The following is a 52,009-nucleotide window of genomic DNA, read 5'->3' on the forward strand; positions in this document are numbered from 1 at the left end:
AAGTAGTCAAGCACGCCTTCTTTCCCGCGCTGCTCACCTATGGCTCGCTCTTCTATATCGTCGATATCGAAGCGATGAAAATGGGGTTGAAGGGTCTGCCGTCGCGCAGCCGACATCCCGCCTTGCAAGGGGCCGTGCGCTCTCTGATGGGTATCTGCGCGTTCGTGATTCTGGCTGGCCTCGTCTATTACGGCATCGGATGGACAAAGACTTTCTTCGGGAGCGCCGCCACGTGGATGATCGTCGCGGCGCTCATCATCGTCTACGTCGTTCTCGTCGCCTACAGGGCGAAGCATCCCGACCTGCCCCTGGAGAGCCTCAAAGGCGACATTCGGGAAATACCCCATTTCGGCGAGACGGCACGAACCGGGCTGCATTTCCTGCTGCCGGTCGTGCTCCTCATCTGGTGCCTGATGGTGGAAGAGCTTTCGCCAGGCCTCTCCGCCTTCTGGGGCTCCGCCGCGCTGATGGCGCTGGTCGTCACGCAGCGCCCGTTGACGGCGTTCTTCCGCGCGGAGCGTCAGCTTGCGCCGCGTTGGCGGGAAGGCTTCGTCGATCTCATCGAGGGGCTGTCGGCGGCCGCACGCAACATGACCACGGTCGGCATCGCCACGGCAACGGCCGGCATCATCGTCGGCACGGTGCTCCTGACCGGCGTCGGTCTGGTAATGACCGAGCTTGTCGAATTCATCTCGGCCGGCAGCTTCATGATCATGCTGCTGTTCACCGCCGTTATCTGCCTCATTCTGGGAATGGGCTTGCCGACCACCGCCAGCTATGTCGTCGTGGCGACGCTGATGGCTCCGGTGATGGTCAATCTCGCGGCGCAGAACGACCTGGCCGTGCCGCTGGTGGCGGTGCACCTTTTTGTCTTCTATTTCGGACTGATGGCCGACGTGACGCCCCCCGTCGGTCTTGCTGCATACGCAGCCGCCGCGATTTCCGGCGCCGATCCTGTGAAGACTGGCTTTCAGGGATTCAAGTACGAAATCAGGACGGGGCTGTTGCCGTTCATCTTCATCTTCAACAACGGCCTGCTTATGATCGACCTGCAGGGCCCGCTGGATTTTATCCTCGTCATAGTGACATCGGCGCTGGCCATGGTTGCTTTCGTTGCGGCGACCCAGAATTGGTTCCTCGTTCGAAATCGCTGGTACGAGGCCATAGCCCTCTTGCTGATCTGCTTCACGCTGTTCCGGCCCGGCTACTGGCTCGATCTGGTCGATGAGCCCTTTGTTGAAAAACCCGTGTCGCAGTTGAACCAGACTGTTGATGCGACGCCGGCGGGGCAGGCGGTTCGCCTCAGGTTGAAGACGGTCAACATCAATGGGGACGAGATCGAGAAGCTGGTCAGGCTCGATCTCGCCGAAGGCAAGAATGCCACGGAGCGGCTGGAGAGCGCAGGACTGAGCGTCAGTGAGCTGGGTGATAGCATGACGGTCGGCATCGTGCGGCTCGGAAGCCAGGCGGCGAAGTTCGGGCTGCAGCCCGGTGACGAAATCACCGGGGTCATGGTGCCAAACGACCGTCCATCGCGCTACTGGTTCGTGCTTCCCGCGCTTTGCCTGTTCGGTCTGGTTTTCTGGCTACAGAGGCGCCGAAAGCAGGCCGCCTTGCCAGTTGGAGCCGTTCCCTGAGGTATTGCCCTGTGTTTCATTTCAATGGCCATACCTCAACGACGCCGTGCGCGACAGCGCAGGGGACGTGCGAGATTTTGTCGATAGCGTCGCCCAGGTCAGCAGCTTCGATCACGGCAAATCCGGCGATCGGCAGGTCTGACGACATGAAGGCACCCTCCTGCGTCTTTACACCTGGTGCATCCGGATTAGGCACCTGTACCGGCGTCCCCGCCCTCCCTATCAGGGCGCCTTCCGAGCGCAACCTCTCGTCCTGTTCATGAGCAGCATCCCTGACGGATTGTAGAGTGCGATCGTATCCGGCCGGGTCGCCATATTGGATTGTAACGAATTTTGGCATCGGGACGTCTGCTTTCGCGGGGTTCGACGTGAAGCTCAGGCGAGGACCTAACTCGGGCAAGACGAGATTGGCACGACTACCTCGCGAAGAGCCGTCTTGACCTGATTGCTGGGAGATCTCCTACCGCATGTCTTCACCGCCAGAGCCGTGCAAGAAGGACTGGATCTCATCCATGTCGATCTTCCCATCACCATTCTGGTCGATTGCAGAGAAGATGCGCCCGACAGCGTCCTGAACCTCGTTTTCGGACAACGATCCGTCGCCATTTGTGTCCAAAAACGCGAACATCAGTCGCATTCCGGCGCCGCGCATCATCATACGCGGGCCATGGTGTCCAGCCATCCAGTGCTCGCCGGACGGGCCGCCATAACGGTTTTTATGCCAAGGGACGCCATGACGATCTGCGCTGTCCTGAGCGTTGTCATGCTCTTCTTGACGATTGTTGGCCACGTCAGAGCTTCGATCCTGCTGCATCCGCTCCTGGATGGCTTGGTCAATCATCTGGCGGATCATTTCACGCGTTGGGCCGCCCGCTTGCCCATTCGCATCCGGCAACTGCCCGGCACCAGGCTGTTCAGTCGCCGGGGGAGGCGCAGGGGTTCCGTTTGTCTGGGCGAGAGCAGGGAAACTAGCGAAAATAAGAGCGGCGGCCGCAGCCGTCGTGCAGCAAGGGAATCTCATGACATGCTCCATTTGGTTGGCCGTGGTCTGCCTCAAGCGGATTGGGCTGCCCAAACTGGCGGTATGCTCGATTGTTCCGGCCGGTGTTTCTTCGGCAAGAGGGCATGAGGGACGGGTTGGGCAAACATGGTCGGAGCGATCGAGATCCGGAGCATCAAGTAGCTCATTGTGGCGTCCTCGTTTGGAACGCTGATGCAGGCGCTGATAATCAACTCTTTTTGAGGAACGGAACGTGAACCTCCAGTGGACATTGGATGGAGGTCAGCGCTGGCTGCGGCCGTTCGGCTTCTTCTGGCGCGTCCTCTTGCCGCTCACTAAGACCCGGTCTTGCCAGGATGGCCACCTTCACCGTCGTCGCCGGCTGGAACAAATTCTTCGGGCCGCTGATCGCTACCAATTCCGGCGAGACCTGCAGGCGCTCGGGCTGGCAATTTTGGTCGGCGGCGCCGGCACATCGATGAAGTAAAATGTGCTAATCGCGTCCGCGGGCGTGGCGACGCTGCCGACGGCGATCCTCTTCCTCGCCTTGCAGCGCCACTTCGCGCGTGCCATCGCGGCGACTGGCATCAGAGGCCGGCGATGGCCGACATCGAGATCGCCGGCAACCGTCAGGCTGTGGGCTCTCCACGAAAGGCGGATTGATCTGGCGGCTGGGGATTAATCTCGGCCACGTCAGCCGATGCTACGCCTGCCGCCCGAACGTTCGGATCGCGACTCGCTCAAGGCCGGCTGCTTCCGTTTGATCCCGTTCGACAACAGGCTCGAAGGCAACCGTCTTCTGGTCGAAGCCAACTTCACCACGCAGGCAGTGCTTGTCCCAGGGGTTATTGGACTTCAGACGGCACCGCTGTCGCTCAAATTTCAGGGAGAGCATTAGCGCTATCGCGCTCTGCAAGCTTCGAATGCGAAGGGATGAGCTGCAATGCGATCCTTGGCGTGACGAAGCTCGGCGATCGCACGGTGCCGTTCGGGCTCGGCTGGCACCGCTATTTTCCGCTGAGACCGATTGAAGGGGCGGCTTCCGGGCCCCGCAACCAGGTGCCCGAAGCTTAATTTTAGGGACTGGAGAGCGCTGCCGCGCCGTTTGGCCAACAACGATTTTGATGGCTTGGGACGGCGCGGCCTCTAGCGCTCCCGAACGGGCGTATGCGGCTCGGGGTCGAGACCGCTCCTGCTGTCCCTATTTTCCTTGCCGATTGGCACGTTCAGCCTTCCACATACACGATGCGGCGCGTCGACGGCTCAACCAGCACCGGTCGGTTGTTCACATAGACGTACCGGTACCGGTAGTTCGGGATCTTCTGCAAGGCTACCGTGTCGGGCAGGGTTGCGCCCGTCACAACCTTTCCTTGAAGGTAAACAGGCTTGACCCGATGCTCGCTGATGTAAGTACGCACCTGTTCGGGCGGATTGATCACGGTGCCAGCCGCACCGCCGCCCACGATCCCCGCCGCGCCGCCCACAGCAGCGCCAACTGGGCCTCCGATGATAGCGCCGGCGATCGCTCCGGTAGCGCCGCCGGCGACCGCTCCGGCATTAGCCTGATCGCGAGGAGCTCTCACGATCGCGATGCCGGAGTTGGCCGGCCGCTCGGTTAAGACGACCCGATTGCCGCCGAATTCTGCGGTAACGTAATCGGAATAGACCCAGCCTTGACCACCGGCCTCGGCGATGGTGCACCATTTCGAGTTTTGCAGGCAGCCGTTCAGTGTGGCCGTCTGACCCGCCCGCAGCACGCCGATGACTGGATATTGCGAGCCCGGACCGGCGCGAACATTAAGGTTTGTAGTAGCGGATACGGGAGTGTCGGCAAAAGCTGCGCCAGACCAGCCGACAAGCGCGCCTGCCACTGCAGGTAACAAAAGCCTTCTCATCGTTCTGTCTCCGTTTCATGGTTCCCTCAGAGCCAAAAACGAGGAAGAAGCGCGTGCGTTCCGCTGGCGGAATCGCTGAACGGATAGATTCCAAATGTCATCATTGAGCTGTCTCTGCTGCTCCCGCTTGAGTCTAGATAGATCGGGCTGGCATCATCGGAGTGGCCTTGGCGCACACCGTCGCGCGATAGGCCGTGGAGTAGTTTTAGGACCACTGAATCAGCAATCGTTGCGGGGAGAAGCCGGGCAGGTCTTGAAATGCCAGCACAACTGACGCTACATAGCGTCATAGTTTTTGGCAATGCACGGAGGTGCTGCGATGGGCCTGGCACGATATGCGGATAACGGTTTGTTCGCACCGAAGAAGATTGCGGAGGCTTTCCGCACCACGAGCGAGGAGATCGCGCGTACCGCTGGTCTAGGCAAAGACGCGATCCAGCGCCGGGAGCGGGTGCGCTCAGCCAAGACGCAGCGCCGCCTGCGCGAGATGGTGGAAATAGTGAACAAGGTCGAGCCGCGATTTGGCTCCGCGCTCATGGCGTACGCCTGGTATCGGTCCGAGCCGCTGCGGGGATTTTCGGGGCAGACGGCTATGCAGCTCGTTCGGGAGGGTCGAGCCGATGAGGTCCTCGACTTCATCGACTCGGTCGATGCAGGGATTTACGCCTGAGCATCGCCGCCATCACCTATTCGGGCCGGCTCTACCGCGCCCTCAATCCGGTGTATGGCCGCGAGCCCATGTCGGGACGCGGTGCCGAGTTCTATGGAGGGCGTTTCAACCCCAAAGGCATGCCGGCGCTCTGTGCGTCGACTTCGATCCTGACAGCTTTGCGCGAAGCCAACCAGGTGGGCGATCTGCAGCCGACGACGCTGGTCACTTATCGTGCCGAGATCGAAGCCGTCTTCGATGCGGGCGACGCCACTGCGCTTACAGCAATGGGTCTCGATGCGGCGGCCCTCGCCGACCCGACATGGCGCGATCAGATGAGAGACCATGGCGAGGCGCATACGCAGCGATTTGCCCGTGAGATGTTCGCGCAAGGCTATAATGGCCTGCTCGTGCCGAGCTTCGCCAAGGGCGCCGCCGCAATCGGCGACTTGAATCTCGTTCTGTGGCGATGGGGTGACACTGCCCCATCCAGGCTCGAGCTGATCGAAGACGAGCAACGGCTCGGTTGATCTAGCCGGCCGCTGCCCGCGTTGCCAACTATACTGCCTTCGACAGGGAACCGGTTAGGGCTGCACTGAAATGACAACTCCGACCGTCAGGTTCACCAAGATCGGCGAGATTCCCTACGATTTTGTTCGCAAGCGCTTGTCAGTCGCCGTCCAGGACAGCAAGCGCGAACAGATCCTTATCACCAAGGGAGCCGTGCAGAACGTCCTCGACGCTTGTGGTTTCGTGCATGGCTGGATACCCCTCGGCGCGACGGAACGCGAGGCAATCGATGAACGATTCAGACGCTGGAGCACGCAAGGCTATCGCGTTCTCGGCCTGGCGATCCGGCGATTTCAAAGCAAGGCGGGCTTCAGCCGCGACGATGAAACCGACATGGCGTTCGCGGGGTTCCTGCTGTTCCTCGATCCGCCTAAGGAGGGTGTACGGGAGACACTGTCAGCGCTCGCCGGTCGCGGCATCGGCGTAAAGGTCATTTCCGGCGACAACCGCTATGTCGCGGCGCATCTGGCAGAGGCCGTGGGCCTGCGGGCCGACAGGATCATGACCGGCGCACATCTATCGAAGCTAACGAAGAACGGGCTTCTGGCCGGCGTCCGCAACACCGATCTGTTCGTCGAGATCGACCCGAACCAGAAAGAGCGTATTGTCGAGGCGTTGCGCCGGAGCGGCCATGTGGTCGGCTATCTAGGCGACGGCATAAATGACGCGCCGGCGCTTCATGAGGCAGACATCGGCATTTCGGTCGATACGGCTGTCGATGTGGCGCGAGGCCGCGGACATCTTCTTGCTCAAGCGCGATCTAGGTGTGCTGGTAAGGGGCGTCGACGATGGCCGGAAAACGTTCGCCAACACGATGAAGTACATCTCGATCACGACCAGCGCCAATTTCGGCAACATGATCAGCATGGCCGCCGCCTCGCTTTACCTGCCATTCCTGCCTCTGCTGGCCAAGCAGATCCTGCTGAACAATTTCCTCTCCGACATCCCGGCTCTCGCGATTGCGGGTGACAATCTCGATGTCGATCAAGTGCGTCGGCCACGTCACTGGGATATTCATTTCGTGAGACGCTTCATGGTGAGTTTCGGGCTGGTGAGCTCACTGTTCGACTTTGCAACCTTCGCGTACCTTCTTCTGGCCGTTCACGCCACGGCAGCCACGTTTCAGACCGCGTGGTTCGTGGAATCGCTGCTCACCGAACTCTCCATCGTGCTTGTGGTGCGGACCCAAAAGAGGCTGTGGCGCAGCCATCCCAGCCATTTGCTTGCGGGCCTCGCCCTCGGCGTCGGCATTATCACCATCGCCATCCCTTTCGCACCGTTCGCCAGCAGGTTCGGATTTGTGCCTCTGCCAGGACCTGTGCTGGCCGTGCTACTCGCAATCACCACGCTGTACGTGCTTGTGTCGGAGATCACCAAGAGCCGCCTTTTCGGCCATGGTAATCGAAGCAAGCCTAGACGAGAAAGTCCCGGGTCAAATCCCAAATCGGTCGCGCCGATCGGCATCCCTGGCTGAACCCAAGGACGCGGTTCGGCGATTCCCGCAAAGTGCAACGGCTCGATATCTAACAGGGCGACGTCAACCGCCGACGGCGGCCTTGGTGACATTCACGCCAAGATCGTAAACCAGCTGCCCCCCATAGTAGCCTGTCACCGTGACCAGCGCCGCGCCGGCTATTTCAATCGCGGGAATGGCGGGGGCCAGCGTGGCCAGCTCTCGGTTTCGCACCCACAGCGCGAGCCGGAGCAGGCCCCAGCCCAGAAAGGTCAAGGCGCTGATCCCGCCCAAGCCCTCATGGATTTCCGCTATCTCGCTGCTGAAGCCGGCCGCCTCCGCGTGGTCAAGGGCCAAGCCGCCGAAGAACCATGTGCCGACGGCAAACAGGCCGGCGGCGACGGCGGCAAAGGTGGAAATCGTCCCTACGCCCGAGCGCTTCGTCACGGCATTGCGATTGGCGAGCGCGACAAGGTCGATGACAACGAGCGCGTACATGAGCACGATGGGGAAATGGACCAGGATGGGATGGATATGCTGAATTTCGGGCATTGCAGATATTCTCCCGGAAGCTTGATGGTCGTTGGACGCTCGGTCGGCTGTCAGTCGTTGTCCCCGAGTTCCTCGTCTTCCCGATCGCTGCGAGCGCCGGAGATCGGCTTGCCGTCGCCGCATTCGTCGCCGACATCTTTGACCGACTTGGGACCAGCGGCGCTCATCATGGGGATAGCTTCGAGGTCGATTGGCGCGGAAGAGGCGGCGGATGCGGTTGCGCATGATCCATGGTCGGATTCCGCAAGGGCGGGTATGACAAAAACGGTCAAACCTCCGAGGGCGACAAGCAAGACGGGAAAATTGCGCATGGTTTCGTATCCCTCTCTGAGCGCCCGTCATCGGGCGCGGCGGCCCTTGATAGAGACGTGCTCCTTGCCGCCGGCTGATGATAATTGACAGCGGTTTGACAGCTTCCACATGCGACAGCTCTCTCCCATGAAAACCGTTGTGATGAGCCTCGCCGCTCTGGGAGTGGCCGCATTTGTGCTGGCCACGCCGCTAGTCGTCCGGGCGCAGGACGACGACGATGACCACGACCGGGCGCGCGATCTTTATGAGCGCGGCGAAATCGAGGGTCTCGCCCATATCATGGCCATTGTCCGCGCCAGGGCTCCAGGCGAGATCGTTGCGGTTGACCTCATTCGCGCCGGAGACAGGTGGATCTATCGGTTCCAGGTGGTTGCCGCCGATGGGCGGCGCAGGATCGTTGACATCGATGCCGGCGCCGGTGGCGTCTTGAGCAGTGAAGGCGACCGTAAATGAAGATCCTCGTGGCGGAAGACGAACCGCGCATCGCGGCCGATATCGCGGGGGTCTTGAAGGCCTCGGGCATGGCCGTCGATATCGTGAGTGATGGTGAAGCCGCGTGGTTTGCAGGCGATGTCGAGAACTACGATGCGGCGATCCTCGACCTTGGATTGCCGAAGCTTGACGGCCTCACGGTGCTGAAGCGCTGGCGCGCCAACGGACGGCGCTTTCCGGTGCTGATCCTGACCGCGCGGGGGCTGTGGACCGAGCGGGTGGAAGGCATCAACGCCGGAGCAGACGATTACCTTCCCAAGCCTTTTGAAATGGAGGAGTTGCTCGCACGATTGCGCGCCATTCTGCGCCGTTCAAGCGGGCAGGCGGCACCGGTCCTGAAATCGGGTCCCTTGTTGCTCGACACGCGCCAGATGCGCATCTGCCTTCGCGGCATTCCCGTGGCGCTTTCGCCGCTCGAATATCGGCTTCTCGCGTTCCTGATGCATCATGCCGGTCGCGTGGTCGCGCCGACCGAGCTCGCCGAGCATCTGTACAGTTCCGACAACGAACGCGACCCGAACACGATCGAGGTCATCGTTGCGCGTCTGAGGCGCAAGCTTGGCAGCGATATCATCGAAACCCGACGCGGCTTCGGATATTTCGTGCCGGACGGGCCCGGCTGATGCGCAATTCGATCCGCTTCAGGCTATGGTCGGCCGCAGCCATATCGATCGTGATCGCTCTTGCCATTGCAGGCGTCGGCCTGCGCTATCTGTTCGAGCTCAACGTCGAGCGACGAGTCGTCAGCGAGTTGACCGTCGACCTCAACGAGCTGATCGGCGCGACGAGCTTCGCGGCCGGCGGCCGTCTGTCTGTCGCTTCGACGCTTTCCGATCAGCGCTTCGCCAGTCCGCTGTCCGGCCACTACTGGCAAGTGGAAGACCTTGCAACCCACAGCCTCGTTCGATCGCGCTCCTTGTGGGATGCCACACTCGCCTTGCCTGAACAATCAGCGAATGGCGAGCTGCGGAAGGAAGAGCTCAAGGGGCCAGGCGGCGAGCTCACGGTTGCCGTTCTGCGCACGATTACCGACGCCGACGGGCGGGCGTTTCGTGCCGTCGTTGCGGAGGATCATCGTAATGTTGAAGTCTCGGTCGGCGAATATGTCCATGATCTCGTACCGGCACTTATGATGCTCGCATTCGCCCTGATGGGAGCGTTCTTCATCCAGATCACCGTCGGTTTGGCGCCATTGGGAGGCTTGCGCGTAGCGGTCAGGGACGTGATTGCGCAGCGGAAGGCTCGTCTCGATGTGGCCGCGCCGAGCGAAGTGCAGCCGCTCGCGGACGAGATCAATCGGTTGCTCGCCGCCCAGGAGAAGGCCCTGTCTCGCGCACGCTCGCGCGCCACCGATCTGGCGCACGGCCTCAAGACGCCGCTGCAGGTCCTGTCGGCCGATATCCGCGCTCTGCGCAAGAAGGGTGAGACCGAACTTGCCGACGAGATCGAGAAAAGCGCCGGCGCAATCCGCCGCCATGTCGAGCGGGAACTGGCGCGCGCTCGTATGGCGCCTGGCGTTTCCGGCGATGCCGCTTGCCTTGTCCGAGAGGTGGCCAACGGCGTGGTTGCCGTCGTTAGACGAACGCCAAGGGGCAAGCAGCTCTCATTCGCGATCGATGTCGCCGAGGATTTCATAGCGCCGGTCGAGGAGGGCGATCTATCCGAGATTCTCGGCAATCTGTTGGAAAACGCGACGCGCTTCGCGAAAACCCAGGTCCATGTAAGCGCATCCGCAAGCGCTGGGGAGGTGATCATCAAAGTCGTCGACGATGGGCCGGGCATCCCCGAGGCCGCCCGGAATGCCGCATTGTTGCGCGGAGTCCAGCTCGACAGCAAGGGCGGCGGCAGCGGTCTCGGCCTGGCAATCGTCTCAGATGTCGTCGAAGCCTATGGCGGCCGCCTCGAGATGGCCAATGCCAACTCCGGTCTGGCGGTGACCATCTACCTGCCTCGTCATAGTTGAGCTGTGTTCAGGCAAATCCCGGGAAGTAATCGACTTTGATTCTGGAACGGCGAACCCCCATGGCCAACAGCTTCCTGCGCAACGCCTTGACCATCGCCTGGGGGCCGGAGATGTAGAAGGTGCGTTCGAGATAGTCGGGCATGGTGAGGCGCACGAGGCGTGCGTCGATGTAACCGGGATACTGGCCGTGCTCAGCACCCTTGGCCACGGCATGAAACGTCCTTATGCCCAGTTCGCGTCTCGCCAGGCCAAGCACGTCGCGATAGGCAATGTCGCCTTGTCCCTCCGTTCCATAGAGAACGACGACGGGCCGCACTTCCTTGCGATCGACGAGATACTGCAGCATTGAGCGGAAGGGCGTGATGCCGATGCCGCCCGCCAGGAAAGCGATCTTGGTTTTCGGATCGGACGGCAGCGTGAAATCGCCGGCCAGTTGTGAAGCGTGAATCGTGGCGCCCGGCTTCATGGCTCCCAGCGCCCGCTTGAAAGCGCTCGATTGCGGATAGAACTTGACGCCAAGCCGCACCGATTGCTCGGTCGGCGATGAGGCGACAGTGAAATAACGCCGGTTGCCGCGATTGTCGGAACGGTCAAGGCCAAGTGTCCACTCAAGATACTGACCCGCCTGGAAAGCGAGCCTCCGCTGCGATCTGAAGATGAAGTCATAGCTGTCGACGGCGGTCTGCTCGATGCGTTCCAATGTCAGCACGAAACGGCCCTTCGGGCTCACGGCGTGAGCAAAGAGGTTACCCACCAGGAGAGCGAGCTCGGGCGTGAAATAGAACGAGCCGACATGGATATTGGGCGCGAACAGAAGGCCGACAACACCGGCAAAGGCGACACGCGGCCAGCGCTGTGTAGGCGCGGTCAGCGGCTCGGTCAGCATCACGAAGGCGAAGAACAGCATCGGCGACGAACTCAGCGTCTCCTTGAGCGCATCGCCATATTGCGCGGGCTCAGTCGTCGCCAGGATCGTCGCTACCGCTACGGCCACAAATGTCGCGACGAGATCCAGGCGACGTAGCTTTCTGACAACAAGAATGCCGCCGACCACCACCAGGGGAAGCAGCCAGGGATTGCCACCGACCCACCAGATAGCCGGTTTGTCCAGCAGCAGGGCCGACAACGCCACACCGAGGGCCGCTGGATTGAAAAGATGTTTTCTGCCGACCGCGAAGATGAACTTGGATGAGATCGCCCAGACTGAAGCGAAAGCGACGGCGGCGATGCCGTTCAGATCCGTGACCGGATCGAGGATGAGGGCCAGAATGAGCGCGGTGATGTAGACGGATTCGTTGTTCGCCGGAACCTCGAAGACCAGGGCGAAAGCCTTGTTGGTAACCCAGCAGACCGAAACCGTCAGGGCCGTGGTGTAGACGAGCGCAAGCGGATCATGCGGCACGAGCTTGACGAAGCCGAAGGCGAAGGCCGCGCCCAGCAGCGCCATCAGATAGTAAAGCACCAGCCGATACATGGTCAGGTGATCGAGCAAACGGTCGACTGCCTTGATCATAGTTTGCAAAGGTCTCTGAACCCGCTTGTCGACGTGGCGCGGCCATTGACGTCGACCACATACCCCTCGAGCCCGGGAGCCTGCTCGATGAAAAGGATACCGTCCCGGCCCATGGCGAAGGCAGCGGTGGCGAAGCGATCGGCCTCGAGCACATCGGGTCCGATGACCGTCAGGCTGACGATGTCGGTGATAGCGTCGCAAGGTTCATGGGGATTGTAGATGTGCTGGCCGCGCGCATAGGTGCCGGACGTGGCGACGCCGCGACCGCGCGGATAGATGACCTTGATGATCTCTTCCGTCTTGAAGGGGTTGCGGATGCCGACGCTCCAATCTTGCGCGGACGCATTCCTGCCGCAAGACTGAATGTCGCCGCCCGCCTCGATGAAGAAATCGCCGACGCCGGCTCCGCGAACGATATCGGCGGCATTGCGGATGGCCCAGCCCTTCACGATTCCGGAGGGATCAAGCGAACCGTCGACCTTGCGGATATTGAAATATCCGTTCGTTTCGCTTCTTGTCCGCTCGGCCAGCGCCAGCACTTCCATCATCTCGCCGCTCCAATCCTTGATCGGAACGTCGCCACGGTTGATGGCGGAAATCTCGCTATCGGTCCTGTAGGTGCTGAATCGGCGATCGATTTGCCCGAAATAGTCGAAGACGGAATCGATCAGCGAGCCGGCGGCGCCATCAACGTCGAGTGTGACGGGCATTCCCATCAGAATTCGGGTCTCGCGCATGGAGTCAGGAAGAAGCCTTGCTCAGGGCGCCGCCGAGCGACTGGATGAAGGCCTTGCTGGTCAGCGTTGCGCCCGAGATGATATCCACATCGGCGCTCTGCGCGCTGATCGCTTCATCGCGCAGCATCGGCAAAGCCTGCCGGTTGATGTTGACAGAGGTACGTCGATCATTGGGGTATCTCAGCACCTTCAGTGCCGTGACCCGGCCACCCTGGACAAGCGCCTGAATCTGGATGATGCCGTAGTAGGCGTCGGCGGCAGGGCCGGTGTAGACCCCGTCGGTATAGCCATGCGTCGCGAGCTTCATGCCCGTATGGAGGACGCGCGCCTGGGGATAATCCGGCCGCGGCTGCGGGACGGGAATGTAGACGGCAGGCGTCACCGCGAATGACGGTGTCCGCGGCGGGACGGCATTTTCACTTGGGAGCACCACCGTTCGCTTCGGCGACGGGGGCGGTGTCGGCGTGACCTTCGGCAGCATGTCGGTAATGATGGGCTGCGGTGCCGTGACCGCAATCGTCGCGGAAGTATCCTTCCCGGGTTCGACCGTTGTGCGTGGCGCCGGCTCCTGTGCCGCATTCGGCTGGGGAACGACCGGGAAGATGGCTGCCGCTGATGGGACTGGACTGGCAGGAGAGAGCCGAGTAATCGGCGGCAACGTGGCCTGTTGCGCCGCGTCGGCGGTCCCCTGTGTGTCGATCAGATCGTTGTCTGAAAGCTTGCCCGCCTGATCCCAGACATAGGCCCCGGACGAGGCGATCACGAAGAGAGACAAGGCGAGCTGTTTCATGAGCATTGTTCCGATTTCGAGCACGCTGCGGCCGAAGCCGGTTCGTGCAAGTTAGGAGCAATATCTCACGAGCTGGCTGACAACTGGCTGTCAGCGCTCCGGCCTGCGAAGAATGCCGAGTCGACGAACTGGGATCGCCGATTGACTTTGATCAAGGCATTTGTTCGGCTCGAGGAGCAGTGAACAGTCGGACTGCCTTCCTGTGCTTGCCGATGTGGACCCAAACCATGGCCGAACCGACAATTGTTCCCCTGCTCAGATGAGTCGTCTTCACGCCGAAAATCACCTGGTTTCACGTGTCGGTTGGTTACGAGCCGCAGTGCTCGGCGCAAACGACGGCATCGTCTCGACCGCCAGCTTGATCATTGGCGTTGCAAGCGCCAATTCCACCACGGCCAGCGTGCTCGTCGCCGGAGTCGCGGGCCTGGTGGCTGGCGCCATGTCGATGGCCGCCGGCGAATATGTATCCGTCAGTTCCCAGGCCGATACCGAGCACGCGGATCTCGCACGTGAGCGAAAAGAACTGGCGAGCCAACCCGAATTCGAGAGGCACGAGCTTGCCCAGATCTACGTCGATCGGGGTGTGGAGCCTCAATTGGCGTTGCGGATGGCTGATCAGTTGATGGCAAAGGACGCTCTTGGCGCACATGCCCGTGACGAGCTTGGTATTTCCGAGATAACCGCTGCGCGACCGATACTGGCCGCGCTGGCTTCGGCGGCGGCGTTTTCAATCGGCGCGGTCATGCCGCTGGCGATGGTGCTGCTTTCATCGCCCTCCCAACTTGTTGCCGTCGTTTCGATAGCGTCGCTGTTGTTCCTGGCGGTGCTGGGCGCAATCGGCGCAAGGGCAGGGGGTGCCAATGTATGGAAGGCCACCATTCGCGTCACCTTCTGGGGAGCGCTGGCTATGGCGCTGACCGCAGGCATTGGCGCGATATTCGGGACTGCGGGCTAAGGTCCGCCGCTTTCATCGAGGCGTTGGACCCATGCGGAGCCACGTTATGTTCATCATTAACGTGCTGGTATGTCCTGGGCGAGAAAATAGCCAGCCTGGCGAAGCAACTCCCCGACACGGATGGCCCTCGTTGATCGATATCAACGTCGCAAGCCGCCTGATACGCTAATCCACGTCACCGCTTTTGATCGCTGCCTCAAGATCCCGGCGAAGTCGGTCCTCGTCCAAATCATGCTCGCGCGCCGCTTCGGAAAGGGTGTGAAAGGAAGCGATCGGACAGCCGACGCAAAGCATCGCGTGCTGGAGAACGACGCGGATCGTTGCCGGGGTCGCGCGCATGATCCCGTCCATCGTCGCATCGTGGTTCAGTTTGCGCTTCATGCAGGCATCCTGACCGAGCTTTCCGGTGCCTTCCTTGCTCTGAAACAAAGATGACATCGTCTTGCTTGCTTGACGGTCGATCGCCGCGCGGTTCTCGCGACTTTCGATCGACTCGATTGTCTCGATGTCATGGTCTTCGGCGTACGCGCTATGTAGCCGAGGAACTCCCAGCCGACGCCGAGATGCTTGCGATCCTCGCGGATGCAGATGGCGACTTCGCCACGCCTGTCGGCCGGATCGGCTGCAAGCGTCGCCACCGCGATCAGCATTCCGCCGCTCGAAAAAGCGAGAAAGCGCGGGTGTCGCGCCTGTAGGTGGGTTTTCGATCGGCCTTGGGAGACGATGATTTCATCGTCACTTCGGCGATATACCCGATTCAACCTGACAGCGGCTGACAGCCGAATCGGCGTGCAGCCGATTTCACCACCATCAGTTTGATTTGGCGCAAGGACTGCGGATGGCCGCGCGAGCAGGGTGAGGACAGGCGTGAGCGCTCATGCTGCCGCCGCAAGGAGGATTGCCATGAGGACAATATCCAAGCTTGGACTTGTCGCCGCTGTGCTCATGACTTGCAGTTCTAATATCGTCCAGGCTGCGGCGCTTGTCCAAGTCTCGTTGTGGGACAAGGGTGCGAGTATGGAGATGCCCACCGGGCTCACCTATGCAGCGCCAGGACTGGACAGCACAAAGGCCACCATGGGCATCAAGATTTCGCGCGGTGCGGTGAAAGCAGGAAAGGTGACCTTCAAGCTCAAGAACGATTCCAAGGATACTATCCACGAGATGATCGTGATATTCCTTGCCGATGCGAAGAAGCCTCTTCCTTACATCGATGCCGAGAACCGGGTCGATGAAGACAAAGCTGGCGACGAGGGCGAGGTTTCGGAGCTGGATCCCGGTAAATCGGGTTCGTTGACCGTTGATCTGAAGCCCGGAAGATACCTGCTCATCTGCAACGTGCCCGGTCACTACGCCGCCGGCATGTGGACCGAATTTACAGTCAATCCTTAGGCTGGCCGGCTCTCGGCCGAATGTCGGGATCGCCAGTCTAATTCGGAGATTCGGGATACCCCACAAGGCTCCGGCATTTGTTTGCCGAGCCACCAGGCCCGATTGCTCTCGCGATTTTTCGAGTCAGCGTCTCAAAGTCCCCGCTGACCGAGAGCACGCATTTGCCCAATCCACTTCGCCCGTTTCGCCTCGCTGGCGTTCGCGACCATGTCGAATAAGGTTTGCCGCACCGACCTGATGCCGACGCGCTTTCGACCGCCTTGGCCGTTTTACCCCTGGACCGCGCTACTTCGGCTCTCGCCGGCGCCGGGGCGACGCGGGCTTATTTCGTGCTTCCTGACGGGCGCGTCGTCGACCGGAGCGCCTGATACGAGCGAGGCACGTTGCGGGAGCAATGGCCGGCTCGCTTGAAGCTGTTCGCTATCTGCTTTTCAAGGGCAGATTTGCGCGAACGCAAAGAGCCAACATCGTCGACCCGATAGCGTCAGCGTCCGGAAGCAACCGCTGGATAAAGTCGATGTTGCACCGAGCATGCGCTGCATGTCCCCAGCAAGCAAAGTGAAGGTGATGAAGTTCATGGTCGAGGAGCAAAAAGTGATCGAAGAGTGGCCGGCGCTTGTGTTCAGCACCGAAGCGGCAAGCGGGGCCACGACGGGCCACACGTTGCTGCCCATGCTTATCGCGGGGTTGGCCCTGGTCGTTCTCGGCGGCGCGGCCGTGATGATCTTTGTGTAGCGGAATAAGTCGGAGCGGGACCTGGCGGGCCTCGGCACTTTCCGCGAATTGTTTGCGCTTCGGCAAATAAACGGATTTCGCCCGAGTTACGTTTTGGCATCGGGCAGGCCCGACAGGGGTCAGAAGCGGCCTTTTGATTTGCACATTCGATCGAGCAGCCTCATCCTTGCTTACGACGCGGACGCTGGATCATCGTCCTCCGGGACCACGCAGAACGCGAACGCAAGGTCCACGGGATCGATGCCGAAGCACCCTTCGGCGAGCTGCGCGAGCCATCACCCGGCGCCAGGAATGATCGCTGCCGGCGGCCGCATATAGTTCAGCGAGGCGCCGCTGGGCGCTGGAGCGGCAGTGTTGCACGTGGCCGATCAAACTGGCTTCGAAGTCATCGTCTCGAAGCGGAAGAATTCCGTCCATCGCCCTGGCACTCGACAGCTTGGCTGTAGACGAAATCCTATGCTGTCGACGAGTACGATTTGCTTGGCCGTCGAGGATTAAAACCGGGCAAACCGGCGTTCGCCCTCGTGGAGGGACAGGGCGTATGTTGGACCTGCATTCATCACCCTGAACCGTGAGAAGCGCGAACGACCTTGGCAGCGCGTGCAGGAACGCGCTGGCTCGGCGCCGAGGCATGAAGCGGCCCGCCACGCAATAGGTTCGGCCGGGCTTAATAGGGCGACTGAAACACATGCGCGGCGAAGACGACCTGCGACACGCGTCATTGCAGGACTGACCCGAGAATGGAACGTAGGGCGCCTGGCAGCCTTAGTTGTCGGGTGGCGCACCCTCGCCAGATGGCGCGTTATCCTCGGACTGCCCACAGTCCGAGAGCCTGCCATTCGTCCCTCGCGGGTCGGCAGGCTCAAAAAAGCTTATCGATTTCTGGGAAACTGAATGAAGTCGGAACCCCCGGCGGGCGCCAGTGTTTCTTCATCTAACGGAGGATGAAACATGGCAGCGCCGCGCGCGGTTTGGAAAGGTTTCCTGAAATTTGGATCGGTCGCATGCGGCGTAAAGCTGGTGGGAGCAACCACTGAGGCCGGGAGGATCCATTTCAAGATTCTGAACCGCGAAAACGGCTTGCCGGTGAAAAGCGCGTATATCGATGAAGGAACCGGCGATATCGTTCCTTCAGAAGATCAGATCAAGGGCTACGAGGCTGAGAAGGGCGACTTCCTCGAAATCGAGCCGGACGAGATCAAAAAGCTGAAGCTTACGTCGCAGCATACGCTCGACATTGAGGGCTTCGTCGCGATCGATGAGATCGACACGAGGTATCTGGAAAAGCCCTATTACGTCATTCCGGCCGACGGTGCCGCTGTTGAGACGTTTTCGGTGCTGCGGGAAGCAATGGCCAAGAAGCGGGTCGCGGCGCGATCTTGTGTTGTGCTGTATCAGCGGGGCAGGGAAGTCATTATCCAGCCCTTCGGCAAAGGAATGCTATTGACCGAATTGCGAACCCACAACGAGATGATTTCAGCAACGAGCGTCTTCGAGGACGTGAAAAGCCCCAAATACGACAAGGATCTCCTCGAAATTGCCGGGCTGCTGATCGACAAGAAGGTGACAAAGTTCGACCCCTCGAAATTCGAAGATACCTATGAGGATGCGCTGATCGCCATGATCGACGCCAAGCGCAAGGGCAAGAAGCCGCCCAAGCCGGCGCCGAAACCCAAGGAGAACGTGGTGGACCTTGCTGCAGTGCTGAAGAAGAGCCTCGCTGCGGAGGGCATCAAGGGGCGGCCAAACGCGAAGCCCGCGCGAAAATCCGCCTAGCGTGGCAACGGACTGCCCCGTATGTATTTCTTTTGTGGGGACAGCATGTGCAACGACTATGAGCAGCATGTCGCTTGGGCCGAATATTGCCGGATGATGGCTTCGCTGGCGCTGGAGATCCCGGCTCGTCAAACTGAACTCGATCTTCCCCAAGCTGACGATATCCGCATCAATGATCCGGCGCCGATCATGCTCGCTGCCGGAGACGGAGTTGAACTTGCGTCGATGACGTTTGGGTTTCCGCCGGCCGGCCCGAAGGGAGGACCGGTGTTCAACTTCCGATCGGAAGGACGTCGTTTCGCCGACAGCAAACGCTGTCTGGTCCCGGCCTCGGCGTTCTTCGAATTCACTGGCACCAAATACCCGAAGGCGAAACACCGCTTCACTCTGAACGGCGCTCCTTTTCTGGCTATCGCCGGGCTCTGGCGGGAAGCGGCCGGCAACAAGCCGCCCACCTTCACCATGTTGACGACCGATCCCGGGCCGGATGTCTCGCCATATCACAATCGCCAGGTGGTCGTTCTTCAGCCTGAGGATTGGAGCGCTTGGCTCGATCTGTCGAAACCGGAGAGCGAGTTATTGCGGCCCTTGCCGACGGGATCGTTGTCCGTTGAAACGGTACGGCCAGAGCGCGCCTGAGTTCAGTTGCGGAGAGGCTCCGGCACACTGAGCGGTCCAATGTCGAAAATCCGCCGATAGATGCCCTTGCGACGCCAGGCGCCACGTGCGCGTCCATTCTCTCTGTCTCGCTTGGGATCGAACATGATCCCGCCGAAGTGGCCAAGGAACGCGGCGGCGGCATCGCGATCAGCGAAACAGTGCAGTCGCCATTGCTCCTGCTTGCCGTCTTCCCAGATCGCGATCACCGATCGCGTCCGGCAAAATAGCCCTTGCTCCTCAAGAAACCGCCGGATCAGCGTGAAGTTGTGTGCGGTGCATATGTCGTCGGGCAGCGCCACCTGGTGCGGCATATCGCGATCGATCATCGTTGGCGGCGGAATGCTACGGCTGCGGGCCGCCATTAACTGCTCAATTTCCGTCGCCTGGTTTCAAAGGCTTGCTGCAAATCGATGTCGGTCTGGTCGCGCATCGCATCGGAAAGCGATATCGCAAGGTCAAGGCTGTCCGGGTAGATCGCCATGATCCAAGCGACAGTCAGCTCTGTAATCGCCTGCTTCTGGCTGACATCTGACAGTCCACGCAGGTGCTTTGCCATCTCTTGAGCTGCTCGGCGGATGGCAGGCATTTCGCGCCTGTCGATTGCGTAGATTTCGGGCTGCTCGGCTTCGGTCGCACGCATCGGTTTCATGTTTCTGTCTCCTTTCGCAAACAGTGAACGAAAAGAGAACAAAGAGTCAAGACACCCCTTGACCGCATGGGAATATGTTCCTCATTTCAGGGGATGCCGGAACAACCCGAAAAGTGGCCACGAGGCCATGCTTGGACGCTGATGCATGCTCATGAGGCCGGGCAGGTGGCCGGAATCAGCTGTGGCAAGTGCAACCTCAAGCGCTTCTACAAGCCGCTCGAGCTGCGCGAGGTTATTGGAAACGTCACGATCGACGAGGTTCGGGAAAAGGTTAGGTGCCAGAAATGCGGCAGCCGCGAGTGGATGAACGCCGAGCTATTCCATCCAACCGGACAGCAGGCGCACACGATCCGATATAGGCGCCTGGTTCAGATCCGTTGGGAGAAACGGGTTATCTGGCGGGATGAGTGAGCATCGAGCCTACCTAATTGGGGTCGGCGACAAGCCGTGAAACTCTTCAAATTGGTCCGGGAAGTTGTGTGCCAGGTAGCGCACCACCTTGGAATTATCCATCAGATGCTCAAAATAGCGGCGAGCTGCCACCAGTTCCAGCCTCACAGAGCCACGCCGTTCTTCGGCCCTCAGAAACTCACTGCTTAGCCTGCCAAGTTCTGGCGTCATCGCGCCGAGTTGATCTTCAGACACGTTGGCTATTGTCGTTGGATCGAAGCCCTCGGCCAGCAGAGGGCGCGGCGTAAAGGCGACAAGGATCTTTGTGTATGTGAATGTGACCCGCTCCATGGCAACCATCAGTCGGGCAATTTCCATTTGCCTGGCCGGGAGCACATGTCGCAGTAATCCGAAGATCTTCACCTTCACAAAGCAGTCCTGGAGGAAAGCGAGGACGTCCGGGCAAATCCCGCTGACAGGTTGCCGGCCCGCGCTGCTGCCTGCAGGCGACATGCCGGCATCCTTTGCTGTTGCCGTCTCTAACGTAGCGTCGTCGTGTAACCTTTGCATCAGGCAGTTTGGGATGGTGGCAAACCCCTCGTACATGAGCAACGAGAGAAACTCTTTGTCATTAACTATTACGCGAAGCGCTTCAGCCAGACGGACCAGGCAGCGTTCCGCTTCCTCGGTTTCTCTTATGAAATCGCGCTTGCTGCTGCACGCCGCCCTGTAGGCCGGAAACAGCTTGGGTGCGAACAGCTTCTCCTTCGACCCAGGTTGATCGGCAGCAATTTCGCGGGCGTGTCTCTGGGCGCTGCCGTGCAACGCGTTGTAGGCCGCTTCGCGGGTCAAACGACGCTTCAACCGCACCATAGGATCTCCGCACTGGCTCGCGCTGACAGCTTGACGAGGGGGTCGAGCGTGGAGAAGAGGTAGGAGTCCAGCTGCGCTCCATTGTTCGCGGCCAATTGCGATTTGCCGACGATTTCAGAAGCGGGGGCAATGAAGTAGTCGCGAATGACCAGGTCACCCGGGCGCATCCTGATCAGGGTGAAAATGTCGGCCACCGACTGGCCTTGGGTGTCCATGGACCAGAAAGGGTAGCCGTGGTCGGAAGCGCGGCAGCGTGCGATTTCGACCGCAACCGTGAACTCGTCGTTGACCCGCAAGAGGTCGGCCTCTCTGTCGTAGGTCGCCTTTCCGCCAACGCATCCGATCGCGGCCAGTAGGTCCCCGATCGCCTGTGTGCGCAGCGACGCCAGTCGCTCTCGCGATGTGATAAACTGCCAGTTCTTGGGCGGCTGATACCCAATCAATTCGTAGGCCTTCAGAAGGCTCCCGAAGCGATGATGATACAAGCTGGCCTTGGGGCAATCAGGCGCAGCGTCGATGATCGAGCTGGATAGGGCGCCGTGACGCGCCAGGACCTTCTTCAGTGCAGCCAGAACCTCATCATTGCTCACGCGCAGATGCGAATAGAGCTTTCTGTGGATGGCTTGAGCCCGATCGAACAGCCTGCGATCTACGATCGGCTCGAATGCGCCTTCCGCGCGCACCCACTGTTCAGGAGGATTGCTCACTGCCTTTGCTTTCAGCTTGCGGGAGCGCCGGTTCCAGACATTGGTGCCGACATATTTTTCATTGGTTAGGACGCCGCGCGCAGTTTCCCGCTTCCATGGTCGCCCAAGGTCCGTCAGCACGCCGCGCTTGTTTAGAAGCCTTGCCATCTCAAGCTCTGTCATGTGCGTTTTGACGAACTGACGGAAGATCCACCGAACCGTTGCAACCTCTTCAGCCGGCCCGGGCACCAAGATCGTTCTGTCGGTGTGGACGCTCTTTTGCTCGTGCTCGGAGAGAATAAGTTTTGGACGTCCCGAATGGTCTATAATCTGGCGTCTTAATCCGAGCCCTGGCTTACCACCCTGGCGGAATCCCAACCGGATCAGCCTCGCCTGCCCTATGAACGTCTTTTGCGAGAGCATGCGGCTGTGCTCGGCCGCCATGCTGCGTTTGATGGCCTTAAGCACGTCCGAGCCGATACTGCCGTCGTTCAAGAATTGCTCGGCGCAGAATTCGATCCGAACGCCGGCCATATGGCAACGGTATTCATAGGAGGCGCTTTCATCGATGTTCTGAAAACGCCCCCAGCGGCTCACATCATAGACAACGATGGTTTCGAAATCGGCGCGGCCGCTCTCCACATCGGCGAGCAAACGTTGAAGGCCAGGGCGTCCGCCTAACTTAAGGCCACTGCGACCCGCGTCCTCGTATGTGGCGACGATATCGTAACCCATTATGTCGGCATAGTTGCGGATGGCATCTTTCTGGTTGTCGATCGAGTAGGTCTGGTGCTCTCTCGACATGCGCAGATATTGCGCAGCGCGAACCCTCCGCCTCCCTTCAGGAGTGGTGCGGTTCGATGTAGCCTTGTCCATCGTCTTGCGCCGTCGTGCTGGCGCTTTAAACTAGCGGTCGATGATCGGGCGGCAAGAGGAACGGAATGCGCCAGTACGTCGGGCTGATCCACAAAGAGGACGCCAGCGATTACGGAGTGTCCTTTCCTGACTTTCCCGGTGTGGTCACGACTGGAGCAAGTCTCGAAGAGGCGCGCGAGTTAGCTGAACAGGCTTTGGCCTTTCACGCTGAAGGCCTGATCGAGGACGGCGAGGCGGTTCCTGATCCCACTTCCCTTGCGCAGGTCATGGCAGAAGCCGACCGGCGGGTGCTCACTCCGATCATGGTTCCGCTTGACGCCTGCTGAACGTCTTTCCTCTTTGGAAACCATGGCGTTCAACCGCCGCGAAACCGTGATTCACTTCGTGAGCGGGCTCCGCCGCCGTTCCGCCGCAATGCGACCGCAGTTCAGCTCCGTTCGCCCCCGTCGTCAGTCCCTGGGGCTTCAAAGGAGTTCTAGTGATGATCATCAAGAAGGCCATTCTGGCCGTGCTCATGACCGCGGCACTTGCCGGCTGCGAGACGCAGACCGAAGGCCAGCAGCGGGCCACCACCGGCGCGCTGATCGGCGGCGCCGGCGGCGCCCTGGTCGGCCAGGCGATCGGCGGCAACACCAAGAGTACGGTGATTGGCGCGGCGAGCGGCGCGCTGCTCGGCGCCGTCGTCGGCTCGGCCACCACGCCGCAGCGCCGCGGCGACCAGCTCTGCCGCTATCAGGACCGCTACGGCCGCATCTATACCGCGCCCTGCGACGACCGGTACTACAACGGCAATTATTGATTATCTGGATTCTTCCCGCTGACTTCGATCGGCGGGAGGAAGTCCACCCCGATGCCGGCCTTGATCATTCAGCGGGGCTCGGCTTCAGCACCGGCTTCCTCCGGGCGAACCAGCGCAGGACCGTGCGGCCGAGTTGCTGGCCAGGCATTTCGATGACCCTGTAGGTGACGAACGACAGAAGCAAGACCACCGGCAGCACGATCGCCAGCACGATGGCGAAGCGCAGCGGCGCGTCCATCTCCTGGCCGTAGCGGGCAATGACGAATGCCGCGACCGGCTGCAGCACCAGCAGGTGGATGAGATAGATGCTGTAGGACAGCTCGCCCAGAACATGAAAGACACCGCCACCCAGCGCCACGGCGATCTTTCTCGAAACGGTGCCCGCCAAGCCGGGCAGCATGCGGTAGAGGACAAGGGCAAAGAAGCCCAGCACCAGCGCTTCGCGTATCAGGAATTTCGAAAGCCCGTAGCTGTCGCCAAAGGGCAGCGACGCAAGCCCCATGGCCAGGGCCAGATGCAGGAGCGGCCGCGGCCGGCTTTGATGCACGATGCCGGCCAGCAGCATGCCGCAAAGGAACACCTGGATCTTCAGCGGCAGGAAGGACGGCATAGGGAAATGGATCGATAGTTGTCCAAGGAGCAGCACGCAGCCAATGCCGATCGCCGCAATCATGATGGCGCCCCAGATCCAGTCGAAGCGGCGCACCAAAAGCATGAGCGCCGGGAAGACTGCGTAGAACTGCATTTCCAGGCCAAGACTCCAGTCCGGCAGCGGCGTCCGGTAGGCGAGATTCGGAGAAAGGCCGAACAGGAATGTGAGGTGGGCGACGATGTTCTTCAGGCTGCCGTCGAGAAAGCGCTCGGGCGCCTGTGGCGCGCGCTGCAGGAAGGCATCGATGACCGTCCGTGAGTCATAGAGATAGGGCCCGAGCGCCAGTGCGAAGAACAGCATGACGTAGAACAGCGGCGCGATGCGGAAATAACGCCGTGTCCAGAATTTGAGCCAGGTCTCAGGCCGTTGCCAAGGCTCCTTGGCCTGGCGCAACTGATAATGAAACACCATCAGAAATCCGGACAGCATGATGAAGAGATCGACGCCGAGCGCAGGATCGCCAAGCACCGGAATATGCCAGCCGGTCAGGAGCAAGCAGTGACCTAGCAGCACCCACAGCGCTGCGGCGGCGCGAAGGCCGTCCAGGCATTCGATGCGTGCTGACTCGGTAAGGCTACTGTTCATGCTGCAATGCAGCATGGCGAGCGAGCCACGAATGTCAACCCGCGATGTCACCAGAAGAAGCCTTGATGCGATTCCGGCAAACATCAAGCAGACAGCAACCGCTCAAGACCGATAGCAGCTGCCGCCGATATTCGCGGCATGATCTGGCAGCTGTGCGATGCTAGCAACGCCGTTCCTGTTTCGGGTGCATGCGCGTCCGCACGACTACAACCGCTAGACGCCCGCTGGGCTGAAACAGCTAATGGTCGAATTCGGCTTCGCCGACAACGACGTGCAGGCCTTTGGCTGCAACAACTCCTGCGCCAAGGCTCATACCCGTGGGCCGGTGCGGGCTTACGGCTTGTGGCGAGACCTCAGCAACGATGAGGAATATCCGCTGAGGTCTGGGCTTTTGGAAAGAGAGCTTCACGTCTGATGAGCAGGCGCGTTTCCCGCTCGAAGACGAACCAACAAACAGTGTAGCCGTCCAAGATCAAAAGGCTGCCGGTCGGGACGTCAAACTGCCGACCTTGGTCAGCGCTTCTCGAAGCTACAAGGTTGCCATGCCCGCGAACGGGTGAGGGCAATCCAGGTTCCCACCGAGCCGGCTTGGCGGCACGGGATGCCATGCGCACCTACGCCAAGTCCAGACAGGTTCACTTGTTAAGTCCGTTCGCCATGTCCAGGTGCTGCTGCAGATGCGGCAATGTCGCCGCTGCCCAGGCCTTCAGGTCGGCCTGGTCGCCACCCTGGCTGTAGCGCTTGAAGAGATCGACCGCATCCTTGTGCGCATCGACCTGATCGGAATGATATTGCTTGGTGAAGTCACCGCCCTGCAGCGCCTTCAGATCGTTGAGGGTTGACTGTTGCTTGTCGGTCATGGCCGTGGGAAGCGTGGCTTTCACCTTTCCGCCAGTTACCAGGCCCTTCAAGTCGGCGGTCGTCTTCTCGTGGTCGGCGACCATCTGCTTGGCGAAGGCCTTCGTCGCATCGTCGGACCGTTCGAGCGCCAGCTTGCTGGATTCGATCTCGAACATGTCGCTGGTGGCTGCTTCGGTGATGAAGTCCTGCGTCGACGGCGCAACGCCCAGAACCGAATTCACGCCGGTCTTTTCCGTGGTCGAGGTCGATTGGGCCCAGGCCGGCCACGCCAGCACGAGCGCGGCGACCGTCAGAGCGAACTTTTTCATCGATTTGTCTCCGTTGTGATTTTCCAACCGAAGACGAGCCGGTTTGTTCCCCACCCGAGATGAGCGCGGCGCGCTGCACAACTACCTGACGGTCCGCCGCTCATCACGTCAGTGCATCATGTGGCCTGGCGCGTTTCGGCTTTGCGGGAACCTCGGTGCCATGGTCCGGTTATCTCGCTGCGAGGAGGTGCTCCATGAATGCGACGAAGGAATTCCTGCGCAGCTGGCTGGAGGAGAACGTCGGAAACTTGCCCGCCGATACCGAGGTCAGCGTTCCGATGCTGGCGCAGCAGTTCGAGCAGGATGCCGATGCCGCCGGCTACGGTCGCGAAGTGCGGGAGCAGGAGGTCGGGAACATCGAAGACGCCATCCAACGCGCTCTCGATAAGACCCCCGAGGGAACCGGTGAGGTGGAATCCGGTCCCGATAAGGAGAATTCACTGGCGCCGGTTGTCGATGCCCTGGAAGCCGTCGAGCCCGAGGCTTTGGGCGACGCTGAGGGTGGCACGAAGCCGGCCGGCTAGCGGCTCTCCTTCTCCAGCCTCGCGACCACCGCGTCCAGAACAGCCTTTGGGCAGGTTCTCCCTCGCGCAACGCCTTGAACCGCCATGATCCTTAGACAGCTTCGAAGCAGCCCGCGTGAGCGCTTCGAATTACAAAAAAGCTGAAAGGGGAATTGCTAGACATTGTTGCTACATCGGAGGGGGACGCAAGGGGCGACCGGGCGCGTGCCGCATTCCTGGAAGCGCGCCTAGCAGCAGCTGTCGGTTCTACCTGCTTACTGAGCCAGCGGCTGAGTGACGCGCGTCCCAGCCGCTCACGGAACAAAGGCGAGCCGCAGAGGTTCGGAGCTGCTTCCCGCAAGCCGCAGACACTTGGTCAGCAGAGGTATCCGATGACGAAGCCCCATCAAAACGACGATCCCGCCCGATCGGCACCAAGCAGCGACCGGACCGGCCAGCACACAGGGACGCACAGGGATCGGCCGCAAGAAGATCCCGCGGAAGGCTCGCGCAAGATTGTGGATCGCGAGCTCGCGCGGCAAAAGCAGTCGCCCGGGATTGAGAACGAGGAACCCGAGCAGGGCCTGCGGGATCAGGTCGAGGAAGAGACAAAGCTGCCTCAGAAAGGGTCGGCCTGATCGCGGCGAGCAGCGGCGCGACTGCCCTCATGACGGCAAAGTCCAGGCGGAACCTGCTTCTGTTGCTTGCGGCGGCAACGGCTGGGTTGGCGCTCTACAACAACCTCCTTGCGAGACGGACATTGGCCGGACGCCCGCTTGGGCGCTTCGTCCATGTCCGCGGAACGAAGCTGCATTTCCTGGAGGCGGGCCATGGGCAATCGTTGCTGCTCTTGCACGGCAACGGCGCTTCGGCGGAGGACTTCATGACAAGTGGCATCTTCGGCGAAGCCGCTGGCAAATATCGCGTGCTTGCCTTCGACAGGCCCGGCTTCGGCATGAGCCCACGCCCAATAGGCAGATCTTGGACCGCCGGCGCTCAGGCCGATCTCATCCAGGCCGCGGCGGAAAAACTCGATGTCGAGCGCTACATCGTTGTCGGGCATTCCTGGGGAGCCGCCGTGGCGCTCGAGATAGCGCGTCGGCATCCCCGATCCGTCGCCGGTGTGATCGTTGTCGCTGGTTATCATTACCCGCCGCCAAGGCTAGCGCTTGCCATCTCCTCGCTGCCAGCGGTCCCCCTGATCGGGACGGTGCTACGCCACGCCATACTGCCTTCGCTGGTCAGGCTGAACTGGCGCTGGGCGATGAAGAAGATTTTCCACCCGGCAATGATCGCGACGCCGTTCGCGGCAACGACAAGGGGATTGGCGAGCCGGCCCTCGCAGCTGCGGTCCATCTCTGCTGAATCCTTCCTGATGCTGGCGTCGGCACTGTTCCCAAATCGTCGATACGCCGACATTGCCGTCCCTGTCGGGATAATTGCCGGTGCCGGCGATCAGCTGTTCGATGCCAAGGCCGAAGCGCTGCGGCTACACGCCGAGATAAACCACTCGCTGCTGGATATCGTCTTGGCTGCCGGACATATGGTGCATCAAAGCAAGCCGCAGGCGGTTCTAGCCATGATCGACAAGGTTGCCGCTCTCGCGAGTGTTGCCGACCCGGTCTTGGAACCTCTATGATGCGGCAGCTCCAGACGCGCACCGTGGGGTGTCGATCGGTAGCGGGTGCACAGGCCCTTAAAGGACAGCCAGCAACAGTCGAGATAACGCTTCTAAAGACCTCCATGGCGCTCGTCGCCGTTGATCATCAGATCAGCCTGCGAGAGCTATTGCCAGTCCCCCAGGCCGCTCGCGTTATGGCTGGAGAAGTGCGCCACCATATTGCGCCCAAAGGTGTTCGCAGTCCCATATCCTCAAGCTTGGCGTTCTTGGTTCCCCATATAAGACCATTGCACCGCGAACGTCGTATCCAAGCACCGAGGCATTGGCGACGAACTGGATGGCGCGGCCTAAGCTGATGGCGCCGATCGGGACTTCAATTTTGCTGGTGAGGTCGATCACTCCGAAGATTTCCGCATCCGTGCCTCTGCCGGCCAAAACAGCCATCGAGATCGCATCGTCCAGGGCAAGGAGCATCGCGTGAGTCCCCCAAGGAGCAGTTGCAAACTCCAATGCGCGGAATTTGTTCCGCATCGCTAAAAGAATCTGAGATCACCCTTCACTTTCCGTCGCCTGGTGCACATCCGTTAGGAGAAGCGAGTGATCTGGCGCTATGAGTAAATGAACAGCGGGAGCGGCCGCGACACTCTGCCCGGTGGCCAGCACGAGTGGGGCCGCCATCGATCGCAGCCGACGTTCCACCCGCCCGGAAATAGGCGATGCCGATCCAGCCGAGCAGCAGCAGGAAGGTCAGGTGGATGTGGATCTCGGTGCCGCCCACACGGAGGATCGGATAGGACCACTGCATGACGTCACTCCGTCGGGTCGGAAGCAGGCCGCGCCCGCCGAGAAGTTTTGCAGTTGCGTCAAGTGCCCTCGTCATCCGTTCGAGCGCGTCGCTCCCGCCGGCTCGCTTACAGGGATTTGGGCCGGCGCGTCATTTCCTCAAGAGACAAGACAATAGGCCTCTTCGCCCGAAATGCGCGACTCGACCATGCTGGATCCGTCTCCCAATCCCGGTCGCGGTAGCCACTGCGCTGCACGAGCTGCAAAGGGTTCTTCTCGCCATAGGCGGCGCTGGTGGCCGCGCACCTTCAGTCCCAACAGTCGCTCGGTGGCAAAGCCGACTTCCCGTCGCACGTTGAAGCGAAGGCGGGGCATCTTCCGCGTTTGCGGCAGAACCTCAGTGGGTTTCCCATCGTTTTTCAGGCGTCATTTAGAGGGCGATAACCCTCCTATGAGCGGAGGTCGAAGCCCTCTTGTCCAGTGACGCAACAAATCGTCGAGTCTCGCCCGGCACAGCACGAGAGCTTGGTGACGTCCTTTTCGAAGCCCACCGCAGCCAGCGTTAGGCCCTCGACTGTGGTGAGATACGGAAAGATCGTGTCCGCAAGTTCGTCAATGGTGAGCCCCTGCCGGATCGCCAGCGTCGCGGTTTGGATGCTGTCGGCACCTTCCGGCGCGAGGATATGGGCCGAACAAACGGCCGTCGTTCACATCGTCGACAAGCTTAATCAACCCGCGGGTAAGAAGGCCACTCGGTCTCCAAAACCGCTGCTCCGTTGAAATCCTGCCATAGGTTGCGCGATCAGCGCTTAGGGCGGCCCGATTAATGCTGCGGCTTCGCACCTCAACTATGCAGCCTTCGCAGCGTGGATAGTATGAAGCATCTCGGGCTTTAGATGCGTGTAGCGTCGCAGCATCTTCCAATCCTTGTGTCCCGTAACCAGCGCCACCTGTTCGATAGTGAACCCGGCTTCGAATAGGCGGCTCGTGCCTTCGTGCCGCAAGTCGTGAAAATGAAGGTCCTGGATGCCAAGGTCAGCGCATCCTCGGCGAAAGGCGGTGCCGACTGACCGATGATTGAACGGGAAAATTCGATCATCGTCATTGCTGCGCCTTGCGCGCTGCTCCTCGACAATGGCCCACGCGTCGTACCCGGTTGCGGCGAACAGCGGTATGCGCTGATTGTTCCCCTTCTTGTTGCGTGGGTCTTTGCGGTCGCGGATCAGAAGCATTCGCGTGCGAGAATCCAGATCGGACCAACGTGCCTTGCAGATTTCCTCCTGACGCATCGCGGTTGCGACGGCAAAACGTATAATGCGGCCAACCGGCGCTATCTGAAGTGGGTTTAAATCGAAGTGAGCGACTAGTCTGTCGAGCTCGTCCTGGGTCGGCCGCCTGTCGCGCTCACATCCCTTGCCGACCAGGCCGAGGCGCTTAAGCGCGATACGGGCGAGATCGACGGATTCCACCTTAGTCGGGAGACCGTGGACGGCCGCAGCATGGGACAGGACAAGCTTTACGAAGCCGATATCGATACCGAGCGTCATCGGGCCGGCACCCTGGGCGGCGCGCTCGCGGCCGAACTGAATGAGCCGTTCGCGATCGAGAGCTGCGATGCTGCTCTTGCCAAGATGTCTTCGGATCATATCGAGGGCCGCGGCCTTGGAGCGGCGAGGGGACTTGCCTACATCGCGCATGTCGTCGATATGGAGGTCGATGAGTTCGCCGAAGGTCTTAAGACGCGCAATGCGGGACTTGGTCGGCGTCTCTCCACGATCGATTTGGCGTTCGGTTTCGGTCGCCCAGCGGCGTGCGTCGTCGCGGCGCAGGAAGGTCTCGCTGACGTAGCGACCTTTGCGACGGACTTGCACGCGCCAGGAACCGGACGAGAGCTTTGTGTAGGTGGCCATATTTTCGTGTGCGCTCCGTGTGCACTGAGAGATCGAAACGTGGCGAAAAAGGTCGTATTCTGGCGTAAATTCGGTTTGGCCCGTTAGGAGCTAAGAATTTGATGCTAAATAAAAAATGCTTATAAATCAAGGGCATACAGTGGCCGTGGCCCCGATGATGGACTGGACGGATCGGCATTGCCGGTTCTTCCACCGTCAGCTGACGCGCCGCGCGCTGCTTTACACCGAGATGGTGGTGGCGGATGCGGTCATCCGCGGCGCGCGCGAAAGACTGCTCGGTTTCGACAATGTCGAGCACCCGGTTGCGCTACAACTTGGCGGATCGGATCCCGCAAAGCTCGCCGAGGCAGCGCTGATCGGCGAAGCCTTCGGCTATGACGAGATCAACCTCAATGTCGGCTGTCCGTCCGATCGCGTCCAGTCGGGAACGTTCGGCGCCTGCCTGATGAAGACGCCGGTTCTGGTCGCCGAGTGCGTCGCGTCGATGAAGGCCGCGGTGAAAATCCCCGTCACGGTCAAATGCCGTATCGGCGTCGACGATCAAGACCCGGGGCCTGCGCTCGACACGCTCGCCGACGGCGTGCTCGCCGCCGGCGCCGACGCGCTCTGGGTGCACGCCCGCAAGGCTTGGCTGGCGGGGCTGAGCCCCAAGGAAAACCGCGAGATCCCACCGCTCGATTACCCGCGCGTCTACCGGCTGAAGGCCGGAAAGCCGGACGAATTCATCGGCATCAACGGCGGCATCCAGTCGCTCGCCGAGGCGTCGGCGCATCTCGGTCATGTCGACGGCGTGATGCTCGGCCGCGCGGCCTATCATACGCCGGGGATTCTGACCGGCATCGATGCCGCCTTCTATGGCGAGGCGCCTGCCGCCTTCGACTATTCGGCGCTGATCGACGCCATGGCCGGCTATGCCGAGCGCCACATCGAGCGGGGCGGGCGGCTCGGCCACATTACCCGCCATATGGTCGGACTGTTCCACGGCTTGCCCGGCGCGCGCCGCTTCCGGCAGATCCTCTCCACCGACGCGAACAAACCCGGCGCCGGGCCGGAGGTGCTGAAGACCGCGTTTTTGGCAATCGATTTCGCGGCGGCGGAAGCCGAGGCGGCCTGACTGTCGGTTAATGCGTGTCGCGCCGCATACTGCTGCGCGACCGCGTCAGTCCCGCAGGATCATGCGGTCGCCGCGCACGTCAAAGCCCGACAATGAGCCGATGAAGTTCATGCCGAGCAGGCTTTGGTCCAGCATGCCGGGCGCGGCGACCATCACCGACATGTCCTTGCGCACGATGCCGCCGATCGCCACCTCGTCGGTCCTGACCGTCGCCGCGCGCGCCATGCCGTTGGCAGTGGCGACATCCACGCTGTAGCTAAGCGCCGCCGGGTTGAACCCAGCGGCTTGAGCATCTTCGGACGTCAGCACCGTGCTGGTCGCGCCGGTGTCGACCACGGCGCGCACCGGCGTGCCGTTGACCAGGATGCGAGCTTCGAAATGGCCGTTGTCGGCTTTGTCGAGCGTGACGGTCGGGCGGCCATTCTCCACGCCTAAAGCCAACGGGCTGCCCGGGACAAAGCCGGCGGTGACGCGGCTCGCCACGTCCTGCAACTCGTAGCGATACTGGTAGCCCGCGATCAGCACGAGCACGAATGCGGCCCAGACGCCGAGATTGCGTGCCATATCGCCCAGCGGCCGGCCGGAGCGGAGCAGGCTCGCACCGATCACCATGACCAGCACGCCGACCCAGATCAGCCGGCCGAAATCATTGTTGTTCATGCCGAAAGTGCGGCCGGCCGAATTGTTGAGCATGAGCAGCGCGACCCCGGCGCCAATCACCGCCATGACGATCCAGAACAGCCGGTTCATCGGTTTCTTCTCACAGAACGCCGCGCTCGCGCGCCATGCGGGTACGCCGGGTTTCGCGGCGCGGCCGCCGCTCGACCGTTTCAAGCCGCGCCGGCAGTTCGGCCATCACTGATCGGCGCGTTTCGGGGGTCATTGCGAGCCAGGCGGAAATCTCGTCGCGCGTGCGGCCGCAACCAAAGCAGAAGCCGGTTTTCATATCGATCGAACAGACCAGGATGCAGGGAGATTCGATGGCGGTCATGCTGTTCTCTTGCCTTTATTCCACATGGTGCAACCGCCGGAGCAATGCAAGCCCTCCGCATTGCGCCGCAAGGCGACGCGTTCGCGGCATCGTCAGGCGGTTGTGCCGGCTGGAGAAGGCGGCTATGCCGCTTGCGACTTCCGCAACCAACCGCGACCGACATAATGCCTGCTAAGCCTTTCGACGATTTCCGAAGCCTTCTGGCGGCCCTGCCGCCGGCCGACGATGCGGCGAGCGCCCGCGTCCGGGCGCTTTTCGCCAAAGCCGACAAGCCGAAAGAATCGCTCGGCCGCGTCGAGGACGTCGCAGCCTGGATTGCTGCCTGGAGCGGGCGCGCGCCGCCGGCGATCAATCGGCCTCTGGTGGCGATCTTCGCCGGCAATCACGGCGCTGTCAGGCACGGCATCTCGCCGCGGCCGGTGGCGGCGACCGCAAATGAAGTCGAGCTCTGCGCCGCCGGCGGCGCCGCGATCAACCAGGTCTGCATCGCCAACGATCTCGGCCTGAAAGTCTTCGACCTCGCCTTGGATATCTCCACGGGCGACATCACCGAGGAGGCCGCGCTCGATGAACGCGGCTGCGCCGCGACCATGGCCTTCGGCATGGAAGCGGTCGCCGGTGGCGCCGACCTCCTTTGCCTTGGCGATCTCGGGGTCGGCAATTCGACGATCGCTGCCGCCCTTTGCGCCGCCCTGTTCGGCGGCGAGGGAGCCAACTGGGTCGGGTCGGGTTCGGGCGCCGATGCGGCGATGATGGCAAATAAAGCCGAGGTCGTGGATCGGGCTCTGGCATTCCATGGCTCGGGTCTGGGAGACCCGCTCGAGGTTTTGCGCAGGGTCGGCGGGCGCGAATTCGCGGCCATCTGCGGCGCCATTCTCGCGGCGCGCATGGAGAAAATCCCTGTCCTTCTCGACGGGTTCGCTGCGACAGCGGCGGCCGCCGTCCTGCACGCGACCAATCCCGACGCGCTCGATCATTGCCTGCTTGCCGGCCTGTCGCCGGAACCCGGCCACACCAAGGCGGCCGAAAGGCTCGGATTGCGGCCGCTGTTCGATTTCGGGATCAGTCATGGCGAAGGGGTAGGGGCTGCTCTCGCCGCCGGCATCGTCAAGGCCGCGGCACTGACCAGCTCGGGCATGGCGCTGGCTGTGCGGCTTTAGCGCCCGGCGACTCAGCGGCGTCCGCGCGCGGCGACCGTCTTGGTCGGCAAGGCCGGCAATTCCTCCATCACCCGGCTCAACGGGAAGATGGCGATCGCCTCGGTGCCTTCGCGCAGCTTGGAATGAAGCTCGAACTCGCCGCCATGCATGGCAAGCAGCCCCTGCACGATCGGCAGCCCGAGGCCGGTTCCCTGCTCGGCGCTCTTGATGGCGATCGAGCCCTGGCCGAAGGCGGAAAGCACCACCGGGATTTCCTCTTCCGGTATGCCCGGGCCGTTGTCCTTGACCGAAATGTACTGGCCGCCGCCGGCGGTCCAGCCGACACGCACGCGCACTTCGCCGCCGGACGGGGTGAACTTGATCGAATTGGACAGGAGGTTGAGCGTGATCTGCCTGACGGCACGCTCGTCGGCGAAGAGGCGCGGCAGGGTCTCCTCGAACTCCTGGATGATACGGATGTCCTTGTTGCGGGCGCGCAGCTCCATCATGTGGCAGCAGTCCTCGACGATGGTCACCAGCACGACCGGCTCCTCGTTGAGCTGGTAGCGGCCGGCCTCGATGCGCGACAGGTCGAGGATCTCGTTGATCAGGTCGAGCAGGTGCTGTCCGGACTCATGCACGTCATGGGCATAATCGCGGTAGGTCGGATTGCTCATCGGCCCCAGCACTTCATTGGCCATCACTTCGGAGAAGCCAAGGATGGCGTTGAGCGGCGTCCGGAGCTCGTGGCTCATCGAGGCGAGAAAACGCGATTTCGCCAGATTGGCGTCCTCGGCGCGCCGCCTTGCTTCATCCGACATCGATTTCGCCGTCTCCAGCTCGGCGATCAGCGCGTCCTTCTCCGAACGGAAGGAGAGCAGCATCAGCGAAGCCTGATTGAGATGGCGCGCGACGTAGCCGAAGAAGGGAAGCGCCGCGATGAGCAAGGCCGCCATCGTGGCCTCGATCGGCGTCCACAGGCGCATGACGGTGTAGACATAAACGGCAACGGGAATGGCAAAGGTCGCGAACAGCGCGCCGCCAAGCGACGAGGCCATCACGGCCGTCGTCGCCATGGCGATCAGCAGCACCATGGCCTTGGCAACATGGAACTGGTCGATCTGGCATGTGGCGCAGCCGACCCAGGCGAACCACGCCCAACCGAGGCCGCAGAGGAAATGGCCGATCAGAAAGTCGCGACGCGTCTGCGCCGGGTCGAGTTCGGCCGCCTCGGTCCGCTCCACGCGACGCGCCATGAACGCGACGATCGTGTAGCAAAGCAGCGTCGACAGGGCCCAGATGGTGATCTGGCTGTCCAGACCCGCCAGCCGGCCGATGGCCGCCACGGCGAGCACGAGCAAGGGGATCGCGAGCGCGCTGACCGACATGGCGCGCGCATGCAGCTTCAGCAGCTCACGGTCGAAATCGAGGCTGCCCGCCTGCTGCGAGAGGCGGTCGCGCGTCTTGCGCACCGCGCGCGCCACATCGCTGTTGCGGTGCGGTTTACGGCGGTCCACAATAAATTTATCCGCTGTGTTCGAGCGTTGCAAAGGCATACAGACTTCAATTTCTGCGCGCAGCGACTGTCAGTTCGTTAAGCTACGTTCGAATGATTAAGAGACTGTTTGCCATATGAGCCGTTTCGGGCCGCGGGGACCGCGCCGACCCTATGCGGCGAGCCCGCCGCGCAGCCTCTGGTGCAAGCTGCTGGACTACGGACTTGCCATCCTTCTGCTTGGGTTGCTCATCCTGGTGGCGGCACGCCTCGACCGCTTCGAGAGGCGCCAGGAGCAAGGCACGGCGATCGTCAATGACGGCGATTCGATCACGCTCGGGGCCGAGCGCATCCGCATGCGCGGCATCGATGCTCCGGAGTATCAGCAGACCTGCCAAAAGGCCGGCGCCGACTATCCCTGCGGCAAGCTGGCGCGGCAGTCGCTGGTACGGCTGATCGCCGGCAGGCCTGTTGTCTGCAGCGGCTGGCAGCGCGACCGCTACGGCCGCCTGCTCGGCGATTGCAAGGCAGGCGACACCGACCTAAACCAGGCCCAGGTGCAGGCCGGATGGGCGGTTGCCTTCGGCGGCTTTGAGACCGAGGAAGCAGCGGCGAGAGCGGCCAAGGCCGGCATCTGGGCAGGCACTTTCGCGGAGCCGCAGGACTGGCGCGACAGCCATCACGGCGCGCCGGTCGAGAGAAAGCACGGCGTGCTGGCCTCGTTCGGCGATGCGTTGCGCGAATTTGTTCGCTTCTGGTGATGGGCTGACCCGCGCCCTATGATCCGGTGGAGAAGCTGGAGGATGAAATGAAGCTGTTCGATGGCGGCCGCGCGCCCAATCCCCGGCGCGTGCGCATCTTCCTTGCCGAGAAGGGGCTGACGGTGCCGCTGGTGCCTGTCGACATGGGCGCGCTGGAGCATCGCGGCGAGCAGGTTGCTAAGCGCAATCCGCTGCGGCGCCTGCCGGTGCTCGAGCTCGACGACGGCACCATCATCACCGAATCGATCGCCATCTGCCGCTATTTCGAGGAATTGCATCCCGAGCCCGCGCTGTTCGGCACGGGCGCGCTCGGCAAGGCAAAAGTCGAGATGTGGCAACGACGCTTGGAATTGAACCTGATGAGCAGCGTCGCCGCCGCTTTCCGGCACATCCATCCGGCGATGAAGGAATGGGAAGTGCCGCAAATTCCGGAATGGGGCGAGGCCAACAAACCGAAGGCGATCGAATTCCTGCACCTGCTCGACGACGAACTGGCGGAGCGCGAATTCGCCGCCGGCGATGCCTATTCGGTCGCCGACATCACCGGCATGATCGCCATCGACTTCATGAAACCAGCGCGTATCAAGGTACCGGAGGAATGCACGAACGTGCTGCGCTGGTATGCGGCGCTTACAAGCCGGCCAAGCGCGATGGCCTGAGTGACAGCAATTGGACAATCCGCCGGACATGATCGAACCGCTGCCGCGCCTCGTCGAAAGGGTGCGGGCCTGCCGCATCTGCGTCAACCAGCCGCTTGGCCGGCCTTTGCCGCATGAGCCGCGGCCGGTGCTGCAGCCGTCCTCCACGGCGCGCATCCTGCTTGCCGGCCAGGCGCCGGGCACCAAGGTGCATGTGTCGGGCATGCCGTTCACCGACGCTTCGGGAGACCGGCTGAGAGATTGGCTCGGTGTCAGCAGCAAGGAGTTCTACGACGCCGAAAAATTCGCCATCGTGCCGATGGGCTTTTGCTTTCCCGGACAGGATGCCAAGGGCGGCGACCTGCCGCCGCGTCGCGAATGCGCTCCGGCCTGGCGCCCGGACCTGATGGCGCTGATGCCGCAGATCGACCTGGTGCTGACCATTGGCGGTTATGCGCAGGCATGGCATATGGGCACGACACGCCTGCCGTCACTGACCGAGACGGTCAGGAACTGGCGCGCCATATGGGATCGACCGTCCCTGCCGAAAGTGCTGCCGCTGCCGCATCCATCGTGGCGAAACACCGGCTGGCTGAAGAAGAATCCCTGGTTTGAAATGGATTTGCTACCCTTCCTGAGGGCAGAAATCCGCTATCGCATCGATTAGGCATTCTGCAAGAAATCACTCGCATTTACCGCCATCGGCAGAATTTCTTTCTTGTGAAAGGCTCTGATAAAAGGGATTATAGCCAAACTATTCCCCTGGAGCCTCCCATGGATCGCCTCGATAGAAAAATTCTCCGCCTTTTGCAGGAGGACGCGACGCTCGCGGTCGCCGATGTCGCCAAGAAAGTCGGCTTGTCGACGACGCCATGCTGGCGGCGCATCCAGAAACTCGAGGAAGAAGGCGTCATCAAGCGTCGCGTCGCCATCCTCGATCATGAGAAGGTCAATGTGCGCGTCACCGTCTTCGTGTCGATCCGCACCAATTCGCACAGCCATGAATGGCTGCGGCGCTTCTCCGAGGTCATCCAGGAATTCCCGGAAGTGGTCGAGTTCTACCGCATGAGCGGCGACGTCGATTACCTCTTACGCGTCGTGGTTCCGGACATCGCCGCCTACGACGCTTTCTACAAGCGGCTGATCGCCAAGATCGAGATCCGCGACGTCTCGTCGTCCTTCGCCATGGAGCAGATCAAGTACACGACCGAAATTCCGCTCGACTACATGGTGCTGGACAAGGAATCGGGCGCGAACGCGGCGTGACACCGGTCACGCCCGATCGGCCCTAGTTCTTCTTTTTGTTGAGAAAATTCCACGGCGAGTTGACCGGGAGCGTAACCGTGTCCGGCACGCTGTCGACGCTCGCCACCTCGGCCTTGCGTACGGTATAGCCCGACTGGACCATCGAGACGCCATCAAGGATGAAAAGCTGGCTTTTCTCCATGCCGGGCTTCAGCACGCCGGTGACGGCGACCGGTTCGTAAGCCTCTTTCATCCTGTAGGGATGCGCCGGGCTCACCAGCACGATCTGGTTCGGTGGCGGCGTCGGCATGTGGCTGCAGGCGCCCGTCCACGGCACCAGCAGGAACTGGTAGATAAGATCGCCGTCACGATCGACCGGCAATGCATAGCCGGCTAATTGTATCGTCTTATCCTGCAGATTGAGCGACAAGGTCTCGCCATGGTCGGGCAGTTTTGCCGCGATCATCGGCAGGTTCGCGTCTGCGGCTATCGCTTGCGTCGCGGGGCGCAGATCCTTCCAGAAGATATGCGCGACATCGGCCGCGGCATCGGCTCCCGTGGCTGCGAGGAGGAGCGCAGCCGCCAGCGCCGCGCATGACTTGAAACGCTTGCTCATGGTCGCTCCATCCTCCGCCAGTCCATTTGCTGAATCGAGTAAAAGCGTCGTGACCGATCCATGCTCAACGGTTCAGCCGCAACACATGCCGGCGCGTGCCGGCGGTACCGGTCTCATGGAAGCCCCTCGTAGTAAACATGTCGCGAAAACCCATGAAGCGGTAGCTGGGTGCTGCCTCATCGACGGGATAGGCTTCAATGACACGCGCGCCTTTGCTGAAGGCATGGTCGATCGCCGCGTCAAGCAAAGCGGAGGCCAGTCCGCCGCCGCGCAATGCCCTCGGCACATAGAAGCAGACGATCGACCAGATGCCGGTCTCGCTGTCGTCCTGCTGCTTTGAAAGTTTCCGGTAGGTCTCGCGCGGCGCCACCGAGCACCAGCCGACCGGCCTGCCGTCCATCTCGGCGATGATGCCGACCGGGGTGCCTTTGTCGATGAGCGCCATCATCATGCGCTTCCTCTCGTCGTTCTGAATGTGTTCGCGGGTGGAACGGCGCCAGGCCATGCACCAGCAATATTTCGGTGCGCCGGGCTGCTCGAACAGGTTTTCGAAGTCGGCGCGTGTCTCTGGCGTCACCCCGACGAACCGAATCCCGGCAAGGTCAGGCTTTTGCGACTGCGAGCCTTTCGAGCTGTCTGGCATCCGTCAGTTCCTTCACCGCATCCTTGCCGATCCAGCGCGCCGTCTTGTCGGACGATGCCGCCAATCTTTCCGCCAGCGCAAGGGCAGGGGCGTGCAGGCTCATTGAGCGCTTGCCGATCTGCCGCAGCGCCCAATTGACCGCCTTGCGGACGAAATTGCGCGGATCGCCGGCATGCTTCTCGATCAGCGGCAGATAGGCGAGGAAGGTCGCGTCCGGCTCTTTCTTGAGATGCACCGCGCTCCAGGCCAGCATGGCAAAGGCGGTGCGGCGAATGAATTCGCGTTCGTCTCCAGCGAACTCGTCGATCAATTCACGCCAGAACGGTGTTTCGGCGAACAGGTCGGCAACGGTGTCGACGATCTCCCAGCTGTCGAAATCCGCGGCCCAGCGCCGGCATTGATCGATATCGACCTTCTTCGGCTCGCCGGTGAAGGCGGCCATCAGCCGCGCTTCGCGGATGCCGCTGTTCCAGAGCTGCAGCGACCGCTCGTGGTTTTTCTTCAGCTTGCGCGCCAGCGGCCGCAATTGTGAATTGCCGACGCCGAGCGCGCTGGCGGTGTTGATGCCGAAGCGCGCCATGCCCACCCGGTTGTCCTCGGTGCCGACCGAACGCAAATGAGCGACGATGTCGTCGGCGCTCCAGCTCGGATCGGGCAGAGGCATCGTCACCTATCTTTCCAGGCGCGCCAGCAGCGAGGACGTGTCCCAGCGCTTGCCGCCCATGTCCTGCACATCCTTGTAGAACTGGTCGACCAATGCCGTCACCGGCAACTTGGCGCCGTTGCGATTGGCCTCCGCCAGGCAGATGCCGAGATCCTTGCGCATCCAATCGACGGCGAAGCCGAAATCGTATTTGCCGGCGTTCATCGTCTTGTGGCGGTTCTCCATCTGCCAGGAACCGGCCGCGCCCTTGGAGATCACCTCGATGACCTTCTCGATGTCGAGGCCAGCCTTCTTGCCGAAATGGATGCCTTCGGCCAGGCCCTGGACGAGGCCGGCGATGGCGATCTGGTTGATCATCTTGGTCAGCTGACCTGCGCCAGCCGATCCCATCAGGCCGACCATGCGGGCGTAGGCGTCGATGACAGGCCTTGCCTCGTCGAAGGCGGCCTCATCGCCGCCGACCATGACGGTCAACACGCCGTTCTCGGCGCCGGCCTGGCCGCCGGACACCGGCGCGTCGAGGAAGGAGAAGCCCGCCTTGCGCGCGGCGTCGTCAAGCTCGCGCGCGATCTCGGCCGACGCTGTGGTGTTGTCGATGAAGACGGCGCCCTTCTTCATGGCGGCGAAGGCGCCGTTGGCACCTGTGGTGACCGAGCGCAGATCATCGTCATTGCCGACGCAGGAGAAGACGAAGTCGTTGCCCGCCGCGGCCTCGGACGGCGTCAGCGCCAGTTTGCCGCCATGCTGGGCCACCCATTGCTCGGCCCTTGCCTTGGTGCGGTTGTAGACGGTGACGTCATGGCCGCCTTTGTTCCTGAGGTGCCCGGCCATCGGATAGCCCATGACGCCAAGACCGAGAAATGCAACCGATGCCATAAGCCTGCCTTCCAACAAAACACAGTTTCCAGTGGCGGAAGGTCTAGGCCAAGCGAAAAATTCGTCAAGGCACGCAGAGCCGCTTCGGCTGGTGCAGACGGCCGGGGTGGCGATCTAAGTCTTTGTTTTATGCATGTCGTTTCCCCTAAAACCGCTGCGCACTTTTAGGCGACATGCATTAGCGATGCAGATGGACGGTGATGCGGCGCTCGATCCACTCGACGCCATGGCGCAGGATCTCGACCATCACCAGATAGACGATCGCCACCCAGATATAGGCCTGGATGTCGAAGGATTTTGCGTAGGCGAGCTTGGCGTTGCCCATCAGGTCGTAGACGGTGATGATGGCGACGATCGCCGAGGCCTTGATCATCAGGATCAGCTCGTTGCCATAGGGCCTCAGCGCGACGATGATCGCCTGGGGCATGATCACCTTGCGCAACGTCTGCAATCTGTGCAGTCCGAGCGAGGCCGCACCTTCCCATTGGCCGCGCGTCACGCTTTCGATGGCGCCGCGCAGGATTTCCGCCTGATAGGCGGCGGTGTTGAGCGAGAAGGCAAAGACGCCGCAATAGAAGGCCTCGCGGAAGAACCACCACAGCCCGACCGTCTCAAGCTCAGGCCGGAACGAGCCGATGCCGTAATAGACCAGGTAGGTCTGCACGAGCAGCGGCGTGCCGCGGAAGAAATAGACGTAGCAATAGGCAAGCGCGGACAGGATCGGGTTCTTCGACATGCGGCCATAGGCGACCGGCAGCGACAGGAGCGCGCCAACGACCATCGAAATGCTCACCAGCGATAGGGTGGTCCCCAGGCCCTGCAGATAGGCGGGAGCGTATCTGGCGAAGAATTCGGCGTTCCAGGCATAGACCAGATAGGCGACGATGCCGGCGCCGAACAGCACCCAGATGCCGACCAGCGCGTAGCCGAGGATACGGGCTCGCGACCACCCGCGCGCTTGCGGAGGCGGCTTGTCGATGGCGATGGCCTGGCTGACGCTCACCGCGCCTCCCTCCGTCCGAGGTAGCGCAGGGTGTAGCTCGTGGCGATCGACGACAGGACGGCCAGCGCCAGAAAGATCAGCGCCGCAACGCTGTAGAACAGGAAGGCATGCCTGGTGACGCGCGCGGCGACGCCGGATTGGCGCAGGGTCTCGGCGAGATTGACCACCGACACCAGGGATGTGTCCTTGAGCAGGCTTAGCCAGCAATTTTCGAGGCCCGGAAAAGCGATGCGTATCAGCTGCGGCAGGACGATGAGCCGCATCGTTTGCCATTTCGATAGGCCAATGGCGTAACCGCCCTCATACTGGCCTTTCGGAATGGCGCGGAACGCGGAGAGGAAGACCTCGCTGGCATAAGAGGAAAAGATCAGCGACAGCACGATCATGCCGGCGATGAAGCTGTTGACGTTGATCGTCGCGTCGGGATTGAACAGCCGCACGACATATTGCAGGAGAAGCGGCATGCCGAAGAAGAACAGGAACAGCGTCACCAGTTCGGGCAGACCGCGAAAGACCGTGGTGTAGATGTTGCCGGCCAGGCGCAGCGAGGATTCTTCATGCTGCTTGGCGAAGGCGACGAAAAAGCCGGTCACCAGGCCAATCGGCAGTGTGGCGAGCGCCAGCGCGATGGTGACCAGAACGCCAGACGCAATATCGTCACTCCAGCCCTCCGGTCCCCAGCTGAGAAGTGTCCAAATGCTTTGGGCCGGCATTGACGGGTCGTGTCTCCGTGGCGATCCCGGAAGGATTTAAGGGCGGTGAGGGATGCCTCACCGCCCTTGGCGTATCGATCAGGATTCGGCGCCGTAGACGTCGAACTTGAAGTACTTGTCGTTGATTTCCTTGTACTTTCCGTTCTTGCGGATGGCGTCGATCGCGTTGTTCAGCTTGTTGACCAGATCGGTCTCGCCCTTGCGCACGGCGATGCCGGCGCCCGGTCCGAAGATTTCCACCGGCTGCGGCGACGGCTGGCCGAGGATCTTGCAGCAGGCGCCGTCCGGCGAATCCAGCCACTGCTGCAGCACGACGATGTCGTCCTCGATCGCATCGAGACGGCCATTGGCGAGGTCTGCCTGTTCCTCGGGGCTGCTCGGATAGCCCTTGATGGTGCTGTCCGTGAAGGTCTTCGACGCGTAATTGTAGTGCGTGGTTGTGGTGGCGACGCCGATGTTCTTGCCGGCAAGGTCTTCCTTGGTCACGCCCTTGAGCGGCGAATCCTTCGGGACGGCGATGGCCGATGGGGTATTGTAGTATTTGTGGGTGAAGTCGACCTTTTCCTGGCGCTCGGGCGTGATCGACATCGAGGCGACGATGGCGTCGAACTTGCCGGCCTGGAGCGCCGGGATGATGCCGTCCCAATCCTGCGCGACGAAGGTGCATTTCACCTTCATCTCGTCACAGAGAGCCTTGGCGATATCGATGTCGAAGCCGACCAGCTGGCCGTCCGAGGTCAGGTTGTTGAAGGGCGGGTACGCGCCTTCGGTGCCGATCCTCAGGGTCTTTTCCTGAGCCTGGGCGACGCCGAGTGTCAGCAGCGCGGCCGAAGCGGCAAGCGCGATACGCAGTGCAATACGCATGATAATCCTCTCATATGTCATGGCCGCTGTCCCGTGCGGCTCTTGTGGGCGGCCGTTTCTTGACCACCCGCTGAGGCGGATACTCCCACTCTTTGCGAGAAAAAAGCAACTGCAATTCAACGGCAAACGACAATCGGGATGTGCCGCTGCGTTACTTGGTTTGAGCCACGAGACCTGTGCTGCGCTCGACAAAGTCGGCTATCGATTTCGTGTCGTCGAGGTCGAAAACCGGCAGCTTTTCGCCTTCGACCGTGAAATCGGCGGCGACCGCGACAATGTTGGGATCGTCGGCCGAAAGCGGCGTCCGATCCTTGGCTTCAAGCCGCCTTGCCTCGATCTTCTTATGCGCTTCGCGCTTGTAGCCTTCGACCAACACGATGTCCGAGGGCGACAGCCGCGCCAGGATGTCGTCCAGCGTCGGCTCGTTTTCCTCGCGCAATTCGTGCATCAGAGCCCAGCGCCGGCCGGAGACGATGGCGACCTCCGTCGCGCCCGCCTGGCGGTGGCGGAAGGAGTCGGCGCCCGGCTTGTCGATATCGAAGTCATGATGGGCGTGCTTCACCGTCGAAACCGTCCAGCCGCGCGCCACCAGTTCGGCGACCAGCTTTTCCGTCAGGGTCGTCTTGCCGGAGTTCTTCCAGCCGGTGATGCCGAATATGCGTCTCATGGCCCGAGGCTTTGCAACAGACGCTCCGCCGCCGCAAGGTCGTCCGGTGTGTTGACGTTGAAGAACGGGTCAATCTTTTGGCCGCGAGCCTCGATCATGGCGAACTCGACTTCGACATGGCCGTGCCGCTCCATGAAGGCGGAAACCCGTCGGTTGTCCTCGTCGACCAGGAAATGACGCAAGGCGTCGCGCAGGCCGAGCGGCCAGAGCGCGAAGGTCGGGTGCCATCTGCCGTCCGAGCTGGCGACGGCGATCGTGCCGGGCCGATCGAGCGCTGCCACCACCAGGCGCTCGACGAGATTGCCGGGAAAGAACGGCGTGTCACCGGCGGCGCTCACCAGCCATCGGCAGCTTGTTTGCGTTGCCGCCCAGTCGAGGCCGGTGAGAATGCCTGCGAGCGGGCCGGCATGGCCCGGCATCGTATCTTGGATCACCGGCAGGTCCATGCCGGCAAATCGCGCCGGATCGCCGTTCGCGTTGAGCCCCAGTGTGGCGACCTGCGGCCTCAGTCGCGTGGCGACATGGTCGATCAGCCTGGCTTTGCCCAATGAAAGGAGCGGCTTGTCGCCGCCGCCCATCCGGCGCGACTGGCCGCCGGCCAGAATGATCCCCGCAACAGTTCGGTCCATCGCGCCTATTTGCCGTCCGGTGCCATGTCGGGTCCAGCGCTTTCGGCGGCAGGTTGCTGCCGTCCGACGACGCGCTCGCGGTAGAGCGTATAGAGGCCCGAGCCGATGATGATGGCGGCGCCGACGGTCATTGGCGTATCGGGGATATCGCCGAAAATGACGAGGCCGAGCAGGATCGACCACAATAACGCGGTGTAGCGGAATGGGGCGATGAAGGAGATGTCGCCCGAGCGCATCGCCATGATGATGAACTGATAGCCGATGACCACCAGCACCGCCGCCAGCGCCAGAAGCGTGGTCGCCCGGCCGCTCATCGGCGTCCAGCCGCCCATCGGCGACAAAAGCAGCGCGCCCAGCACCGTCATGGCAAGCGCGGTCGCCGTCGACACCAGCATGGTCGGGATCGCCTCGGGGATCCGCTTGGTGGCGAGATCGCGCACCGCGCAGCAGGCGACGCTGGTCAATGCCAGCAGTGAATAGACGCTGAAGCCCTCGAAGCCCGGTCGCACGATGATCATCACGCCGGTGAATCCGATGGCAATGGCAAGCCAGCGCCGCCAGCCGACGCCTTCGCCGAAGAACAGCGCCGCGCCCATGGTCACCGCCAGCGGCAGCGCCTGCAGCACGGCCGAGACGTTGGCGATCGGCAAATGCGCAAGCGCGATCAGAAACGATACCGTGGCGCCGGCTTCGCCTGCCACGCGCGTCGCCACCATCGGCTGCAGCATGGCCGCCGGATTGGCAAGCGCGCCGCGCCGCCAGGCGAGCAGGCCGACGAACAAGGACGCGAAGGCGCCGCGCACCAGCATGACCTGCGCCATGTTCATCGATTCCGACGAGAATTTGGTGATCGCGTCGTTCAAGGTGAAGCCGACCATGGCCACGATCATGAACAGCGCGCCGCGCAGATTTGGCGAGAGGGGCAAAGGCGTTTCCGGATTCAATTTTAATTCAGCCGTCTAGCAGGCAGCCGGAAAACAGCAACGGCAAAGAAATGGGCCACGAATTTCTGCGTGGCCATGAGATCGATTTGCCGAGCTTTGGAAGCCTTACTTAGGCGTCAGCACCTCGGTGCCGTTGCCGTTCTGGCCGGCGATGGTCCACAGCCCGTGCAGGGAGCCGTCCTTCTCGATCTTGTAGACGACGAGACCGATCTCCTTGCCCATCGCGTAGCCGGCGGAAAATGCATTGTCGTTGCGCATGCAGATGCCATCCGAGGTCGAGCCGCCGGTTTCCCAGTGGATCGTGCAGGTCGTGTCGCTGGTCAGCGTGATGGTTGCCTCGCCGTCATATTTCGAGCCGTCGAAATTGGTGCCGGCGACGGTGTAGGTGCCGCCGATCGATTGAGCCGCAGCCGATACGGAAGCAATCCCAAGCATTGCCAGTGAAAGCATGAATGTGCGCATGTGCACTCCCCCTAGAGCGAAAATCCTGCGCGAAGGCTAGGCTGTAAAAGGTCGGCGGTAAATCGGCCGGAAGGCGACGCCAGCGCTTTATTTTCAGTGCGGCCAGGCTGACCTCAAGGGCCGCGCAGGGTCCTGGCGATGGAGCCGGCCAAAGGGTCGTATTTTGCCTTGAGCGCGGCAGGGTATTCGATCCAGACGGTGCGAATGACGTCGTCCTTTCCGAACAGGCGCCGTTCGTAAAAAATGTTGCCGTCCTTGGTGCCGGAGAGCACCGCCCAGTTCTTGCCGGTCTTGCTGTAGGTGACCTTGTAACCCGGTTCGGTGCTGGCTTTCTCCTGGACGACGAAACCTTGCGGCGTGTCGTTGTCAACGTTGTAGATGCCGGAACAGGTCAGGCTGGCGCCGTCGGCGCTAAGCCATTGCTGTCCGTCGCCATTTTCCGGCTCGGGCATCGGCTTGTTGAAGATGTCGTCGGGAAAAGTGCAGGACTGGCCGAACCGCGCATTCACGTAGGTGAAGGGCTTGGCCATCGCGGCCGCCGCCATGATTGTCGACAGGGACAAGATGGCCGCTACCGACGACCAACCGATGCGCTGCGGACGTTTCATGATCCCCCCTTTGGTCGATGACCGAAGGTGATCCTGCACCAAATCGTAGAAAAAATCAGCCGCCGGTGACGCTCATGTGCCGAGATACCGAAGGACGGCTGGTGCGGCGGTCGATGACGAAATCATGGCCCTTGGGCTTGCGGCCGATGGCCTCGTCGATCGCCTCGCCGAGCAGCTCGTTGCCTTCGGTGGCGCGCAACGGCGCCCTGAGGTCGGCGGCGTCCTCCTGGCCAAGGCACATATAGAGCGTGCCGGTGCAGGTCAGCCGCACGCGGTTGCAGCTTTCGCAGAAATTATGCGTCATCGGCGTGATGAAGCCGAGCCGGCCGCCGGTCTCCGTGACGTGGACATAGCGAGCCGGGCCGCCGGTCTTGTAAGGAATATCGGAGAGCGTGAACTGGCGCTCCAGCGAGGCGCGCAGCAGCGACAGCGGCAGATACTGGTCGGTGCGGTCGGCCTCGATCTCGCCCATCGGCATCGTCTCGATGAGGGTGAGGTCCATGCCGCGGCCATGCGCCCAGCGCATCAACTCGGGGATCTCGGCGTCGTTGAAGTCGCGCAGCGCCACCGCATTGACCTTGATCTTCAACCCGGCCTTCTGCGCGGCATCGATGCCCTCCATCACCTTGCCGAGATTGCCCCAGCGCGTGATCTGGTGGAATTTCTCGGCATCGAGCGTGTCGAGCGAGACGTTGATGCGCTTGACGCCGCAATCGGCGAGCTCGGCGGCGAAGCGCGACAGCTGCGAGCCGTTGGTGGTCAGCGTCAGCTCTTCCAGGGCGCCGCTTTCGAGATGCCGCGACAGCTGGCGCACCAGATGCATGATGTTCTTGCGAACCAGCGGCTCGCCGCCCGTCAGCCTGAGCTTCTTCACGCCTTTCTCGATGAAAACGGTGCAGAGCCGGTCAAGCTCCTCGAGCGACAACAGATCCTTCTTCGGCAAGAACGTCATGTCCTCGGCCATGCAATAGGTGCAGCGAAAATCGCAGCGGTCGGTGACCGACACGCGCAGATAGCTGATGGTGCGACCGAAGGGGTCGATCATGTCCATTTGCAAACGTTTCCCATGGCCTGAGCGGCACCGTTATATACAGCTATGTGATACGATCCAATGCCGCATTCAAGATAGACGGTCTTGATCTTTGGTAACATTCCCCGGCCGACATCCGATGTCGGCAAGGTCCAAATGACCTTTTCCGGCTGAGCGAAGCAGCGTAGGGAAGGGCGGATTGATGCAGGATGGACGACAATGACGGCACCGAAGGAACTCAGAGTCTCGAAGGACAGAAAACTGCTGTCCGTCACCTTTCCCGGTCATGACCCATTCGAACTGCCGGCCGAACTTTTGCGCGTTGCTTCGCCCTCGGCCGAGGTGCAGGGCCATTCGCCGGAGCAACGGGTGACGGTGCCCGGCAAGCGCAATGTCACCATCCTGAAGATCGAGCCGGTCGGCAATTATGCCGTGCGCATCACCTTCGACGATTTTCACGACACCGGCATCTTCACCTGGAACTATCTGCACACCCTCGGCCACGAAAAGGACGAGCGCTGGAATGCCTATCTCGCCGAACTTCAGGAGAAGGGGCTGAGCCGCGACCGCTAGGCCATCCTGTCCGCGTCTTTCGGCTTGGCCAGGGCCGCCAGGATCTCGCTGGTGTCGTAGTAGAAGGGTGTGCCTTCAATCAGCCGACCATCCCTGAAGCGCAGGACTTCGGCAAACGGCTGCCTGATCGTCACGCCGTTGGCTCGCGCCGTCAGCGAAAGCGTGCAGCTCATAAAGACGACGTCATCTTTTTGCGCCGCCTGAAGGTTCTCCACCGCAACACCGCTCCAGCTTTCGTGCATCGTCTGGAAAAGAGAGGCGATGCCTTCAAGGCCGTTCCAGTCGCCGGCATAGGGCAGTGAGTGCGGTTCATGCACGACGACATCCCTGTGGAAGGCGCTGGTCAGCATCTCGATGTTGCCCGACCCCGATTGCAGGAATCGCATTTCAACGTCGAACATGTTTTCGAGAAGTTCCATGGCGGTGCTTTGCCGCTCAACTGCTTTGTCCATGTCGATCTCCGTGTCCGTTTTGTACGGTGAACACGGTTTGCGCCGGAAATCATTGTGTCGACACCCGTTTCCTGATTGTCAGGTTTGGCACGTCGCGAGGACGTCATAGAGTTGGGGTAACGCCGGCAAAGGTTCGGAGGCGGGAAAATGTCTGAGATTACCACGGTCGAACAGCTCGAAGCGCTCTACGGTCTGCCGGGCGAGGCTTCGGTCGTCAAGGAACTCGACCATGTGATTCCCGAATATGCCGCCTTCATCGAGGCTTCGCCCTTCATGGCGCTGGCGACCAGCGGGCCTGAGGGCCTCGACTGCTCGCCGCGCGGCGATCTCGCCGGCTTCGTGCGCATCGTCGATGACAAGACTCTGATGATGCCCGACAGGCGCGGCAACAACCGCGCCGATTCGCTGAAGAACATCATTCGCGATCCGCGTGTCGGGCTGCTCTTTCTGGTGCCGGGCTCGGGCACCACGCTGCGCATCAACGGCCGCGCTCACATCACGACCGACGCGGATCTATGCGCGTCCTTCACGGTCGACGGCAAGCCGGCCCGCTCGGTCACCGTCATCGATATCGACACGGTCTATTTCCAATGCGCCCGCGCTATCGTGCGCTCCGAGCTCTGGAACCCGGCTAGGCATGTCGATCCCAAGTCACTGCCAACGCCCGGCCAGATCCTCGAGGTCACAAGCCGCAAGAACATCGATGCCGAGGCCTATGACAGGGAATGGCCGGAGCGGGCGAAGAAAACCTTGTGGTGATCGGAAGCCGGCTCAGGCTTCCTTCAGCACGTCGGCGATCTTGCGCATCTGCTCGCCGATCATGTCGCACTGCTCCGGCGTCGACTGGCTCATTGCCTTTTCGATCAGCGCCATGTGGACCTTCAGGGCCTTCATGAGCAGAGACTCGCCCGCCTCGGTGAGGTTCAGCCGCAGCACCCGCTTGTCCTTCTCGTCGCCTTCGCGACGCAGCAACCCGCGGGCCTCGAGCTGCGGCAACAGCATGGTGATATTGGAGCGGCCGACGAGCAGCTTGCGGGCAAGGTCGTGCTGCGACATGCCGGGGTGGCGGTAGAGGTTCATCAGCACGTCGAGCTGCGCCGGCTTGAGGTCGAGCGGGGCGAGCTTCACCGCCAGCGTGCGCTCCAGCACATGGCAGGCGCGCGCCACCGCAACCCAGTTGCGAAAGCGAGGGTTGTCCCAGGGTAGCTCTTGCTTAATGTTCATGTTTGAACTATTATGTTCATGCTTGAACGAATGGATGGACTGCCAATATGGCATCATTTGGAATGAAGGTCATCCGGGGCGTTTTCGGCGCGGCCGAGCATGTTGCGCCGCGTCTTAGCGGCCGCGCCGCCTTCGAATTGTTTTGCCGCACACCAAACGTCAAGACCTTGAGCGACGGCGAACGGCGCGCTGTGGAGCGTGCCTCTGCCTTCATGACCGAGGCGCGCCATCACAGGCTGAAAACCAGGACCGATTGCGTCGCAGTGCATGAATTCCGGCCGGAGCCGGGCAGGGAGTCGCGCGGCACGGTGCTCGTCATTCATGGCTGGCGCTCGCGTACCGAATATATGCGCGCTTTGATCGAAGGGTTTCGCGGCGCCGGCTACAAGGTCGTGTCGCTCGACCTGCCTGGGCATGGCCATTCGCTCGGCCGCCATCTCAACATGGTGACTGCCGTGGACGCGGCGCGGGTCGCCGGCGAATGGTTCGGCCCCTTTGCCGCCGTCGTCGGCCATTCCTTCGGCGGCGCGATTGCCGCCAATGCCGTTGCCGCATCGGTCAAGGGCATGCCGCCGCTTGCGGCGCAAAAACTGGTGCTGATTGCGGCGCCGAGCTCGCTGCCTGCAATCTTCGACGACTTCAGCGATATGATGAATGTCGGGCCGCGCTCGCGCGTCGCGATGGCGGACAGGGTGAAGCATCTATCCGGGCGGCCGCTCAGCGAATTCACCGGCGACCGCCAACTGGCCGCAGCGTCGGTGCCAACACTGGTCATCCACGCGCCGGACGATCGCGAGGTCCATGCCGACCATGCCAGGGGTTATGCGGCTGCCGGTGAACATGTCCACCTGCATTGGGCCGAGGGGCTTGGCCACCGGCGTATCCTCGCCGACAGGGACGTCGTCGCGCGCGCGGTCGGCTTTGTGACTGGCCAGCGCGAAGCGGCGCTGCATTAACCGACCTATCAGTCCGCCTTCTTTTTCTGCCCGGGCTCTACGGGCAGGCCAGCTGCTTTCCAGGCGGTATAGCCACCGAGGATGTGCTTGACCGGTGTCAGGCCCATGTCTTGCGCCGTCTTGGTGGCTAAAGCCGAGCGCCAGCCTCCGGCGCAGAAGAAGACGAAGGTCTTGCCGCTGGCGAAGAACGGCTTGTGGTACGGGCTTTCGGGATCGATCCAGAATTCCAGCATGCCGCGCGTTACATGCTTGGCGCCGGGGATCTTGCCATCACGTTCGACCTCGCGCGGGTCGCGCAGATCGACGAAGATCGTGTCCTCATCCTCCAGCAGCCCCGCTGCCTCCTCAGGCGACACGACCTCGATCTCGGCATTCGCCTCGTCGAGAAGCTGGCGATAACCTTTCTTCACGGCAAATCCTCCCGGCCACGCTTGCTGCGGCCGCCGAAATTTCGATCACAAAGACTGACGTTTGTCACGGGGTCAGGCGTTAGATCGTGATGGCGTTTCGTTGAACCGCCGTCACGATCTAACTCTTTGTTGGAGCATGATCTTCTCCAAAAACCGGTTCCCACTTTTCGGGATCATGCTCTAGCGCCGGCCATCGTCGTCCACGCCGCCATGGCGCCGGCAACGGTCGCCATAAGAGCGGCATGGGTTGCGCCGTCGCGCGCCTGGATCGACATGCCGTGCTGAACCGTAGCATAGAAGGTCGCCGCGGTGCCGCTGTCGAAGCTTGCCGGCAATTCGCCCTCCGCCACGGCGCGCTCGAGCCGTCGCAGCAAGGCGGTCCGGTTTTCCGCCCGGCGGCGGCGCAGATCAGCGCCGATCGCGCCACTGCTTGAGTCCTGATGCAGCGCGCCGAGCGCGATAAGGCAGCCCTGCGGGCGATCGCCCTGCGAGTAGGCCCTGGCTGTCTGTCGCAGGAAGTTCTCCACTGCCTGGCATGCCGTCGGCGCCTTGTCGAGCGCCGCCCGGATCTCGGTACCTTCGGCGTGCGTGTAATATTCGGTCGCTTCAAGGAAGAGCGCCTCCTTGCTGCCGAATGCGGCATAGAGGCTGGGGGACCCGATCCCCATTGCCGCGGTCAGGTCGGCGATCGAGGTTCCCTCATAGCCTTTGGCCC

At 61.7% G+C, this 52,009-nt stretch carries 68 protein-coding genes and 2 pseudogenes (1 of these 70 cut by a window edge); 31 read left to right on the forward strand and 39 right to left on the reverse strand.

Annotation, left to right across the window (positions count from 1 at the left end; genetic code table 11):
• Positions 1 to 1,637, forward strand: a 1,637-nt coding sequence (locus FJ980_RS08070; protein WP_140542395.1) for a DUF3394 domain-containing protein, incomplete at its 5' end; no start/stop codon positions are given.
• 16 nt (positions 1,638 to 1,653) lie between these two features.
• Here the strand turns inward: FJ980_RS08070 and FJ980_RS35815 are convergent.
• Positions 1,654 to 1,785 (reverse strand): hypothetical protein, encoded by a 132-nt coding sequence (locus tag FJ980_RS35815; protein ID WP_281406323.1) that lies wholly within the window; start codon positions 1,783 to 1,785, stop codon positions 1,654 to 1,656.
• 312 nt (positions 1,786 to 2,097) lie between these two features.
• Positions 2,098 to 2,532 carry an EF-hand domain-containing protein gene (locus FJ980_RS08080; RefSeq protein ID WP_246676354.1) on the reverse strand — a complete coding sequence of 145 codons (435 nt, stop codon included), beginning with the start codon at positions 2,530 to 2,532 and terminating at the stop codon, positions 2,098 to 2,100.
• A gap of 358 nt (positions 2,533 to 2,890) precedes the next feature.
• On the opposite strand from FJ980_RS08080, the gene FJ980_RS08085 reads away from it, so the two are divergent.
• On the forward strand, positions 2,891 to 3,124 hold the full coding sequence (locus FJ980_RS08085) for a hypothetical protein (protein ID WP_140542397.1): 234 nt from the start codon (positions 2,891 to 2,893) through the stop codon (positions 3,122 to 3,124).
• Positions 3,125 to 3,337: 213 nt separating this feature from the next.
• Positions 3,338 to 3,535, forward strand: coding sequence for a hypothetical protein (locus FJ980_RS08090; protein ID WP_140542398.1), 198 nt, complete (start codon positions 3,338 to 3,340; stop codon positions 3,533 to 3,535).
• 328 nt (positions 3,536 to 3,863) lie between these two features.
• On the opposite strand, the gene FJ980_RS08095 is transcribed toward FJ980_RS08090, so the two are convergent.
• On the reverse strand, positions 3,864 to 4,532 hold the full coding sequence (locus FJ980_RS08095) for a DUF1236 domain-containing protein (RefSeq protein WP_140542399.1): 669 nt from the start codon (positions 4,530 to 4,532) through the stop codon (positions 3,864 to 3,866).
• 319 nt (positions 4,533 to 4,851) lie between these two features.
• On the opposite strand from FJ980_RS08095, the gene FJ980_RS08100 reads away from it, so the two are divergent.
• From FJ980_RS08100 to FJ980_RS35340, 4 genes are all read left to right on the forward strand, one after another.
• Complete coding sequence (locus FJ980_RS08100) at positions 4,852 to 5,202, forward strand: antitoxin Xre/MbcA/ParS toxin-binding domain-containing protein (RefSeq protein WP_140542400.1); 351 nt, start codon at positions 4,852 to 4,854, stop codon at positions 5,200 to 5,202.
• Between the two features lie 11 nt (positions 5,203 to 5,213).
• Positions 5,214 to 5,711, forward strand: coding sequence for an RES family NAD+ phosphorylase (locus FJ980_RS08105; protein WP_140542401.1), 498 nt, complete (start codon positions 5,214 to 5,216; stop codon positions 5,709 to 5,711).
• Positions 5,712 to 5,781: 70 nt separating this feature from the next.
• A complete protein-coding gene (locus FJ980_RS35335; protein ID WP_246676355.1) occupies positions 5,782 to 6,720 on the forward strand; it encodes an HAD family hydrolase in 939 nt (312 codons plus the stop codon).
• Complete coding sequence (locus tag FJ980_RS35340; protein WP_246676356.1) at positions 6,617 to 7,225, forward strand: cation transporting ATPase C-terminal domain-containing protein; 609 nt, start codon at positions 6,617 to 6,619, stop codon at positions 7,223 to 7,225. The genes FJ980_RS35335 and FJ980_RS35340 overlap by 104 nt, the downstream gene beginning before the upstream one ends.
• Positions 7,226 to 7,288: 63 nt before the next feature.
• On the opposite strand, the gene FJ980_RS08115 is transcribed toward FJ980_RS35340, so the two are convergent.
• Positions 7,289 to 7,756 (reverse strand): DUF2231 domain-containing protein, encoded by a 468-nt coding sequence (locus FJ980_RS08115; protein ID WP_140542402.1) that lies wholly within the window; start codon positions 7,754 to 7,756, stop codon positions 7,289 to 7,291.
• Positions 7,757 to 7,806: 50 nt separating this feature from the next.
• Positions 7,807 to 8,067: a hypothetical protein gene (locus FJ980_RS08120; protein ID WP_140542403.1), complete on the reverse strand. Its 261-nt coding sequence runs from the start codon at positions 8,065 to 8,067 to the stop codon at positions 7,807 to 7,809.
• Positions 8,068 to 8,194: 127 nt separating this feature from the next.
• On the opposite strand from FJ980_RS08120, the gene FJ980_RS08125 reads away from it, so the two are divergent.
• From FJ980_RS08125 to FJ980_RS08135, 3 genes are read left to right on the forward strand one after another with little or no spacing between them, the layout of a single operon-like run.
• Positions 8,195 to 8,521, forward strand: coding sequence for a PepSY domain-containing protein (locus FJ980_RS08125; protein WP_140542404.1), 327 nt, complete (start codon positions 8,195 to 8,197; stop codon positions 8,519 to 8,521).
• Positions 8,518 to 9,183: a response regulator transcription factor gene (locus FJ980_RS08130; protein ID WP_140542405.1), complete on the forward strand. Its 666-nt coding sequence runs from the start codon at positions 8,518 to 8,520 to the stop codon at positions 9,181 to 9,183. Before FJ980_RS08125 ends, FJ980_RS08130 begins: the two co-directional genes overlap by 4 nt.
• Positions 9,183 to 10,523 (forward strand): HAMP domain-containing sensor histidine kinase, encoded by a 1,341-nt coding sequence (locus FJ980_RS08135; RefSeq protein ID WP_140542406.1) that lies wholly within the window; start codon positions 9,183 to 9,185, stop codon positions 10,521 to 10,523. The genes FJ980_RS08130 and FJ980_RS08135 overlap by 1 nt, the downstream gene beginning before the upstream one ends.
• 7 nt (positions 10,524 to 10,530) lie before the next feature.
• On the opposite strand, the gene FJ980_RS08140 is transcribed toward FJ980_RS08135, so the two are convergent.
• Genes FJ980_RS08140 through FJ980_RS08150 form a run of 3 tightly spaced genes read right to left on the reverse strand, consistent with a single transcriptional unit; the run spans position 10,531 to position 13,563 of the window.
• Positions 10,531 to 12,036: an RnfABCDGE type electron transport complex subunit D gene (locus FJ980_RS08140; protein WP_140542407.1), complete on the reverse strand. Its 1,506-nt coding sequence runs from the start codon at positions 12,034 to 12,036 to the stop codon at positions 10,531 to 10,533.
• Positions 12,033 to 12,746 carry an FAD:protein FMN transferase gene (locus FJ980_RS08145; protein WP_246676357.1) on the reverse strand — a complete coding sequence of 238 codons (714 nt, stop codon included), beginning with the start codon at positions 12,744 to 12,746 and terminating at the stop codon, positions 12,033 to 12,035. Before FJ980_RS08145 ends, FJ980_RS08140 begins: the two co-directional genes overlap by 4 nt.
• A 31-nt stretch (positions 12,747 to 12,777) precedes the next feature.
• Complete coding sequence (locus tag FJ980_RS08150) at positions 12,778 to 13,563, reverse strand: FMN-binding protein (RefSeq protein ID WP_140542409.1); 786 nt, start codon at positions 13,561 to 13,563, stop codon at positions 12,778 to 12,780.
• A 259-nt stretch (positions 13,564 to 13,822) separates the two neighbouring features.
• On the opposite strand from FJ980_RS08150, the gene FJ980_RS08155 reads away from it, so the two are divergent.
• The gene (locus FJ980_RS08155) at positions 13,823 to 14,518 is read left to right on the forward strand and encodes a VIT family protein (RefSeq protein WP_140542465.1); all 696 of its coding nucleotides are present in this window, start codon (positions 13,823 to 13,825) and stop codon (positions 14,516 to 14,518) included.
• 165 nt (positions 14,519 to 14,683) lie between these two features.
• Here the strand turns inward: FJ980_RS08155 and FJ980_RS08160 are convergent, their stop codons facing one another.
• Positions 14,684 to 14,899, reverse strand: coding sequence for a DUF1858 domain-containing protein (locus tag FJ980_RS08160; protein ID WP_140542466.1), 216 nt, complete (start codon positions 14,897 to 14,899; stop codon positions 14,684 to 14,686).
• 75 nt (positions 14,900 to 14,974) lie between these two features.
• Positions 14,975 to 15,192: pseudogene (locus tag FJ980_RS35345) on the reverse strand (GNAT family N-acetyltransferase); the annotation flags it as partial.
• Between the two features lie 229 nt (positions 15,193 to 15,421).
• On the opposite strand from FJ980_RS35345, the gene FJ980_RS08170 reads away from it, so the two are divergent.
• The 4 genes from FJ980_RS08170 (at position 15,422) to FJ980_RS08185 (ending at position 19,060) form a co-directional block, all read left to right on the forward strand.
• The gene (locus FJ980_RS08170) at positions 15,422 to 15,910 is read left to right on the forward strand and encodes a sulfocyanin-like copper-binding protein (protein ID WP_140542410.1); all 489 of its coding nucleotides are present in this window, start codon (positions 15,422 to 15,424) and stop codon (positions 15,908 to 15,910) included.
• A 567-nt stretch (positions 15,911 to 16,477) separates the two neighbouring features.
• Positions 16,478 to 16,645 (forward strand): hypothetical protein, encoded by a 168-nt coding sequence (locus FJ980_RS34635; RefSeq protein WP_181181146.1) that lies wholly within the window; start codon positions 16,478 to 16,480, stop codon positions 16,643 to 16,645.
• 951 nt (positions 16,646 to 17,596) lie between these two features.
• The gene (locus tag FJ980_RS08180) at positions 17,597 to 18,421 is read left to right on the forward strand and encodes a Ku protein (protein ID WP_140542411.1); all 825 of its coding nucleotides are present in this window, start codon (positions 17,597 to 17,599) and stop codon (positions 18,419 to 18,421) included.
• A 45-nt stretch (positions 18,422 to 18,466) separates the two neighbouring features.
• Positions 18,467 to 19,060, forward strand: a complete 594-nt coding sequence (locus tag FJ980_RS08185) for an SOS response-associated peptidase (RefSeq protein WP_140542412.1) — start codon at positions 18,467 to 18,469, stop codon at positions 19,058 to 19,060.
• A gap of 2 nt (positions 19,061 to 19,062) precedes the next feature.
• Here FJ980_RS08185 and FJ980_RS08190 read toward each other — a convergent pair whose 3' ends face one another.
• On the reverse strand, positions 19,063 to 19,443 hold the full coding sequence (locus tag FJ980_RS08190; RefSeq protein ID WP_140542413.1) for a hypothetical protein: 381 nt from the start codon (positions 19,441 to 19,443) through the stop codon (positions 19,063 to 19,065).
• Positions 19,443 to 19,730 carry a hypothetical protein gene (locus tag FJ980_RS08195; RefSeq protein ID WP_140542414.1) on the reverse strand — a complete coding sequence of 96 codons (288 nt, stop codon included), beginning with the start codon at positions 19,728 to 19,730 and terminating at the stop codon, positions 19,443 to 19,445. Before FJ980_RS08195 ends, FJ980_RS08190 begins: the two co-directional genes overlap by 1 nt.
• 141 nt (positions 19,731 to 19,871) lie before the next feature.
• Between FJ980_RS08195 and FJ980_RS08200 the strand changes: the two genes are divergently transcribed.
• Entirely contained in the window at positions 19,872 to 20,141 is a 270-nt protein-coding gene (locus tag FJ980_RS08200; protein WP_140542415.1) for a hypothetical protein, read from the forward strand.
• 9 nt (positions 20,142 to 20,150) lie between these two features.
• Here FJ980_RS08200 and FJ980_RS08205 read toward each other — a convergent pair whose 3' ends face one another.
• The gene (locus FJ980_RS08205) at positions 20,151 to 20,993 is read right to left on the reverse strand and encodes a plasmid partitioning protein RepB C-terminal domain-containing protein (protein ID WP_140542416.1); all 843 of its coding nucleotides are present in this window, start codon (positions 20,991 to 20,993) and stop codon (positions 20,151 to 20,153) included.
• Positions 20,981 to 22,555, reverse strand: a complete 1,575-nt coding sequence (locus tag FJ980_RS08210) for a recombinase family protein (RefSeq protein WP_140542417.1) — start codon at positions 22,553 to 22,555, stop codon at positions 20,981 to 20,983. The genes FJ980_RS08205 and FJ980_RS08210 overlap by 13 nt, the downstream gene beginning before the upstream one ends.
• A 65-nt stretch (positions 22,556 to 22,620) precedes the next feature.
• Between FJ980_RS08210 and FJ980_RS08215 the strand changes: the two genes are divergently transcribed.
• On the forward strand, positions 22,621 to 22,881 hold the full coding sequence (locus FJ980_RS08215) for a type II toxin-antitoxin system HicB family antitoxin (protein ID WP_140542418.1): 261 nt from the start codon (positions 22,621 to 22,623) through the stop codon (positions 22,879 to 22,881).
• A 155-nt stretch (positions 22,882 to 23,036) separates the two neighbouring features.
• Positions 23,037 to 23,354: a YMGG-like glycine zipper-containing protein gene (locus tag FJ980_RS08220; RefSeq protein ID WP_127234358.1), complete on the forward strand. Its 318-nt coding sequence runs from the start codon at positions 23,037 to 23,039 to the stop codon at positions 23,352 to 23,354.
• 64 nt (positions 23,355 to 23,418) lie between these two features.
• On the opposite strand, the gene FJ980_RS08225 is transcribed toward FJ980_RS08220, so the two are convergent.
• Positions 23,419 to 24,591: an acyltransferase gene (locus FJ980_RS08225; protein WP_140542419.1), complete on the reverse strand. Its 1,173-nt coding sequence runs from the start codon at positions 24,589 to 24,591 to the stop codon at positions 23,419 to 23,421.
• A 241-nt stretch (positions 24,592 to 24,832) separates the two neighbouring features.
• Between FJ980_RS08225 and FJ980_RS35920 the strand changes: the two genes are divergently transcribed.
• A complete protein-coding gene (locus tag FJ980_RS35920) occupies positions 24,833 to 25,006 on the forward strand; it encodes a hypothetical protein (protein WP_348640650.1) in 174 nt (57 codons plus the stop codon).
• Positions 25,007 to 25,226: 220 nt separating this feature from the next.
• Here FJ980_RS35920 and FJ980_RS08235 read toward each other — a convergent pair whose 3' ends face one another.
• Entirely contained in the window at positions 25,227 to 25,760 is a 534-nt protein-coding gene (locus FJ980_RS08235) for a DUF4142 domain-containing protein (protein WP_140542420.1), read from the reverse strand.
• A gap of 194 nt (positions 25,761 to 25,954) precedes the next feature.
• Here FJ980_RS08235 and FJ980_RS08240 point away from each other — a divergent pair, with 194 nt between their 5' ends.
• The 3 genes from FJ980_RS08240 (at position 25,955) to FJ980_RS08250 (ending at position 27,902) form a co-directional block, all read left to right on the forward strand.
• Positions 25,955 to 26,284, forward strand: a complete 330-nt coding sequence (locus tag FJ980_RS08240; protein WP_140542421.1) for a DUF768 domain-containing protein — start codon at positions 25,955 to 25,957, stop codon at positions 26,282 to 26,284.
• 371 nt (positions 26,285 to 26,655) lie between these two features.
• Positions 26,656 to 26,901, forward strand: coding sequence for a hypothetical protein (locus FJ980_RS08245; RefSeq protein ID WP_140542422.1), 246 nt, complete (start codon positions 26,656 to 26,658; stop codon positions 26,899 to 26,901).
• A 212-nt stretch (positions 26,902 to 27,113) separates the two neighbouring features.
• Positions 27,114 to 27,902: an alpha/beta hydrolase gene (locus tag FJ980_RS08250; protein WP_246676358.1), complete on the forward strand. Its 789-nt coding sequence runs from the start codon at positions 27,114 to 27,116 to the stop codon at positions 27,900 to 27,902.
• A gap of 174 nt (positions 27,903 to 28,076) precedes the next feature.
• Here the strand turns inward: FJ980_RS08250 and FJ980_RS08255 are convergent, their stop codons facing one another.
• From FJ980_RS08255 to FJ980_RS08265, 3 genes and pseudogenes are all read right to left on the reverse strand, one after another.
• Entirely contained in the window at positions 28,077 to 28,358 is a 282-nt protein-coding gene (locus tag FJ980_RS08255; RefSeq protein WP_140542424.1) for a hypothetical protein, read from the reverse strand.
• A 758-nt stretch (positions 28,359 to 29,116) separates the two neighbouring features.
• Positions 29,117 to 29,408 (reverse strand): annotated as a pseudogene (locus FJ980_RS08260) (hypothetical protein); the annotation flags it as partial.
• Positions 29,409 to 29,515: 107 nt separating this feature from the next.
• Positions 29,516 to 30,577: a site-specific integrase gene (locus FJ980_RS08265; RefSeq protein WP_140542425.1), complete on the reverse strand. Its 1,062-nt coding sequence runs from the start codon at positions 30,575 to 30,577 to the stop codon at positions 29,516 to 29,518.
• Positions 30,578 to 30,692: 115 nt separating this feature from the next.
• Here FJ980_RS08265 and dusA point away from each other — a divergent pair, with 115 nt between their 5' ends.
• Positions 30,693 to 31,691 (forward strand): tRNA dihydrouridine(20/20a) synthase DusA, encoded by a 999-nt coding sequence (dusA, locus tag FJ980_RS08270; protein ID WP_140542426.1) that lies wholly within the window; start codon positions 30,693 to 30,695, stop codon positions 31,689 to 31,691.
• 45 nt (positions 31,692 to 31,736) lie between these two features.
• On the opposite strand, the gene FJ980_RS08275 is transcribed toward dusA, so the two are convergent.
• Together FJ980_RS08275 and FJ980_RS08280 are read right to left on the reverse strand one after the other, a co-directional pair.
• Positions 31,737 to 32,441, reverse strand: a complete 705-nt coding sequence (locus FJ980_RS08275; protein WP_140542427.1) for a TIGR02281 family clan AA aspartic protease — start codon at positions 32,439 to 32,441, stop codon at positions 31,737 to 31,739.
• Positions 32,442 to 32,451: 10 nt separating this feature from the next.
• Positions 32,452 to 32,682, reverse strand: a complete 231-nt coding sequence (locus FJ980_RS08280; protein WP_140542428.1) for a DUF1289 domain-containing protein — start codon at positions 32,680 to 32,682, stop codon at positions 32,452 to 32,454.
• A 161-nt stretch (positions 32,683 to 32,843) separates the two neighbouring features.
• Between FJ980_RS08280 and FJ980_RS08285 the strand changes: the two genes are divergently transcribed.
• Entirely contained in the window at positions 32,844 to 33,842 is a 999-nt protein-coding gene (locus FJ980_RS08285; protein WP_140542467.1) for a nicotinate-nucleotide--dimethylbenzimidazole phosphoribosyltransferase, read from the forward strand.
• An 11-nt stretch (positions 33,843 to 33,853) separates the two neighbouring features.
• Here FJ980_RS08285 and FJ980_RS08290 read toward each other — a convergent pair whose 3' ends face one another.
• Positions 33,854 to 35,377 carry a HAMP domain-containing sensor histidine kinase gene (locus tag FJ980_RS08290; protein ID WP_140542429.1) on the reverse strand — a complete coding sequence of 508 codons (1,524 nt, stop codon included), beginning with the start codon at positions 35,375 to 35,377 and terminating at the stop codon, positions 33,854 to 33,856.
• Positions 35,378 to 35,453: 76 nt separating this feature from the next.
• Between FJ980_RS08290 and FJ980_RS08295 the strand changes: the two genes are divergently transcribed.
• From FJ980_RS08295 to FJ980_RS08310, 4 genes are all read left to right on the forward strand, one after another.
• The gene (locus tag FJ980_RS08295; protein WP_140542430.1) at positions 35,454 to 36,077 is read left to right on the forward strand and encodes a thermonuclease family protein; all 624 of its coding nucleotides are present in this window, start codon (positions 35,454 to 35,456) and stop codon (positions 36,075 to 36,077) included.
• A gap of 47 nt (positions 36,078 to 36,124) precedes the next feature.
• Complete coding sequence (locus tag FJ980_RS08300) at positions 36,125 to 36,736, forward strand: glutathione S-transferase (protein WP_140542431.1); 612 nt, start codon at positions 36,125 to 36,127, stop codon at positions 36,734 to 36,736.
• A gap of 28 nt (positions 36,737 to 36,764) precedes the next feature.
• Positions 36,765 to 37,382, forward strand: coding sequence for a uracil-DNA glycosylase family protein (locus FJ980_RS08305; protein ID WP_140542432.1), 618 nt, complete (start codon positions 36,765 to 36,767; stop codon positions 37,380 to 37,382).
• A gap of 107 nt (positions 37,383 to 37,489) precedes the next feature.
• On the forward strand, positions 37,490 to 37,981 hold the full coding sequence (locus FJ980_RS08310; RefSeq protein WP_006205209.1) for an Lrp/AsnC family transcriptional regulator: 492 nt from the start codon (positions 37,490 to 37,492) through the stop codon (positions 37,979 to 37,981).
• A gap of 22 nt (positions 37,982 to 38,003) precedes the next feature.
• Here FJ980_RS08310 and FJ980_RS08315 read toward each other — a convergent pair whose 3' ends face one another.
• From FJ980_RS08315 to moaA, 13 genes are all read right to left on the reverse strand, one after another.
• Positions 38,004 to 38,576 carry a DUF3299 domain-containing protein gene (locus FJ980_RS08315; RefSeq protein ID WP_140542433.1) on the reverse strand — a complete coding sequence of 191 codons (573 nt, stop codon included), beginning with the start codon at positions 38,574 to 38,576 and terminating at the stop codon, positions 38,004 to 38,006.
• Positions 38,577 to 38,640: 64 nt separating this feature from the next.
• Positions 38,641 to 39,219, reverse strand: coding sequence for a GNAT family N-acetyltransferase (locus FJ980_RS08320; RefSeq protein WP_140542434.1), 579 nt, complete (start codon positions 39,217 to 39,219; stop codon positions 38,641 to 38,643).
• Positions 39,179 to 39,883 carry a DNA alkylation repair protein gene (locus FJ980_RS08325; RefSeq protein WP_140542468.1) on the reverse strand — a complete coding sequence of 235 codons (705 nt, stop codon included), beginning with the start codon at positions 39,881 to 39,883 and terminating at the stop codon, positions 39,179 to 39,181. Before FJ980_RS08325 ends, FJ980_RS08320 begins: the two co-directional genes overlap by 41 nt.
• Before the next feature lie 6 nt (positions 39,884 to 39,889).
• Complete coding sequence (locus tag FJ980_RS08330) at positions 39,890 to 40,759, reverse strand: NAD(P)-dependent oxidoreductase (protein ID WP_140542435.1); 870 nt, start codon at positions 40,757 to 40,759, stop codon at positions 39,890 to 39,892.
• A 178-nt stretch (positions 40,760 to 40,937) separates the two neighbouring features.
• The gene (locus tag FJ980_RS08335) at positions 40,938 to 41,762 is read right to left on the reverse strand and encodes an ABC transporter permease (protein ID WP_140542436.1); all 825 of its coding nucleotides are present in this window, start codon (positions 41,760 to 41,762) and stop codon (positions 40,938 to 40,940) included.
• Entirely contained in the window at positions 41,759 to 42,475 is a 717-nt protein-coding gene (locus FJ980_RS08340) for an ABC transporter permease (protein WP_140542437.1), read from the reverse strand. The genes FJ980_RS08335 and FJ980_RS08340 overlap by 4 nt, the downstream gene beginning before the upstream one ends.
• 78 nt (positions 42,476 to 42,553) lie before the next feature.
• Positions 42,554 to 43,339, reverse strand: coding sequence for an ABC transporter substrate-binding protein (locus FJ980_RS08345; RefSeq protein ID WP_140542438.1), 786 nt, complete (start codon positions 43,337 to 43,339; stop codon positions 42,554 to 42,556).
• A gap of 151 nt (positions 43,340 to 43,490) precedes the next feature.
• Positions 43,491 to 44,006, reverse strand: coding sequence for a molybdopterin-guanine dinucleotide biosynthesis protein B (gene mobB, locus FJ980_RS08350; RefSeq protein WP_140542439.1), 516 nt, complete (start codon positions 44,004 to 44,006; stop codon positions 43,491 to 43,493).
• Positions 44,003 to 44,635, reverse strand: coding sequence for a molybdenum cofactor guanylyltransferase MobA (gene mobA, locus FJ980_RS08355; RefSeq protein ID WP_140542440.1), 633 nt, complete (start codon positions 44,633 to 44,635; stop codon positions 44,003 to 44,005). Before mobA ends, mobB begins: the two co-directional genes overlap by 4 nt.
• 5 nt (positions 44,636 to 44,640) lie before the next feature.
• Complete coding sequence (locus tag FJ980_RS08360; protein WP_140542441.1) at positions 44,641 to 45,561, reverse strand: DMT family transporter; 921 nt, start codon at positions 45,559 to 45,561, stop codon at positions 44,641 to 44,643.
• Positions 45,562 to 45,684: 123 nt separating this feature from the next.
• Positions 45,685 to 46,041: a hypothetical protein gene (locus FJ980_RS08365; RefSeq protein ID WP_095765401.1), complete on the reverse strand. Its 357-nt coding sequence runs from the start codon at positions 46,039 to 46,041 to the stop codon at positions 45,685 to 45,687.
• Positions 46,042 to 46,154: 113 nt separating this feature from the next.
• Positions 46,155 to 46,649 (reverse strand): hypothetical protein, encoded by a 495-nt coding sequence (locus FJ980_RS08370; protein WP_140542442.1) that lies wholly within the window; start codon positions 46,647 to 46,649, stop codon positions 46,155 to 46,157.
• Positions 46,650 to 46,704: 55 nt separating this feature from the next.
• Positions 46,705 to 47,700: a GTP 3',8-cyclase MoaA gene (gene moaA / locus FJ980_RS08375; RefSeq protein WP_140542443.1), complete on the reverse strand. Its 996-nt coding sequence runs from the start codon at positions 47,698 to 47,700 to the stop codon at positions 46,705 to 46,707.
• Between the two features lie 198 nt (positions 47,701 to 47,898).
• Between moaA and FJ980_RS08380 the strand changes: the two genes are divergently transcribed.
• Positions 47,899 to 48,252: a DUF971 domain-containing protein gene (locus FJ980_RS08380; RefSeq protein WP_140542444.1), complete on the forward strand. Its 354-nt coding sequence runs from the start codon at positions 47,899 to 47,901 to the stop codon at positions 48,250 to 48,252.
• Here FJ980_RS08380 and FJ980_RS08385 read toward each other — a convergent pair.
• Positions 48,249 to 48,704 (reverse strand): nuclear transport factor 2 family protein, encoded by a 456-nt coding sequence (locus FJ980_RS08385; RefSeq protein WP_140542445.1) that lies wholly within the window; start codon positions 48,702 to 48,704, stop codon positions 48,249 to 48,251. The genes FJ980_RS08380 and FJ980_RS08385 overlap by 4 nt on opposite strands.
• A 147-nt stretch (positions 48,705 to 48,851) precedes the next feature.
• On the opposite strand from FJ980_RS08385, the gene FJ980_RS08390 reads away from it, so the two are divergent.
• Positions 48,852 to 49,463 (forward strand): pyridoxamine 5'-phosphate oxidase family protein, encoded by a 612-nt coding sequence (locus FJ980_RS08390; RefSeq protein ID WP_140542446.1) that lies wholly within the window; start codon positions 48,852 to 48,854, stop codon positions 49,461 to 49,463.
• A 12-nt stretch (positions 49,464 to 49,475) separates the two neighbouring features.
• On the opposite strand, the gene FJ980_RS08395 is transcribed toward FJ980_RS08390, so the two are convergent.
• Positions 49,476 to 49,928 (reverse strand): MarR family transcriptional regulator, encoded by a 453-nt coding sequence (locus FJ980_RS08395; RefSeq protein WP_140542447.1) that lies wholly within the window; start codon positions 49,926 to 49,928, stop codon positions 49,476 to 49,478.
• A 47-nt stretch (positions 49,929 to 49,975) separates the two neighbouring features.
• Between FJ980_RS08395 and FJ980_RS08400 the strand changes: the two genes are divergently transcribed.
• Positions 49,976 to 50,884 (forward strand): alpha/beta hydrolase, encoded by a 909-nt coding sequence (locus FJ980_RS08400; protein ID WP_140542448.1) that lies wholly within the window; start codon positions 49,976 to 49,978, stop codon positions 50,882 to 50,884.
• 8 nt (positions 50,885 to 50,892) lie between these two features.
• Here the strand turns inward: FJ980_RS08400 and FJ980_RS08405 are convergent, their stop codons facing one another.
• A complete protein-coding gene (locus FJ980_RS08405; RefSeq protein WP_095765408.1) occupies positions 50,893 to 51,294 on the reverse strand; it encodes a rhodanese-like domain-containing protein in 402 nt (133 codons plus the stop codon).
• 173 nt (positions 51,295 to 51,467) lie between these two features.
• Positions 51,468 to 52,009: the 3' portion of a TetR/AcrR family transcriptional regulator gene (locus FJ980_RS08410; RefSeq protein ID WP_140542449.1), read on the reverse strand. Its footprint extends 70 nt past the window's final position; only the last 542 of its 612 coding nucleotides appear in the window; its start codon lies off the right edge, out of view; it ends in the stop codon at positions 51,468 to 51,470.

This window comes from Mesorhizobium sp. B1-1-5 (assembly GCF_006443065.1).
Classification (GTDB): Bacteria; Pseudomonadota; Alphaproteobacteria; order Rhizobiales; family Rhizobiaceae; genus Mesorhizobium.

Bases quoted from the DNA above. Each gene is read 5' to 3' on its own strand.
- FJ980_RS35815 (WP_281406323.1), bottom strand. From the start codon at position 1,785: ATGTCGTCAGACCTGCCGATCGCCGGATTTGCCGTGATCGAAGCTGCT.
- FJ980_RS08090 (WP_140542398.1), top strand. From the start codon at position 3,338: ATGCTACGCCTGCCGCCCGAACGTTCGGATCGCGACTCGCTCAAGGCC.
- FJ980_RS08095 (WP_140542399.1), bottom strand. From the start codon at position 4,532: ATGAGAAGGCTTTTGTTACCTGCAGTGGCAGGCGCGCTTGTCGGCTGG.
- FJ980_RS08100 (WP_140542400.1), top strand. From the start codon at position 4,852: ATGGGCCTGGCACGATATGCGGATAACGGTTTGTTCGCACCGAAGAAG.
- FJ980_RS35335 (WP_246676355.1), top strand. From the start codon at position 5,782: ATGACAACTCCGACCGTCAGGTTCACCAAGATCGGCGAGATTCCCTAC.
- FJ980_RS35340 (WP_246676356.1), top strand. From the start codon at position 6,617: ATGGCCGCCGCCTCGCTTTACCTGCCATTCCTGCCTCTGCTGGCCAAG.
- FJ980_RS08115 (WP_140542402.1), bottom strand. From the start codon at position 7,756: ATGCCCGAAATTCAGCATATCCATCCCATCCTGGTCCATTTCCCCATC.
- FJ980_RS08120 (WP_140542403.1), bottom strand. From the start codon at position 8,067: ATGCGCAATTTTCCCGTCTTGCTTGTCGCCCTCGGAGGTTTGACCGTT.
- FJ980_RS08125 (WP_140542404.1), top strand. From the start codon at position 8,195: ATGAAAACCGTTGTGATGAGCCTCGCCGCTCTGGGAGTGGCCGCATTT.
- FJ980_RS08130 (WP_140542405.1), top strand. From the start codon at position 8,518: ATGAAGATCCTCGTGGCGGAAGACGAACCGCGCATCGCGGCCGATATC.
- FJ980_RS08135 (WP_140542406.1), top strand. From the start codon at position 9,183: ATGCGCAATTCGATCCGCTTCAGGCTATGGTCGGCCGCAGCCATATCG.
- FJ980_RS08140 (WP_140542407.1), bottom strand. From the start codon at position 12,036: ATGATCAAGGCAGTCGACCGTTTGCTCGATCACCTGACCATGTATCGG.
- FJ980_RS08145 (WP_246676357.1), bottom strand. From the start codon at position 12,746: ATGCCCGTCACACTCGACGTTGATGGCGCCGCCGGCTCGCTGATCGAT.
- FJ980_RS08150 (WP_140542409.1), bottom strand. From the start codon at position 13,563: ATGAAACAGCTCGCCTTGTCTCTCTTCGTGATCGCCTCGTCCGGGGCC.
- FJ980_RS08155 (WP_140542465.1), top strand. From the start codon at position 13,823: ATGAGTCGTCTTCACGCCGAAAATCACCTGGTTTCACGTGTCGGTTGG.
- FJ980_RS08160 (WP_140542466.1), bottom strand. From the start codon at position 14,899: ATGAAGCGCAAACTGAACCACGATGCGACGATGGACGGGATCATGCGC.
- FJ980_RS08170 (WP_140542410.1), top strand. From the start codon at position 15,422: ATGAGGACAATATCCAAGCTTGGACTTGTCGCCGCTGTGCTCATGACT.
- FJ980_RS34635 (WP_181181146.1), top strand. From the start codon at position 16,478: ATGAAGTTCATGGTCGAGGAGCAAAAAGTGATCGAAGAGTGGCCGGCG.
- FJ980_RS08180 (WP_140542411.1), top strand. From the start codon at position 17,597: ATGGCAGCGCCGCGCGCGGTTTGGAAAGGTTTCCTGAAATTTGGATCG.
- FJ980_RS08185 (WP_140542412.1), top strand. From the start codon at position 18,467: ATGTGCAACGACTATGAGCAGCATGTCGCTTGGGCCGAATATTGCCGG.
- FJ980_RS08190 (WP_140542413.1), bottom strand. From the start codon at position 19,443: ATGGCGGCCCGCAGCCGTAGCATTCCGCCGCCAACGATGATCGATCGC.
- FJ980_RS08195 (WP_140542414.1), bottom strand. From the start codon at position 19,730: ATGAAACCGATGCGTGCGACCGAAGCCGAGCAGCCCGAAATCTACGCA.
- FJ980_RS08200 (WP_140542415.1), top strand. From the start codon at position 19,872: ATGCATGCTCATGAGGCCGGGCAGGTGGCCGGAATCAGCTGTGGCAAG.
- FJ980_RS08205 (WP_140542416.1), bottom strand. From the start codon at position 20,993: ATGGTGCGGTTGAAGCGTCGTTTGACCCGCGAAGCGGCCTACAACGCG.
- FJ980_RS08210 (WP_140542417.1), bottom strand. From the start codon at position 22,555: ATGGACAAGGCTACATCGAACCGCACCACTCCTGAAGGGAGGCGGAGG.
- FJ980_RS08215 (WP_140542418.1), top strand. From the start codon at position 22,621: ATGCGCCAGTACGTCGGGCTGATCCACAAAGAGGACGCCAGCGATTAC.
- FJ980_RS08220 (WP_127234358.1), top strand. From the start codon at position 23,037: ATGATCATCAAGAAGGCCATTCTGGCCGTGCTCATGACCGCGGCACTT.
- FJ980_RS08225 (WP_140542419.1), bottom strand. From the start codon at position 24,591: ATGAACAGTAGCCTTACCGAGTCAGCACGCATCGAATGCCTGGACGGC.
- FJ980_RS35920 (WP_348640650.1), top strand. From the start codon at position 24,833: ATGGTCGAATTCGGCTTCGCCGACAACGACGTGCAGGCCTTTGGCTGC.
- FJ980_RS08235 (WP_140542420.1), bottom strand. From the start codon at position 25,760: ATGAAAAAGTTCGCTCTGACGGTCGCCGCGCTCGTGCTGGCGTGGCCG.
- FJ980_RS08240 (WP_140542421.1), top strand. From the start codon at position 25,955: ATGAATGCGACGAAGGAATTCCTGCGCAGCTGGCTGGAGGAGAACGTC.
- FJ980_RS08245 (WP_140542422.1), top strand. From the start codon at position 26,656: ATGACGAAGCCCCATCAAAACGACGATCCCGCCCGATCGGCACCAAGC.
- FJ980_RS08255 (WP_140542424.1), bottom strand. From the start codon at position 28,358: ATGCTCCTTGCCCTGGACGATGCGATCTCGATGGCTGTTTTGGCCGGC.
- FJ980_RS08265 (WP_140542425.1), bottom strand. From the start codon at position 30,577: ATGGCCACCTACACAAAGCTCTCGTCCGGTTCCTGGCGCGTGCAAGTC.
- dusA (WP_140542426.1), top strand. From the start codon at position 30,693: ATGCTTATAAATCAAGGGCATACAGTGGCCGTGGCCCCGATGATGGAC.
- FJ980_RS08275 (WP_140542427.1), bottom strand. From the start codon at position 32,441: ATGAACCGGCTGTTCTGGATCGTCATGGCGGTGATTGGCGCCGGGGTC.
- FJ980_RS08280 (WP_140542428.1), bottom strand. From the start codon at position 32,682: ATGACCGCCATCGAATCTCCCTGCATCCTGGTCTGTTCGATCGATATG.
- FJ980_RS08290 (WP_140542429.1), bottom strand. From the start codon at position 35,377: ATGCCTTTGCAACGCTCGAACACAGCGGATAAATTTATTGTGGACCGC.
- FJ980_RS08295 (WP_140542430.1), top strand. From the start codon at position 35,454: ATGAGCCGTTTCGGGCCGCGGGGACCGCGCCGACCCTATGCGGCGAGC.
- FJ980_RS08300 (WP_140542431.1), top strand. From the start codon at position 36,125: ATGAAGCTGTTCGATGGCGGCCGCGCGCCCAATCCCCGGCGCGTGCGC.
- FJ980_RS08305 (WP_140542432.1), top strand. From the start codon at position 36,765: ATGATCGAACCGCTGCCGCGCCTCGTCGAAAGGGTGCGGGCCTGCCGC.
- FJ980_RS08310 (WP_006205209.1), top strand. From the start codon at position 37,490: ATGGATCGCCTCGATAGAAAAATTCTCCGCCTTTTGCAGGAGGACGCG.
- FJ980_RS08315 (WP_140542433.1), bottom strand. From the start codon at position 38,576: ATGAGCAAGCGTTTCAAGTCATGCGCGGCGCTGGCGGCTGCGCTCCTC.
- FJ980_RS08320 (WP_140542434.1), bottom strand. From the start codon at position 39,219: ATGCCAGACAGCTCGAAAGGCTCGCAGTCGCAAAAGCCTGACCTTGCC.
- FJ980_RS08325 (WP_140542468.1), bottom strand. From the start codon at position 39,883: ATGCCTCTGCCCGATCCGAGCTGGAGCGCCGACGACATCGTCGCTCAT.
- FJ980_RS08330 (WP_140542435.1), bottom strand. From the start codon at position 40,759: ATGGCATCGGTTGCATTTCTCGGTCTTGGCGTCATGGGCTATCCGATG.
- FJ980_RS08340 (WP_140542437.1), bottom strand. From the start codon at position 42,475: ATGCCGGCCCAAAGCATTTGGACACTTCTCAGCTGGGGACCGGAGGGC.
- FJ980_RS08345 (WP_140542438.1), bottom strand. From the start codon at position 43,339: ATGCGTATTGCACTGCGTATCGCGCTTGCCGCTTCGGCCGCGCTGCTG.
- mobB (WP_140542439.1), bottom strand. From the start codon at position 44,006: ATGAGACGCATATTCGGCATCACCGGCTGGAAGAACTCCGGCAAGACG.
- mobA (WP_140542440.1), bottom strand. From the start codon at position 44,635: ATGGACCGAACTGTTGCGGGGATCATTCTGGCCGGCGGCCAGTCGCGC.
- FJ980_RS08365 (WP_095765401.1), bottom strand. From the start codon at position 46,041: ATGCGCACATTCATGCTTTCACTGGCAATGCTTGGGATTGCTTCCGTA.
- FJ980_RS08370 (WP_140542442.1), bottom strand. From the start codon at position 46,649: ATGAAACGTCCGCAGCGCATCGGTTGGTCGTCGGTAGCGGCCATCTTG.
- moaA (WP_140542443.1), bottom strand. From the start codon at position 47,700: ATGGACATGATCGACCCCTTCGGTCGCACCATCAGCTATCTGCGCGTG.
- FJ980_RS08380 (WP_140542444.1), top strand. From the start codon at position 47,899: ATGACGGCACCGAAGGAACTCAGAGTCTCGAAGGACAGAAAACTGCTG.
- FJ980_RS08385 (WP_140542445.1), bottom strand. From the start codon at position 48,704: ATGGACAAAGCAGTTGAGCGGCAAAGCACCGCCATGGAACTTCTCGAA.
- FJ980_RS08390 (WP_140542446.1), top strand. From the start codon at position 48,852: ATGTCTGAGATTACCACGGTCGAACAGCTCGAAGCGCTCTACGGTCTG.
- FJ980_RS08395 (WP_140542447.1), bottom strand. From the start codon at position 49,928: ATGAACATTAAGCAAGAGCTACCCTGGGACAACCCTCGCTTTCGCAAC.
- FJ980_RS08400 (WP_140542448.1), top strand. From the start codon at position 49,976: ATGGCATCATTTGGAATGAAGGTCATCCGGGGCGTTTTCGGCGCGGCC.